The sequence below is a fragment of the Streptomyces sp. NPDC058231 genome (assembly GCF_042882275.1).
GTDB lineage: Bacteria > Actinomycetota > Actinomycetes > Streptomycetales > Streptomycetaceae > Streptomyces.
On record NZ_JBHVWN010000045.1, the window covers coordinates 1 to 55,209 of the forward strand.

A 55,209-nucleotide genomic window follows, 5' to 3' on the forward strand; every position below is an offset into this window, starting at 1 on the left:
CCCCGATACTGGATGTATCGGGGGGATCCCGACAACGCGGCGAGCGTGCGTGCGAGACGTCGCCGAGCAGGCGGGACTTTCGAAACACGCCCTAGGGCCTAGGCCCTAACCACGGAAATTTTCGAGCAGCCGCAGCCACACCTCACTGATCGTCGGAAAGGCGGGGACGGCGTGCCAGAGCCGGTCGATCGGGACTTCGCCCGCGACCGCGACCGTCGCGGAGTGCAGCAGTTCGCCGATGCCGGGACCGACGAAGGTGACCCCTAGCAGGATCTCCCTGTCGAGATCGACGACCATGCGGGCGCGGCCCCTGTATCCGTCCGCGTACAGCCCCGAACCGCTGACCGCGGCGAGATCGTGGTCGACGGCTCGGACGCGGTGCCCTGCTCGTTCGGCCTCGGCGAGGGTGAGGCCCACGGACGCGGCCTCCGGGTCGGTGAACACGACCTGGGGGACGGCGGCGTGGTCGGCGGTGGCGGCATGAACGCCCCAACGGTCGCTCTCCAGTTGCGGGACGCCCTGGGCACGTGCGGCGATCGCCGCTCCTGCGATCCGTGCCTGGTACTTGCCCTGGTGGGTGAGGAGCGCGCGGTGGTTCACATCGCCGACGCCGTAGAGCCAGCTGCTGCCCTCCACGCGGCAGCTGTCGTCGACCTGGAGCCACGAGCCGGGCGTCAGGCCCACCTTCTCCAGGCCGAGATCGCCCGTGCGCGGAGCCCGGCCGGTGGCGAAGAGGATCTCGTCGGCCTCGATGTGCTCGCCGCTGTCCAGTTCGACGGTCACCGGGCTGTCGGGGGCGGAGCGCCGTACCGAGGTGACGGACACTCCCGTACGCACATCGGCTCCGGCCTCCGTCAGTGCCTCGGCGACGAGCTCGCCCGCGAAGGGTTCCATCTTCGGCAGCGGGCCCGAGCCGCGGATCAGCATCGTCACCTGGGCGCCGAGGGCCTGCCAGACAGTGGCCATCTCCGCTCCGACCACTCCCCCGCCGACGATCACCAGACGGCCGGGCACTTCCTTCGCGCTGGTCGCCTCGCGGCTGGTCCAGGGGCGGGCGTCGGCGACTCCGGGCAGGTCGGGAACGACGGCGCGGCTGCCGGTGCAGACGGCGACGGCATGCCGAGCGGTCAGCCGGTGCACGGTGCCGTCGGGTGCGGTGACGGAGACCTCCTTCGTACCGGTGAGCCGCCCCTTCCCCCGGTAGAGGTCCGCCCCGATGCCCTCCAGCCAGGTGACCTGCCCGTCGTCCTTCCAGTACGAGACATACTCGTCACGGTGGGCGAGGACCGCCGCGGCGTCCAGCGGTCCCTGCACGGACGCGCTGAGACCGGGGACCCTGCGGGCGTCGGCGCGGGCCACGACCGGGCGCAGCAGGGCTTTGCTGGGGATGCAGGCCCAGTACGAGCACTCCCCGCCGACGAGCTCCGACTCGACGACCGCCGTGGACAGGCCGGCCGCGCGGGTCCGGTCCGCCACGTTCTCACCCACCGGACCGGCGCCGATCACCACGACGTCGTACACGGCGTTCTCCACAGCATCTGTCATGGGGACAGTCTGATCGTGGGTGTGGGCTGTGGCCACACGGGCAGGCGGAATAGCGCAGGACAGGGCACCGTTGTGCCCGGTACGTCCGAACGGGCACAGGAAGAGGTATCAAGAGCATGAGCACCGTAGAGCTCACCAAGGAAAACTTCGATGAGGTCGTCAGCGGGAACGAGTTCGTCCTGATCGACTTCTGGGCTTCCTGGTGCGGCCCGTGTCGGCAGTTCGCGCCGGTGTACGACGCTGCGTCCCAGCGCCACGAGGACCTGGTCTTCGCGAAGGTCGACACGGAGGCGCAGCAGGAGCTGGCGGCGGCCTTCGAGATCCGGTCCATTCCGACGCTGATGATCGTCCGCGACAACGTGGCGGTGTTCTCCCAGCCCGGGGCGCTGCCGGAGGCGGCGCTGGAGGATGTCATCGGACAGGCCCGGAAGCTGGACATGGACGAGGTGCGCAAGTCCATCGACGAGCAGAAGTAGCGGCGCCGGGGTCCTACTTCAGGGTCGGCCCCATCGGGCCCGGTCCGGTGCCGGGGCGCGCGAGCCGGGCATGATCCGGGCGAGCGAACGCAGCCGTACGCCGAGGGGCCCGGTCCGTGGACATCGCTGTCCGTGGACCGGGCCCCTCGGCGTGCGGGTCAGAACGGGTGGCCGGCCGGTGCGCGCCGCACCGTGGTCCAGCGCAGCTCGGTGAATGCCTCCAGGTTGGCCTCGCCCCCGAACCGGGCGCCGGTGCCGGAGGCGGCGATGCCTCCGAACGGCGCGACCGCCTCGTCGTTCACCGTCTGGTCGTTGATGTGCGCGATACCGGTCGGGATGCGGTCGGCGAGTTCCAGCCCGAGTGCGGTGTCGCGGGTGATGATGCCCAGCGAGAGTCCGTACGGGCTGTCGGCGGCCAGCGCCGCTGCCTCGTCCAGCGTGTCGAAGGACCGTACGGGGGCGACCGGGCCGAAGACCTCTTCCGCGTACGCGGGTGTCCCGTCGTCGACATGGGTGAGAACGGTGGGGCGGTAGAAGAGTTCGCGGTGGGTGCCGCCGGCGGCGAGCTTCGCGCCGCGCGCAGTGCTCGACTCCACCAGGCGGTGGATCTTGGCGAGCTGGCCGCGGTCGATGATCGGACCGAGGTGGACCTGCTCGCGGTGCGGGTCACCGACGGCCAGCGCGTCGGCCTTGGCGACGAGCCGCTCGACGTACTCGTCGTGGAGCGAGGAGTGCACGAGATGCCGGCCGGTGGTCATGCAGATCTGGCCCTGGTGGAAGAAGGACCCCCAGGTGGCCTGGGCCACCGCGCCCTCCAGGTCGGCGTCCTCCAGGACGACGAGGGCGGAGTTGCCGCCGAGTTCCAGGTGGGCTCGCTTGAGGAGCCGTCCCGCCGCCTCGCCCACCGCACGGCCCGCGGCGGTCGAGCCGGTGAAGGAGATGACCGGCACGCGCGGCTCGGCGACCAACGCCTGGCCGACCTCGGCCCCGCCCGGCAGGACGTGCAGCAACTCCTCGTCGAGTCCGGCCTCGGCGAACACGGCGGCAAGCGCGAGCCCGCCGCAGACCGCGGTGCGCGGGTCGGGCTTGAGGAGGACGGCGTTGCCCAGCGCGAGTGCGGGGGCGACGGACCGGATGGAGAGGATCAACGGCGCGTTGAACGGGGCGATCACGCCGACGACGCCGACCGGAACCCGTCGGGTGTACGAGAGCCGCCGGTCCTCGCTGGGCAGTACCTCACCGGCCGGACGGGAGGCGAGCGCGGCGGCTTCGTAGCACTCCTGGGCAGCCACATGGAGTTCGAAATCGGCCTTGCCGGGGATCGATCCGGACTCCCGCACGAGCCATTCGCGCAACTCGTCGGCGTGGGCGGTGAACAGGTCACCGGCCCGGCGCAGGACCGCGGCGCGCACGAAGTGCGGAGTGCGGGACCAGGCGGCCTGGGCGGCGGCCGCGGCTTCGGCGGCCTCGGTCACGTCCCCGGGCGCCGCAAGGGCGATACGTCCGAGCACGTCGCCGGTGGCGGGCTCGACGACATCCGACTCACCTCCCGCGAGCGCTCGGGGCTGCCAGGCTTTGGGGTCGAGCAAGGGCATGAAGGCTCTCCAGTCGATCGGTTCGAGGGGCGGTCCCCCTTCGCAGGGGCGCGCGGGGCGTGCGGCAGTGGCTTCGCGGGGACTGCGCGATCCGGCGCAGCCGTGCGAGCTGCGTCCGGCCATCGAACGAGACTCGCCCGGTTGAACGTGCAACATCGTAGTCACGCCGCTCCGACCGAAGAAGGAGTTGATCGAACTGTTGATCGGGATTTCCGTAGCGGGGCGCACGTCGGCCCCGCGCCCGGTCCGTCCGCCGAATCCGCACCTCCGGAAGCAGGTTGCGCGCCCCGTCGCTCAGCCGTCGGCAGTTCGCTCCGAGACCCTGACCGACAGTCCGTAGTCGAGTTCCGCCCCGTCGACGAGCAGCGCCTCGACGGTCTTCGTCGCCGGATCGATGTCCGCCACCATGCCCTCGCCGGCGTACCGGGGATATCCCGACGCCCCCGTCTCGCCGGTGGCCTTCACGACGGCCGAGCGGATGGCCGCGCCGGCCGGCCGGGCATCGGGGGCGGCGTCGGTGAATTCGGGGACGAGCAGGATCTCGTAACTCTGCGGGTGGCTCATGGTCATGACGCTAGGCAAGCGATGCGCGACGCGCACGTTGCCGCGCTGCCGTGTTGCGCCGGTGCCCTGGTACGGCACAGTCGTGCGCCCCTCAGCCGGACTCTCTGGGGACGGCCCGCGCTCGCAGCAGGTCATGGCGCTCCAGCATGCCTGCGGGGTGCTGGACCAGCCGGTCGACCAGGTCCGCCAGCGGCTGCGCCGTCGCCAGTTCCATCCGCACGCTGCTCAGTCTGGGCCGCAGCAGCCTGCCCAGCAGCAGGTCGTCCGCGCCCATCACCGCCGTCTCGGCGGGCACCTCGATGCCCGCGTCCTGGAGGGCCCGCATCAGCAGCATCGCGTAGGCGTCGTCGTACGCGAACACGGCGTCGAGTCCGAGTGTGCGCCACCGGACGGCGAGCGCGGCCGCCGACTCCTCCTCGTACCGCAGGGGCAGTGGTTCGACATGGGCTCCGCCACCGGACGCGGCCCGCCGGGCTCCGGCCAGCCTGGGTTCGGCGAACACGGCGAGGCCCGGTTCCTCCGGCATGACCACCCCGATCCGGCGCCGTCCGCGTTCCAGCAGGTGACCGATCGCGCAACTGCCGACCTCTCGCTGGTCCATGACCAGGGCGTGGGCTCCGTCGACCGGCTGCGGACCGAGGGTGATCACGGCCTTGGCCCCGGAGCGTCGCAGCACGGCCGTCCCCTGCGGGGTGAGGGCGACCCCGGCGGGTGCGATGACGGCGACAGGGCGGAGTTCGGCCCAGGCGCGGGCGGCGGTGTCGGCGTCCAGGCCGAGACTGCCGTGCTGGACCACCGTGTAGTCGAGACGGCGCAGCCCGGACTCGAGTTCGTCGAGGAAGCGGTGCTGGAGCGGACCGGCCGGATGGCTCCCGGTGGGCATCAGCACCATCCGGGAGTGCCCGGCGCGCAGACTCCGGGCCGCCGCATGCGGCACATAACCCAGTTCGGAGGCGGCTTCCCTGACCCGGCGGCGGGTGGGCTCGCTGATCCGTACGGTCAGGTTGTTGTTGAGTACGTACGACACGGTGGCCCTGGACACTCCGGCGACCCGCGCCACGTCGGCGCTGGTCGGGACGGGGCCTTCGGTGGGCTGCTCGGGTAACTGATCCATGGCGTCGGGCAGTCTTCCAGACCGGTCCGGAACGGTTACGCTCCGGGGCATGGACGACTCGTCGATGGTGGGGCTGCTCGGCCGGGTGACCGGAAGGATCGGGCCAGGCCTGGTCGGCGAGGTGATCGTACGGATCCGCGGGGGTGCCGAACACTTCCTCGCCCATCCCGCCTCCCCCGAGGAGCGGATGGAACCGGGAACGGTCGTGACGGTGATCGAGTATCTGCCGCCGCGCACGGTCTATGTGGCGCGCGCCTACGACAGTTGAGGTGGGTGCAGCGCCGGTGCCAGAGGTGCGGCAGTCAAGAATGCGGCAAGGTTCTGCACACCTCTTCTCCGCCGGCTCACGCAGGAGAAGACTTCCTCTGTTCAGCAGTGCCGACGGGGCACTGCGATAAGGGGGCGCATGCCGATGCTCATCGGCGTCACGGCGGGACTGGCACTCGCTGCCATCATTGTACTGATCGGCCTGTTCAAGCTCATGTGGCGAGTGGCCGAGCCGAACGAAGCACTCGTCATCTCCGGCTCCAAGCACAAGACCGAAGGTCTCGGGCAGGGCATGGGGTTCCGCATCGTCACCGGGCACGGCACGCTCGTCATGCCCGGCGTACAGGCGGTGCGGAAGATGTCGCTGGATCTCAACGAGACCGAACTTTCCGTCGACTGCGTCACGCATCAGGGGATTCCCCTTCGGGTGCGGGGCGTTGTCATCTTCAAGGTGGGCGACGACTTCGTGTCGATCGCCAACGCGGCCCGCCGATTCCTCGACCAGCAGAAAATGATGGCGGAGCGGGTGCACAACGTGTTCGCCGGTCATCTCCGTTCCATCGTCGGCGGGTTGACCGTCGAGGACATGATCCGGGACCGGGAGAAACTGACCGGACAGACCCGGGCGGCATGCGGCACCGAGATGGAGAAGCTCGGTCTGATCGTCGACTCGCTGCAGATCCATGAGATCGAGGACCCGACCGGGTACATCAAGAACCTCGCCATGCCGCATGCCGCGGCGGTGCAGCGGGACGCCCGGATCGCCCAGGCCGAGGCCAACCGCCGGGCCACCGAGGCGGAACAGCAGGCTGCCGCGCGGATGTCGGAGGCGACCCGCGACAGCGAGATCCTCCAGGCCGGCTATCAGGCCGAGCGGGACAAGGCGGGGGCCAAGTCACGGCAGGCCGGACCGCTCGCCGACGCGGCGGCCCGGCAGGAGGTCGTGGTCCAGGAGACCCGGGTCGCCGAGCTGGAGGCGCAGCGCCGCGAGCAGCAGCTGCAGGCGGACGTGCGGAAGCCCGCGGACGCTCAGGCGTACGAGAAGCGGACGCTGGCGGAGGGCGAGCGCGACGCCCGGATCTCGGCCGCCGAGGCGCATGCGAAGGAGACCGAGCTCGCTGCGGTGGCCGAGGCCAACCGGGTCAAGACGGCGGCGCTCGCGGAGGCCGAGGCCACCAAGGCGCGCGGCGCGGCCGCCGCGTCGGCGACCCGGGCGACCGGTGAGGCGGAGGCGGCCGCGGCCCAGGCCAGGGGGCTGGCGCTGGCCGAGTCGACCCGGGCCAAGGGGCTGGCCGAGGCCGAAGCGATCAAGGCCAGGGCCGCGGCCCTGGCGGAGAATCAGGAAGCGGTCGTGGCACAGCAGCTGGCCGAGAAGTGGCCGGAGATCGTCGAGGCGGGCGCCGGTGCCTTCAGCAGCGTGGACCACATGGTGCTGCTGAACGGGGCCGACGGCATGGCGGAGATGTTCGCGAAGGCACTGACGATGGGTGGCACGGGGCTGGGTCTGGCCCGGCAGCTGCTGTCCACGATGGGCGACAAGGGCGAGCCCCGGACCCCGCCGCCGGTCAACGGTGTCGTACCTGCGGTGCCGCCGTCGCCGCGAAAGGAACACATCCCGGTGACGGGTGACCAGTCGGACGGCACAGCCTCCTGACCGTACCGGTGGTCGTGGCCGGTGTCCGTCCGTCAGTCACGGGCGAGCACCGGCCACAGCTCCGGGTCCTCGAGGTCCGGCGCCCACAGAACCGTGTCGAACCCACCGTGGCTGCGCGGCGCGGGCAGCTGGGCGGCGGCGCCCGTGGTGTCCGGGTGCCACACGTCCGGTTCCGTCCGTCGCCGTCCCGGTTGCGAGCGATGCCGGGACGGGAGGCGCGCGCGTCCGTCGACCACGGCCGCGGACCTGCTGCCCATTCGGCGGACCCGCTCCACGAGATGGGCCGTTCAGCCCCTACGGTGTTGCGATGACCATCCATCAGCGTTCAGACAGCACGGAGCTCGCGGGCTCGACGCGCACCACCGACTTCCCCGGCCGCACCGGCCCGGCCGCCACCGTCGAGGCCGACCCGCACGACGTGGGCCCGGTCCGCACGTCGTACGCCCCGGACCGCGACGGTGATCCCGACCCCGGCGAGATCGTGTGGACCTGGGTGCCGTTCGAGGAGAACGACGGACGGGGCAAGGACCGTCCGGTGCTGGTGGTGGCGCGGGAGGCGGCGGGCACACTGCTCGCGGTACAGCTCTCCAGCAAACAGCACGACCGGGAGCGCGAGTGGGTGGCCCTGGGCGCCGGCCCGTGGGACAGTTCCGGCCGGCCTTCCTGGGTCGATCTGGACCGGGTACTGCGGGTGTCCGAGGACGGGATGCGACGCGAGGCCTGCGCGCTGGACCGGGACAGGTTCGATCTCGTCGCCGACCGGCTGCGGGAGCGTTACCGCTGGAACTGACCGGCGGCACGGGACCCGGCCGTCATGACGGCGTTGCCTCCTATGGCCCAACGTCACCATGACGGCCGGTGTCCACCCCTATGGCCCAACGTCACGGTTGCGGCTGCGCCACACCGTCGAACGTCCGCACGAACGCCTCCCTGGTGGCCGACCGGGGACTGCGGTCGAGGATGCCGAAGACGATCTGCTCGAAGTGTCCGGCGAACCGGCCGTCGTCGGCGAGCAGCGCCCGGAAGGCACCGGCCACCTGCGCCGGATCGTTGAGGAACACTCCGCAGCCCCAGGCGCCCAGCACCAGCCGCCGGTACCCGCGCACGGCCGCGACCTCCAGCACCCGCTCGGCGCGGGAAGCGAGCGCCGCGGGGATCCGATGGGCCTCCTCGGGGGTCCTGCTGCGGATCACCCCGGCGTTGGGCGCCGGCGAGGTGAGGAAACCGACGGTGTACGGGGTGTCGAGCAGCCGCCCCCGGTCGTCTCGGAACACCGGCACGCCCGGTGAGTGGATCACCCGGTCGGAGTAGAAGGCGCTCCGTTCGGCCCGATGGTGGGCGTAGTAGTCGGCGGCGCGCAGCAGCGTGGCGTACAGCGCCGAGCCACGGCACAGCGCCTCCTCCTGCGCCTGGGCCCCGTTGAGGTACCCACCGCCGGGATTGCGCGCGGAGGCGTAATTCAGCACGGCGACCCTACCCGGCCCCTCAGCGGCCATCCGCCGCGCCGCCTGCAGGCTGCTCTCCCCGGTGACCTCGACGACGGCCCGGCGGTCGGTGTCCAGCGCGGCGACGGGCACCGGCTCGGGCCCGTACAGCCTCGTTCCGGAGAGTGCGGCCGCCAGCGCGCGCTCGATACCGACCTCGCGCCCCTCGGGCGTGCGGTAGCACCCCGCGTCGACGATGGACTCGGTCTCTGCCGCGATGGCGCGCAGCCGGGCGCTCATGGACACTCCCCCGTGTGGTGCATATGGGGCATGTTCGCCGCCCCTGCGGCCCGGGCGCAAGCGAATTCCCGCCGCACAGGGGCCCCCTTGTGCGATCTCCCGGCAGAGGTTTGGGTGGTACGACGTACCGACAAGGAGGCCCCGGAATGTCATCGGACACCCCCGCCGGCCACGGTCCGGCCGAGTGCGACAGGCCCCTCGACGAGCGCGAGGCGGAGGAACTGCTGCGATGCATCTGCTTCAAGACCGGCCCGCCCCGACAGGTCGGTGTCGAGCTCGAATGGCTCATCCACGACCGTGAGCACCCCTGGATCCCGGTCCACCGTCGGCGGCTCGAGCGGGCTGCCGACGCCGTACGGACCCTGCCGCTGAGTGCGTCGCTCACCTTCGAACCCGGCGGACAGCTGGAGCTCAGCTCGCTCCCCGCCGGTTCCCTGACGGACTGCATCGATGCCATGGCCGCCGATCTGACCGCGGTGCGCGGTGCTCTCGGCCGGTCGGGCCTCGCGCCGGCCGGTCTCGGCCTCGACCCGTGGCATCCGCCACGCCGTCTGCTGCACGAACCCCGCTACGACGCGATGGAGGTCGCGTTCGACCGGTCGGGTCCGGCCGGCCGGGCCATGATGTGCACCACCGCGTCGGTCCAGGTCTGTCTGGACGCCGGCGAGGAGGAACCGGGACCGCTCGGCTACGGGCGGCGCTGGCAGCTGGCCCATCTGCTGGGCGCGGTGCTGGTCGCGGTGTTCGCCAATTCGCCGTACCAGCACGGCAGGCCGACCCGGTGGCGCTCCGCCCGCCAGTCGTTGTGGGCCGAGCTCGATCCGGTGCGGACCCTGGCCCCGCCCGCGCACCTCGCCCCGCGCGAGGCCTGGGCCGCTCATGTGCTGGACACCCCGGTGATGTGCATCCGAGGAGGCGAGGGACCGTGGGCCGTGCCCGAGGGACTGACCTTCCGTGACTGGATCCGTGCGGGTGTGCCCCGGCCGCCGGTGCGCGCCGATCTCGACTACCACATCAGCACGCTCTTTCCGCCCGTGCGCCCGCGCGGACATCTCGAACTGCGCATGATCGACGCGCAGCCGGGTGACGACGGATGGATCGTGCCGCTCGCGGTCACCACCGCGCTGTTCGACGACCCGGAGGCCGCCGAGACCGTGTACCGCACCGTCAAACCGCTGGCCGAGACCGCGGGACCACCGCCCGCGCCGCGCAACCCGCTCTGGGCGGGCGCCGCCCGCGACGGCCTCGCCGACCCCGAACTGCAGGCGGCAGCCGCCACGTGCTTCGGACTCGCGCTCGAAGCGCTGCCGCGGTTGGGTGCGAGCGAGGCCGTGCAACAGGCGGTGGCGCGTTTCCACGAGCGATACGTCGCCCGGGGCAGATGCCCGGCCGACGATCTTGCCGAACGGCTCGCGATATCCGCGGCGCCGTCGATGCCCGCGGTGGACGCGGCGCCGTCGGCGGTCCGTCCGGGACAGGGAAGGAAGGACCGCTCATGACCGACTCCCCCACGACGCCGGCGCCCGCGCCGGACGCCGAGGTGCTCCGGAAGCGCGCTCTCACGGCCCTCCTCACCGCCCGGGAGCGCACCACGCTGCTCACCGAGAGCGTGGACGACCACGAACTGATCTCCCAGCACTCGCCGTTGATGTCGCCCCTGGTGTGGGACCTCGCGCACATCGGCAATCAGGAGGAGCTGTGGCTGCTGCGCGGCGTCGCCGGGCGGGAGGCGATGCGACCGGAGATCGACGGGCTGTACGACGCCTTCGAGCATCCGCGGGCGAGCCGCCCGTCCCTGCCGCTGCTGCCGCCCGCGGAGGCCCGCTCGTACGCCGCTGAAGTACGCGACCGGGCCCTGGACGTCCTCGACAGCACCGCGCTGACCGGTGGCCGCCCGCTCGTGGAGGCCGGTTTCGCCTTCGGGATGATCGCCCAGCACGAACAGCAGCACGACGAGACGATGCTGATCACCCATCAACTGCGCTCGGGTCCGGCCGCGCTGACCGCGCCGGAGCCGCCGAGGCCCACCGACGCGGCCGGGCTTCCGGCCGAGGTCCTGGTCCCCGGCGGTCGTTTCACCATGGGTACGTCCACCGAACCCTGGGCCCTCGACAACGAGCGCCCCGCCCATGTGCGCGAGGTGCCGGGCTTCTTCATCGACACGGCACCGGTCACCTGCGGTGCGTACGAACGGTTCATCGAGGACGGCGGTTACACCGAGCGGCGCTGGTGGGCGCCGGAGGGGTGGGCCATGGTCCGCCGGCACGAACTGACCGCTCCACTGTTCTGGCACCGTGACGCGGGACAGTGGCTGCGCCGCCGGTTCGGGGTGACGGAGCCGGTGCCCGCCGACGAGCCGGTGCTCCATGTCAGCTGGTACGAGGCGGACGCGTACGCCCGATGGGCCGGGCGCCGACTGCCGAGCGAGGCCGAGTGGGAGAAGGCGGCGCGTCATGACCCGGTCTCGGAGCGTTCGCGGCGCTACCCGTGGGGCGACGACGACCCGTCGCCGGAGCGGGCCAATCTCGGCCAGCGTCATCTGCGGCCCGCGCCGGCCGGTGCGTACCCGGCGGGCCGGTCGCCACTCGGGGTACGGCAGCTGATCGGGGACGTGTGGGAGTGGACGTCGAGCGACTTCCTCCCGTATCCGGGCTTCGCGCCGTTCCCGTACCGCGAGTACTCGGAAGTCTTCTTCGGGCCGGACCACAAGGTGCTGCGCGGCGGTTCGTTCGCCGTGGACGCGGTGGCCTGCCGGGGTACGTTCCGCAACTGGGATCTTCCGGTTCGACGCCAGATCTTCTCCGGGTTCCGTACCGCGAGGGATCTCTGATGTGCCGTCATATTGCCTACGTGGGGCCTTCGGTGGCATTGGCGGAGCTGCTGACCCGACCGGTCCACGCGTTGGTCCGGCAGTCCTGGGAGCCCCGGCGGCAGCAGTACGGCACCGTCAACGCGGACGGTTTCGGGGTGGGCTGGTACGCGGACGGCGACCCGGTGCCGGGGCGCTACCGGCGCCAGGGGCCCGTATGGGCCGACCAGTCCTTCGACGATCTGGCCCGCGTGGTGAGGAGCACGGCGCTGCTCGCCGCCGTCCGGGACGCCACCGAGGTGGGTGCGGACGGTGAGGCGGCAGCCGCGCCGTTCGCCGCGGGGCGCCTGCTGTTCAGCCACAACGGAGCGGTGCCGGGCTGGCCCGGCTCCCTGGCTCCGCTGGCCGCCACGCTGCCCCCGGCCGAACTCCTCACCCTCGCGGCGCGCTGCGACTCCGCCCTCGTGTGGGCCCTGGTGCAGCACCGGGTCGCGCAGGGCGACGAGGTGCCGCAGGCCGTCGCCGACACGGTGTGCGAGATCGCGGGTGCCGCGCCCGGCGCCCGGCTGAACCTGCTGGTCACCGACGGCACCACGATCGTGGCGACGGCCTGGGGAGACACCCTGTGGTATCTCGCCGAACCGGGCCGCCACGCGATCGTGGCCTCGGAGCCGTACGACGACGATCCGCACTGGCAGCAGGTCCCCGACCGCACTCTGCTCGTCGCGACCTGCACCGACATCCTGCTGACCCCGCTCAAGGAGCCCTCCGAGTGAGTCCCTTCCTGCTGACCCGCACCATGCCGGCGGACGCGACGGACGCGGCGCTCCGCGCCGACGTACTCCACGGCCTGACCCGGAACCCGAAGACGCTGCCGCCCAAGTGGTTCTACGACGCACACGGCAGTGATCTGTTCGAGGAGATCACCCGGCTGCCGGAGTACTATCCGACCCGCGCCGAACGGGAGATCCTTCTCGCCCGGGCTCCCGACATCGCCGCGGCATCCGGGGCCCGGACCCTGGTCGAGCTTGGTTCCGGCTCGTCGGAGAAGACCCGGTATCTGCTGGACGCGCTGCCCGCGCTGGACAGCTACGTGCCCGTCGACGTGAGCGAGAGCGCGCTGCGCGGCGCGGCCGAGGCACTGCTCGCGCAACGTCCGGAGCTGTCCGTGCACGCGCTGATCGCCGACTTCACCCACGGGCTGGCCCTGCCCGGCACGCCCGGGCCGCGACTCGTCGCCTTCCTGGGCGGCACGGTCGGCAACCTGCTGCCGGACGAGCGGGCCGTGTTCCTGAAGTCGGTACGGTCGCTGCTCTCGCCCGGTGACACGCTGCTGCTCGGTACGGACCTGGTGAAGGACGAGGAGACGCTCGTCGCCGCGTACGACGACTCGGCGGGGGTGACGGCGGCGTTCAACAAGAACGTGCTGACCGTCGTGGACCGGGAGCTGGGAGCGGACTTCGATCCGGCGGACTTCGACCATGTGGCGCTGTGGGATCCGCGCCACGAGTGGATCGAGATGAGGCTGCGGGCCCGCAGGGCGCTCACGGTGAAGATCCCGGAACTCGATCTGGTGGTGCCTTTCACCGCCGGCGAGGAGCTGCGCACGGAGGTGTCGGCGAAGTTCCGGAAGGACGGGATCGAGACCGAACTCGGCGCCGCCGGGCTGCGGCTGACTCAGTGGTGGACCGACTCGGCGGACCGGTTCGCACTGTCGCTGGCCACGGTGGTCTGAGCGGTACGGGCGAGCTCGCGCCGGCCGGGCCCGGTGCCCGCGGGGATCGGCGGCAACACGCGGATCTCCGCGGTCAGCCCCGCCGCCCTGACCACCCGCCACAACGACGCGCCTAGCGGATCGTCACCCACGAATGCGGCGGCGCCGGCCACCGGTCCGCCGGTCGCCCCCGTGCGGTAGCTGATGCATACCGGACGGACCTCTGCGCCCGCGTCGATCGCGGCCTGAAAGACGGCGGGCCGGAACCGGCCGCCGGTCCCCCGCCCGCACCAGGTGCTGCCCTCCGGGAAGGCCACCACACGTGAACCGCCGCGCAGCGCCTCCGCGACGGCGCGCACGGTCGCGGGCAGCGCCCGCAGCCGGTCGCGTTCGACGAACAGTGTGCCGCCGAGCGCGGCGAGCGGGCCGAGCACGGGCCACCGCCGGATGTCGCTCTTGGCCAGCATCCGTCCGGGAACCACGGCGGCGACGAGCGGAATGTCCAGCCACGAGATGTGGTTGGCGACGACCAGGGCGCCGGGCGCACCGGCGCGCACCGTCCCGGGGTACGGATACGGGACGCCGGTGACCCGTATCCGTACCCCGAACGCCCGCACCACGCCGTACGCCCACCATCGGATCAGCCGGTCGCGCGGCCCGGCTCCCAGCAACGCCACCGGAACGGCGCACACCACGCCGGCGAGGACGAGGGAGCACCCCGCGAGCAGCAGCGCCGTGGCCGCCGCTGTGCCACGGGCCGGACCGTTGTGGCCTGCGCAGGTGTGCGGGGTGCAGGGTGCGGTGGGCAGCCAGGCGCTCATGCCAGCGAAGCCAGGGACAGGAAGTGGCGCAGGTAGCGCGGGTCGGTCCGGCGCAGCGACAGCAGTACGTAGAGGTCGGCCACGCCGAAGTCGGGGTCGTGCGCGGGCGCCCCGCAGACCCAGGCACCCAGCCGGAGGTAACCGCGGAGCAGCGGCGGCAGGGCGGCCGTCCCGGTGCGCGTGGGTGCCGCGGCGGCTCCGGCGGGGCGGGTGGCGGCGGTGGGCTGCCAGAGGCGGTGCGGGGTGACCCAGTACTCCTCGGGGGCCAGGTACTTCGCCCGCACCGTGTCCCAGGCGCCGGCGGCCAGCGTGCCGCCGTCCGCCAGGGGTATCGAGCAGCAGCCTGCCAGCCAGTTGTGCCCGCTGCGCACCATGTAGCGGGCGAGGCCTGCCCAGATCAAGGCGATGACGGCGCCGTCGCGATGGGCCGGGTGGACGCAGGAGCGGCCGACCTCGATCAGGTCGTCCCGGATCGGGCCGAGCCGGCCGAGGTCGAACTCACCCTCCGCGTAGAGGCGTCCGGCGGCCCGGGCCCGTTCGGGCGGGAGCAGACGGTAGGTGGCGATGACGTCGCCGGTCGCCGTCTCCCGTACCAGCAGGTGGTCGCAGTAGGCATCGAACGCGTCACCGTCCAGGCCCGGCTCCGGCCCGTCCAGCCTGGCACCGAGTTCACCGGCGAAGACCTGGTGGCGCAGGCGCTGCGCGGCGCGCACGTCCTCCTGCCCGGCGGCGAGGGAGACCCGGTAGTGCGGCGGGGCCGTGGCCTCGGACGGGGCCGGGGGGACGGAGCCGGCCGGCGCCGGAGCGGGCGGGGCCGGCGACGAGCGGAGGGACGGGCAGCACGTTCATGACGGTCTCCGGGAACGGATCGGCAAGGGCGGCTGCCGGGCTGCCGCACTGCTGCGACGGCCCGACCCCTTACTTCTTCCGTGACCGGCTGGATTCGACGTGACGGTCGTGGGGAGCCTGGATGTGCGACGGCTGAATCCCGGGGTGTGCCGGCTCCGACCGGGCACCTGCCGCGCGGCAGTGCTCCGGGCGGGGCCTCACGCCCTGCCCCGTCGCAGCGGACCGGGCGAACCGGTCCGGCCGGGGGGCGGACCACCCGGCCGGCCGGTCCGGTCAGCTGCCCGCGAGGTCGGCGGTGATCCGTTCCGAAGCGGACTTCGCCTCTTTCAGCGGGTCGCCTCCGAGCAGGACGGCCGTCATGTACGGCTTGATCGGGTTGGTGGCCTCGACCGCCGCCCACTCGGGCGAGTTCGGGGTCGCGCGACCGCGCCGGGCGCCCGCGGCCATCGCGGCGGTGCCCGCCTGGCCGTCGATGACATGTGCGAGGCTCGGCTTGTTCGGCACATAGCTCATGGACTTGGCGAGATCCTCCTGCCACTTCGCGCTCGCCAGTGCCTTGACCACGTCGATACCGGCGGCGCGCTCGCCCGCCTTGTCCGGCACGATCAGGTCGGAACCGCCGGTGAAGACGGAGCCGGGATTCTTCGCGGTCTTGCCGGGGATCGGGAAGTAGCCGAGTTTTCCCTTGAGTTCGGGGTTCTTGTCCTCGATGAGCTTCGCGCTGCCCGGGACGGAGATGATCTGCGCGACATCTCCCTTGGCGAACACATCGGTCTGCGGGGGGTTTTCCTCGTCGGCGTCCTTCGGGCCGTTGCCGTACGACTGGAGCTCCTTGTAGAAGTCCATGCCCCTGAGCGCCGCCGGGGTGTCCAGGGAGCCTTCCCACTCGCCGCCCTTCTCATCGGCCAGGTCGCCGCCCTCGTCCCAGATGAATCCGGCGAGTACGTACCAGTTCTGGCCCGCGAGGAAGATCCCCTGATTGCCGTCCCGGTTGAGCAGATCGCTGTCCGCGACCCACTGCTGCCGGGTCTTCGGCGGGCTCGTGATGCCGGCCTTCTTGAAAAGGTCCTTGTTGTAGATCACCACACGGTTGGCCGCGTACCAGGGGATGCCGTACTGGACGCCGTCGATGCTGCCCGGGTCGGCGAGTCCTGGCAGCCAGTCCTCGCTGCCGAGGTCGCGCATCGATTCGAGCGTCAGATCGCGCAGGCCCCCGCTCTCCGCGTACTGGGCGACCTGGGTGTTGCCGACCTCGATGACGTCCGGGGTCTCCTTGCCCTTGAGGGCCGCAGTGACCTTGGGGCCGATTCCGCTCCAGCCCTGGATCTTGAACTCCAGTTCGATGGAAGGGTTTTCCTCTTCGTACGACTTCTTGAAACGGTCCAGGAAGTCGGCGGAGGCACTGTCCTTCATCAGCCAGATCGTAACCTTCTTGCTGCCGGAGCCACCCGAGTCCGAGACGTAGCCGCAGCCGCCCAGCACAACGGTGGAAGCGAGCGCGACGGCCCCGACAAGTACGCGGTTCTTCACTGGGTCACCTTCTGCGAAACGGCACGACGAAATCAGAACCCGGTGTGGGGGATTGCGGGCGGCGCTCGCACGGGCGTGGCTGGATTTTGGTATGGACCATTCAATTGGTCAAGACCTGTTCATCGCGCATTCTCCACCACGACCTCTCGCGCACCGAGGCAGGGTGGGGCACCGTGGTAGAGAGGAAAGGGGACAGAAGATGTCCAATCACACGTATCGAGTGACGGAAATCGTAGGAACCTCCCATGAGGGCGTCGATGACGCCATTCGGCGGGGCGTCGCCAGGGCTTCAGAAACGTTGCACAATCTCGACTGGTTCGAGATCACCCAGGTGCGCGGTCAGATCGTGGATGGCCGAATCGAGCACTATCAGGTAGGCCTGAAAGTCGGCTTCCGGCTCGACGAGAACGCCGAGAACGCCGAGAACGCCTGACCGCGCACGGCCGGATCACGTACGGCCTTCGCGCTCCTGCGCGTCCTTCAGAGACGGCGACGCCACCGCCCAACGGGCCCGCACCACGGTGAAGCCGGCCTGCTCGGCCGCGTCGCAGACCAGTTCGTCGTCATCGACCAGCATCCGCACGTCTCGCTCCCGACCCAGCCGCTTCAGGATCTCCAGCTTGGTCTGCCGGGCCGGACGGCGGTCGTCGTTGCGGCGCATGTACACCCGTCCCTCCGGCAAGCCGTGCTCCGCCAGCCAGGCCACGGTGTCCCGGCGGCAGCGCTCCGGCCGTCCGGTGAGATACCTGATCTCGCATTCGGCGGCGCTGCCCAGCACCAGCCGCACGCCCTCGTCGAGCGGCGGATCGTCGACGGCGGCGGCGAAGAAGCCGCTCCAGTCCCGCCGGGCCCCTTCCAGGAAGTGCTGGCGGTGGCCGCTGTCCGCGAGCGTGCCGTCCAGGTCGAATACGGCCAGCGGCCGGGCGTCGTGTGTCACGGGCCCAGCCTAGGAGGTGCCGCCACCGTGTCACGCCCGCAGGACGGAAAACGGCGCAGGGCGAGGGCTGTTCGGCGGGAAGGATGTCCTCGACGAGGGGTGCGGTCCCGCCGTCACCTCGGCGGCGGTCCTACTTCCGCAGCAGGAGGGGTGTCCCGGCCTGCTGCCCGTACCCGGCGAGGTACAGCTTCATGACGCACTGGTCCACGGCCTCGACGAACACCTGCCGGCCCCAGTACGAGCTCAGACGGTGCGCGACATCGACCAGCCGGCGACGCTCCTCCGGCGAGTACGCGGGGAACCGGACCCAGCCGTGGTCGGAGATCCGGCTGCCGAGATCGTTGAACAGCGTCGCTCGCGCGCGCTGCTCCTCCTCGTCGGTCAGCGGTGCGGGCGTGTGTTCCGCGGACTGCCACCGGACGTTGTACAGGTCTCGGATCATGGGTCGCTCGCAGGTTGTTCGCGGGTGGCTCGGGTCGTCGCCGGGGAGCCTACCCGCACCTGCGGCCTCCGGTACGGCCGAAGAGTCCGCCCCCGGCACCCCTTCGCCGCCCGATGTGTCGCGCCGGGCACCGGGGCTCTCACCGGCGGCCGGCCCCGTGCGGTGCCCGCCGCTTCGCGGCGCGCGGTGACGCGCCCTCGGCCCTGCCGGGTACGTCCGGCACGAGGATGCACCCCGCGCGGGACGTACCGGCAGTCGCCGCCCCGTCGTTGACCTGTGCCGCCCGGGTCAGCCCCAGATGCGCTCGGCGTAGTCGGCGAAGTTGCGGCCGAGGATCTTCTCGATCCGTTCGGATCCGTATCCCCGCTTCTCCAGCAGCCGTATCAGCTCGCGGAACTGGTCGACGCCGCGCAGGTCGACCACGAAGGGGTAGGTGTCGGCGCGCTCGCCCGCGGCACCGACACCGGCGGCCTGGCGCTGGGCGACGTGTTCGGCGAGCCGGGTGCGGTACGCGTCCAGGTCGTCGATGCAGGTGACCGGACCGTCGGTGCCGATGCCGACGGCGTCCTCCCCGCAGACGTTCACCGCGTGGTCGATGTGCTCGACCACGTCGGCGGCGGTGGCGTGGCCGGTGGGGTTGAGGAACGGCATGAAGTAGATGCCGACGAAGCCGCCGCGGGAGGCGACCAGCCGCAGCTCCTCGTCGGTCTTGTTGCGCGGCAGGTCGGTGAGAGCACGGCAGCCGGTGTGGTTGACCGACACCGGGCGGGTGGAGATCCGGGCGGCCTCCAGACAGGTGTTCTCGCCGCTGTGCGACAGGTCGACCATCATCCGGCTGTCGTTGACCGCCTCGACCACGTCGCGGCCGAACGGTGTCAGGCCACGGTTCTCCGGGGCCATCGATCCGTCGCCCAGGTGGTTGGCCTGGTTGTACGTCAACTGGAAGACCCGGACGCCGAGTTCCTGAAAGGTGGCGATCCGGCCGAGGTCGTCGCCGACGGCTACCCCGTTCTGGAATCCGTAGATCACACCGACCCTGCCCTCGGCCCTGGCCCGGTACAGATCGGCAGCGGTACGGACCTTCAGCAGGTCGTCGGGGTGGGAGCGGATCAGTCCGTCCCACACCTCGATCTCGTGGAGGGTGTGCCCGTACGGCTCCATCTCCCCCATCACGTACCCGAGGGTGATGTTGACGGCGTTCACGCCGGAGGCGTGGGCGTCGGCCAGCGCACGGCGGTCGATGGCCAACTCGTCGATGGTCTGGAGAAGTTGTCCGGCGCCCTCGGCCGCTTCGGGGGCGTTGGGATTCTCCAGCCCGCCCAGGGCGTTGATGATGAGCATGTCGCGGGGTGCGGTGGTCATCGGCCGGTCCGTCCTTCCGGGGAGTGCCGGGTGTCGTCCTGTGTCGTGAAGTCGGCGCGGTCGAGGCGGACTCCGCGCTTGACCACGAAGTCGATACTGCGCAGGTTGCGGATGTCGCTCAGTGGATCCTGGCGCAGGACCACGAAGTTGGCGAGCTTCCCCGCGGCGACGGTACCCATGACGTCATCGGCCCCCATGCTGAGCGCGCCGGCCAGGGTGGCCGCGCGGATGGCCTGCGCGGTGGGCATGCCACAGCGTTCGACCAGGAAGACCAGCTCGTCGTGGAGCGAGGGGAAGGGCTGTCCGGGCGCGGTCTCGTAGTCGGTGCCGGCCGACACCTCGACGCCGGCCCGGAACGCCTGGCCGGTGAGCGCGGCGGACAGCTCGGCGTTCGCCCGCGCCTGCGCCTTCGCCTCCGGGGTGTCGGCGTCGTCGGCCAGCCAGTCCCACAGGGAGTTGGTGGCGTCCAGGACGGTGCCGCGCTCACGCATCCGCGCGAACAGTTCGGCCATCCCAGGATCATCGCCCGGCAGGAAGCGGCCCCGGTCGACCGGGGGCTTGTCCTTGTAGGTGGTCAGCGGGCGGTCGGCGAACTCATGGACCAGCAGGTGGACGTGGGAGACCGCGTCCACCCCGGCGTCCACCACCTCGCCGGGCGAGGCGGGGAAGACCGCCGCGTGCGCCCACACGCCCATGCCCTGCCGGTGCGCCTCGGCGGTGATCGCGGCGACGGTGACTGCCGGCAGGTCGGCGTAGATCTTGACGGCGGTGGCGTAGGTGCCGCGGGCCACGGCGATCGCGAGCGGCAGGTCGGTCGCCCCGGTGACGGCCTGCATCCACGGCACGGCGCCGGGCACCGCACCCTGTGAGACCTGCCAGGTGCGCGGGTCGTCGAAGAAGCCCGGCCCCGCGGTCAGCGCGGCGTAGTGGATGTCCGGTCCGGGGATCTCCCCGACCAAGGTGGCGCGCGCCAGGTCCGCGACGTGGCGGAGGTCGTCGGCCATGTCACGGATCGCGGTGACACCGCCGTAGACCTGGCGGCGCAGCACGGCCTCGGCCACCGGGCGGTTCGGCGGAGTGGCGATGTGCTGGTGGGAGTCGATCAGGCCGGGGACGATGAACGCCCCCCGGAGGTCGACGATCCGGGCCTCGGCGAGCAGCGCGGCGGGGATCTCGCCGTCGGGCACGACGGTGCGGATCTGTGCGCCGTCCACCACGACCGACGTGGACGGGCGTGCGGGACCGCCGGTGCCGTCGATCAGGGTCGCGCCCCGGTACAGCACCACGGTGCCCTCCGCCGGGGCGGCGAAGGGAGCCGGAGCGCCGACATCCTCATGAGCCATCGCTTACACCTCTCCGTCGTACGGCGGGCACCAGTTCATGGATTACAACTGTTGTAACTCTGATTCCGCCTGTGGGAACGTACGCTACCGTCCTGGTACGCCACCGAGTAGAGGAGAGGGGTGGTCGGGAGTGCCGAGGTCCTCCAGTTCGGCCGTCGACAAGGCACTGGACCTGGTGGAGGCGGTCTCACGGTCCGGCCGCCCGCTGCGGCTGAGCGAGGTCGCCGAGGCCGTCGGCCTGCACCGTCCGACCGCCTACCGCGTGCTCGCCGACCTGGTCCGGCGCGGCTGGGTGCTGCGCACCGGCGACCATTACCTGCCCGGTGCGGCGGTGTTGCGCATTTCGCGCACGGCCTCCGCCAACTCCCTCGCCGCGCTTTCCCGTCCGGCGCTGGAGGCGCTGGCGGCGCGCACCGGGATGATGGTGAACCTGCAGGTACTGGAGCACGACCGGTCGCGGGTGGTGGATGTGGTCCGCCCTGCGCGGCTGGAGATGATCAGCCTGCTCATCGACGAGGCGCTGCCCGTGCACCGTTTCGCCGGCCCGCTCGCCCTCGTCGCCGCGCTCCGCCCGGAGGCCCGCGGCCCCTACCTGCGGCCCGCCGAGGTCGACGGTCACCCGATGACCGGTCCGCACGGCCTGCTCGCCGATCTGGAGCGGGTGGAGCGGACCGGCTTCGCGGTGGAAAGCGGACGCACCGAGGCGCTGGTGGCCTCGGTGAGCCGTGCGGTCGTACCCGAGCCGGGACTGCCGTTGTGCGCGCTGACGGTGGTGGGACCGGCCGCAGAATTCCAGGAGCCCCTGCTGACCGAGTTGCGCCATGCGCTGCTGGACGCCACGTCCGACGTGTCGGGAGCGCTGGGATCGGCGGCCGCGCCGGCCGGCTCCGCCCACGACGTGTCCGCCCATGCCGTCGACGACCGTACGGAGGACGCGCGATGAGCGGGGTACTGGTACTGGACGCGGCACAGACCCGCGCATGCCTCGAACCGGATCCACTGGCCGAGGCGCTCACCGTGGCGCTGGTCGCGGTCGCTCGCGGTGAGGTCTCCGCGCCGCCCCGGATCGCCGCCCGGGCTCCGGCGGGTCTGCTCGGGGTGATGCCCGCCCACGTCCCCGGCCTCGGACTCGCCGCCAAGCTGGTTTCCGTGTTCGCCGACCCGGCCGACCCGGGCCGCAGTTCCCACCGCGGGGTCGTCGCCCTGTTCGACGAGCAGGACGGCCGTCCGCTGGCCCTGATGGACGCCGAGTCCGTCACCGCCGTGCGCACCGCCGCCACCGCGACACTGGCCATGCGGACGCTGGCGGCGCCGGGCGCGAACCGGATCGCCGTACTGGGTACGGGAGTTCAGGCAACCGCCCAGGTCGATCTGCTGGCCCGGAAGGCCCCAGCCACGCCCGTGGTGGTCGGCGGCCGGGATGCCGGCCGGACCGCCGCGCTCGCCGCACGGCACCCGCACGCCACCGCTGACACCGTCGAGGGCGCAGTGCGCGGCTCGGACGTCGTCCTCTGCTGCACCGGCGCGCGCGAGCCCGTACTGCGCCGGGCCTGGCTGGCCGAGGGTGCCCATGTCGGCTCGGTCGGCGGCTCCCACGGACCGGAACTGGACCCGGACACCGTCCGGGACGGCTCACTGTTCGTGGAGTGGACGGGTGCGGTCACCTCGCCGCTCCCCGCCGGGGCTCACGAACTCCAGGGCTGCCTGCCCGACCGGGCCGCCCTGCTGGGTTCGGTCCTCGCCGGCAGCCACCCCGGACGCCGTGATCCGCGTGAACTGACGGTCTTCAAGTCCACCGGCCACGCCGCGCTGGATGTCGCCGCGGCCGCCGTGGCCTACGCGGCCGCCCGCGAACGGCACCTCGGCACGAACCTGGAGCTGTGAGGGCCGCGCGACCGGACGCACCGCGCACGGAGGGATGACGGACCTCGGGGCACGCAGTCGGGGTGCGGGGCGGAGTCCTCAGCCGATCAGCGCCAGGACCAGCACCAGCAGAACGGCCGCGGCAGCCGCCGACCAGGCGGCCCGCAGCACCCGGCGCCGGGACCAGACCGAACACGCCTCGGGCCCGTCACGTCCGGGGAAGACATAGAAGACGTGGTCCGGATCGTCGGCGAGAACGACCTGCGCCAGTGGCAGCCAGCGGAGCTCGGCGCGTCTGGACACCTCGTCCGGCCGGGGTGCGAGCGCCGCCCCGACCGCCTTGTGATGCGACGGGTCCAGGCCGTCGGGGAGGGCCGCACCGGCCTTCTTCAGGGTGACCCGTTCCCAGGCGGCGCCACGCGTCCGGTGTCGCACGCGGCGCGGCGGTCGCGGCTCGGGGAGCGTCAGCGAGGTCCGGTGGGCGGTGTACGTGACGAAGCCCCCGGTGTAGAGGGTGAGCGTCCCCGTGCCGTCGCATCCGTCATGCCTGGTCGACCCCTCCCCGTCGCAGCTCGGGCACGGCACGGCGCCCGTTCCGTTGCACTTCGTACACTTCTTGACGCCCTTTCCCCGGCATCCGGGGCAGGCGGTGCCCGGCTTGCGGCACTCAGCACATGTGACACGCGGACGGGCCGGACCGCTCCTGGCCGCCGCGGGGGCGCCGGTACGCCGCTTCCCCGTTCCGTCGCACCAGGTGCACGGATCGATGCCCGCGCACTCCGGGCAGGGGGACCCCTCCGTGCAGCGCAGCGTTCCGCGCGTCGAGCACCGTTCGCACGGGGTCCGGCCGCCGGCGCAGGTGCAGGACACCTTCCGTACCGAACCGCGCAGCACGAACTCCACGGTCTTCGGTCGCGCCGGATCCGCCGGCGGCTCGACCGGACAGTCACCCAGATCGCCCTCGTAGACGGTCAGGTGCGAGAGATCGGGCCGCCCGCCCCTGTGGACCTGTTTCGTGGTGCGGGTCTCGATGGACCGGTCGACGGTGAGGTCGAGCATCTGCAGGCGGGAGACCTCCGCGCCCTCGGCCGGGGGCCGCGCTCCCCGGCCGTGCCGTCCGGCACACCGGGCGACCGCATCGAGTATGTCGCCCTCGGACAGCGAGTCGGTCATGACCGTTTTCCGCCTCCCCCGATCGACGCGTCCCCGCGCGGACAGAAGCGTAGGGCGCGGTCTGTGGCATCCTCAAGAGGGCGGCCTGCGGGCCGGGTTACGGGCGCGGGAAGATGCGCTGCGGCACCGCGCTCCGGTCGGCCGGCGCACTGCGGCCGGTGCTCCACGTAGCCGTACGGTCACGTTCCGCACGCGTGCGAAAGGTTGTACCGATGCTGATGGAAACTAAAAGCTACGTAAAGCTAACCTTAATTCGTGGCATCTAAAGTTACCGATGTGAAGCGAATACTCCTGCGTTCGGGGAAAAGCCCTTACGCCGTCGTTCCCGTCGAGCGCGCCCTCCACGAGGACGTGTTCGCGACCAACTCCGGCAACCTCATCTTCAGTGACGCAACTCACAAGATCCTGGAGACACCGAGGACCGAAGTGGTGTCCAACGGCATCCGGACGACCGTGGCCGCGGCCGACCGGATCAACGAGGAGTACGACGCCTTCGTCATCCCGCTCGCCAACGCGTTCCGGCCGTCCTTCGAGCCCCAGCTCAAGCGGCTGACCCAGCTCATCTCGAAGCTGAAGATCCCGGTGGTCGTGCCGGGCGTCGGCGCCCAGACCGGCACGAACTACTCGGCGAACCGGCTGCGCGCGATGGAACCCTCGGTGCGCGCGTTCGTCTCCGCGGTCCTGGACCGCAGCGCCACCATCGGAGTGCGCGGCGAGTTCACCGAGAGCTACCTGCGGGACATGGGCTTCCGGGACGTCGAGGTCATCGGCTGCCCGTCGATGTTCATGGGCGGCCGCGAACTCGTCATCCGCGAGAACACCCGGCCGCTGGGGCCCGATTCGCGGATCGCGATCAACGGATCGCACGACGCCGTCAGGAAGCACAAGCTCGGGCGGATCATCAATCACACCCACGCCCGCTACCCCCATCTCCGCTTCATCGGCCAGAACCTCTCCGACGCCCGGCAGTTGCACTGGCGCGATCTGAGCCACGAGAACGCCGCCATAAGCGACATACCCACCCATCCGGACCATCCGATGTTCGGGGAGGACAAGGTCAGGGTCTACATCGACCCCAAGACCTGGATCGACGACCTGCGGGGCTTCGACTTCTCCTTCGGCTCCCGGATCCACGGCAACATCGCCGCGCTGCTCGCCGGCACCCCGGCGACGGTGCTCTGCGGCGACTCCCGGACGCTGGAGCTGTGCCGTTACTTCGGCATCCCGCACCGGATGCTCGCCAAGGCCCCCGAGGACCTGGACCCCGCGGACCTCTACGCCGAGGCGGACTTCGGGCCGCTGATGCGCGGACACCACGAGCGGTTCGACCGGTTCATGAACTTCCTGGACAAGAACGGCCTGGAGAACACCTTCGTCCACGGTGACGGTGGCGCGGCGTTCGAGTCCCGCATGAGCGAGCTGGCCTTCCCCGCCGGCATCCGGCCGTGGAACGGCAGCGGCATCCCCGAGATGAGCACCCGCCTCAACTGGCTCCAGTCCCAGCTGGCCGATCTCAGCGACCAGAACGTCCAGTTGGAACGGCGTCTGGCCAAGAGCAACAGGCTGCCCGCCGCGCGTGACGGCGAGAGCCCGTCCAGGCGTTCGTACCAGCGTGCGCGCCGGGTGATCCCCGGTCCCATCAAGCGGGCGCTGCGCAACGCACGCTGAGGCCCTTCGTCCGGATCCGGCCCGATCCGGACGAGAGGCTCCGGCGCCCGGGCGGTACCGCTCCCCCGCCGGAACCGGACCGCTCTTCGACGCCGGGCACCGGGGCCGGGTGCGGGTCATGGACCGCGCACCCGGCCCGGACCGTCCGGGCCGTACCCGTACCGCACGGGGCGGTCCGACGGCCCGCACGACTCCCCCGGTCTAGAATGGAACCGTTTGTCCCGGATTCCTGCCTGTACCGATCCGTACGGAGTCACCGCGCCCATGACCACCCCCCATGATCCGTACGTGCGGGTGCGAGGCGCCCGCGAGCACAATCTGCAGGACGTCCACGTCGACATCCCGCGTGACACGCTGACCGTCTTCACCGGCGTCTCCGGTTCCGGTAAGTCCTCCCTCGCCTTCGGCACGATCTACGCCGAGGCCCAGCGCCGCTACTTCGAGTCCGTCGCCCCGTACGCCCGCCGTCTGATCCATCAGGTCGGTGCGCCGAAGGTCGCGGAGATCACCGGGCTGCCGCCCGCGGTCTCCCTGGAGCAGCGCCGCTCCGCGCCCGGCGCGCGTTCCTCCGTGGGCACGGTCACCACACTCTCCAACTCGCTGCGGATGCTGTACTCGCGCGCCGGGGACCACCCGGCCGGCGCCGAGCGGCTGGACTCCGACGCGTTCTCGCCGAACACCGCCGCCGGAGCCTGCCCCGGGTGTCACGGGCTGGGCCGGATCCACCGCACCACCGAGGAGCTCCTCGTACCCGACCCCGCGCTGTCGGTGCGGGACGGAGCGATCGCCTCCTGGCCGGGCGCCTGGCAGGGCAAGAACCTGCGCGATGTGCTGGACGCCCTGGGGTACGACATCGACCGGCCGTGGCGCGAGCTGGACGCGAAGGACCGGGAGTGGATCCTCTTCACCGACGAGCAGCCGGTGGTGACGGTCCATCCGGTGCGCGACGCGGGCCGGATCCAGCGCCCTTACCAGGGCACGTACATGAGCGCGCGGCGCTATGTGATGCACACCTTCGCGGACTCCAGGAGCCGGACCCTGCGGGCCAAGGCCGAGCGGTTCCTCACCAGCGAGCCGTGCCCCGTCTGTGGCGGCAGCCGGCTGCGCCCGGAGGCGATGGCCGTCACCTTCGCGGGCCGTACGATCGCCGAGCTGGCCGCGCTTCCCCTCGCGTCCCTCGCCGAGGTGCTGTCGGCCGCGGGTGGCGGTGACACCGCGCGGGTGCTGACGACGGATCTGCTGGCCCGGATCGGGACGGTGACCGAGCTGGGGCTGGGCTACCTCAGCCTCGACCGCACGGCACCCACGCTGTCCGCCGGTGAGTTGCAGCGGCTGCGGCTCGCCACCCAGCTGCGGTCGGGACTGTTCGGGGTCGTCTACGTGCTGGACGAGCCCTCGGCGGGTCTGCACCCGGCGGACACCGAGTCCCTGCTCGCGGTGCTCGGCCGGCTGAAGGACGCCGGGAACTCGGTCTTCGTCGTGGAGCACCAGATGGATGTGGTGCGGCGGGCGGACTGGCTGGTCGATGTGGGGCCGCTGGCCGGCGAGCACGGGGGCAGGGTGCTGCACAGCGGCCCCCCGGCCGCACTCGCGGGTGTCGCGGAGTCGGCGACACGGCGGTTCCTCTTCGACGAGGGCCCGGTGCCGGTACGCAAGCCGCGTGCGCCCTCCGGGTGGCTGAGGCTGACCGGTGTCGACCGGCACAATGTGCGCGGGGTGGACGCCGCGTTCCCGCTCGGGGTGTTCACCGCGGTCACCGGGGTCTCCGGCTCGGGGAAGTCGACCCTGGTCGGTCAGGTGCTCGCCGGCGTCCTCGCCGACCGGCAGACCTCCGCCGCCACAGGCGCCCCCGCCGAGCCGCCCGCGCCGGGATGCGCGTCGGCGCAGGGGCTGGAGGCCGTGGACCGTCTTGTCCAGGTCGACCAGAAGCCGATCGGCCGTACGCCCCGCTCCAACCTGGCCACGTACACGGGGCTCTTCGATGCCGTACGGAAGCTGTTCACCGGGACCGGCATGGCGCGCGAGCGCGGTTACCGGGCGGGAAGGTTCTCGTTCAATGTGGCGGGCGGCCGCTGCGAGACCTGCCAGGGCGAGGGGTTCGTCTCCGTCGAACTGCTCTTCCTGCCCAGCACGTACGCGCCCTGCCCGGACTGCCACGGTGCCCGGTACAACCCGCAGACGCTGGAGGTCACACTGCGCGGGCTGAACATCGCGCAGGTGCTGGACCTGACGGTGGAATCGGCGGCCGGGTTCTTCGCGGGAACGCCCGCGGTCGAGCGCAGCCTGCGGACACTCCTCGATGTCGGGCTCGGCTATCTGCGGCTGGGGCAGCCGGCGACCGAGTTGTCGGGCGGCGAGGCGCAGCGGATCAAGCTCGCCACCGAGCTTCAGCGCACCCGTCGCGGACACACCGTGTACCTCCTCGACGAGCCGACGACGGGTCTGCATCCGGCCGATGTCGAGGTGCTGATGCGGCAGTTGCACGGTCTGGTCGACGCGGGCAGCACGGTGGTGGTCGTGGAGCACGACATGGCGGTCGTCGCGGGCTCCGACTGGGTGATCGACCTCGGGCCGGGCGGCGGGGACCGCGGTGGACGGATCGTCGCGGCGGGGCCGCCCGGCGAGGTGGCCCGCGCGACGGAGGGCAGGACTGCACCGTACCTGTCGGCCGCCCTCCGGCTGCCCTGACGGCCGATCGGGTACAACTCCGGCTCAAACGTGCAGAGTTGCCGCTTCAGGCAAGCAACGGGGCACGAATCGGCAAAGAGCATTGACCTCGGTCTGGTCCAGACCAATCATGGGCATGCCACCACGGGCCGCTCGATGCCGTGACGGTACGTGACCCCCGGCCGGGATTCACAGGGAACGGGCCGCGCCCCTCACCGCGCGGCCGAACCGTGCAATCCGCCCGTCGTCCCACCCCGCTGGGAGCATCCCCATGAGACGTTCACGAACAGTCGGCGCAGTCCTCGGCGCCCTGGCCACGGCGGTCGCGTCCGCCGGACTGGTCCTCGGATCGGGCGCCGGCGCGCAGGCCGCCGCGACCGCCGCCACCCCCCTGCCCGCGCATGTCTTCGCCCCGTACTTCGAGGCGTACAACGGTGACAGCCCCGCCGCCCTCTCCGCGGCGTCCGGCGCCAAGTATCTGACGATGGCCTTCATCCAGACCGAAGCCAGTGGTTCCTGCACCCCGTACTGGAACGGCGAGTCCAGCCAGCCCATCGCACAGGCGCAGTTCGGCGCCGACTTCACGACCATGCGGTCGCGTGGCGGCGATGTGATTCCGTCGTTCGGCGGGTACGCGGCCGACAACGGCGCCACCGAGATCGCCGACAGCTGCACCAGCGTCGACTCCATCGCCGCGGCGTACGAGAAGGTCATCACGACGTACGACGTGTCCCGCCTCGACATGGACATCGAGGACAACTCGCTGACGAACAGCGCCGGGATCGACCGGCGCAACAAGGCCATCAAGAAGGTGCAGGACTGGGCCGTCGCCAACGGCCGGTCGGTGCAGATCTCCTACACCCTGCCCACCACCACGAGCGGGCTCGCCGACAGCGGTCTCGCGGTCCTGCGGAACGCCGTGTCCAACGGCGCCAAGGTCGATGTCGTGAACCTCATGACCTTCGACTACTACGACGGCGCCGCGCACAACATGGGCACGGACACCCAGACCGCGACGTCGGGCCTCCACGACCAGCTGGCCGGGCTGTACCCCGGAAGGACGTCCGCGCAGCTGTGGGCCATGGTCGGCGTCATCGAGATGCCCGGCATCGACGACTACGGGCCTGCCGAGACGTTCACCACCGCCGATGCCACCTCGGTCTACAACTGGGCCGTCTCCAAGGGCATCGGAACCCTGTCCTTCTGGGCGCTGCAGCGCGACAACGGCGGCTGCCCCGGCACCGGCGGCAGCGACTCCTGCTCCGGCATCGCGCAGGACACCTGGTACTTCTCACACACCTTCGCCCCCTTCACGGGTGGCGGGGGGACACCCGTGACGGACGACTTCTCGGTGGCCGTCGCACCCGGATCGGCAACGGTCGCCCCGGGCGGCTCCACCACGGCCACGGTGAACACCGCGGTCACCTCAGGCAGTGCCAGGACCGTCGCGCTGACGACGAGCGGGGCGCCCACCGGAGTGACGGCGACGCTCAGCCCGGCCTCGGTCACCGCGGGCGGCACCTCGCAGCTGACCGTCGGCGCGTCCGCGTCCGCGGCCCCCGGCACGTACGCCGTCACGGTGAAGGGAACCGCCGGCACGCTCACCCACTCGGTCACCTTCACGCTCACGGTGTCCGGACCCGGAGGCGGTACGGGGGCACTGGTGAACGGCACCTTCGAGTCCGGCTCGCTCAGCCCGTGGAACTGTGAGAGCGGCGGCGCCGTCGTCTCCACCCCGGTGCACAGCGGTTCGCACGCGGTGGCGGCGGTGGCCACCGCCTCACAGACCGGCGAGTGCACGCAGCAGCTGACCCTGTCCCCCCACACCAAGTACACGCTGAGCGGCTGGCTCCAGGGCAACTACGGCTACCTGGGCGTGCGGGGCGACGCGACGGCCAGCACCTGGGGTTCGTCGAGCGGCTGGGCCAAGCAGACGGTGGCCTTCACCACTGGTTCCACAGGTTCGGTGACGGTCTATCTGCACGGCTGGTACGCCCAGGGCACGGTCTACGGCGACGACATCGCCGTCACCTCCTGACGATCGGGCAGCCAGGAATCCCGGTCCCGGGAGCGGGCGGCTCCCGGGACCGGGTACGCCTCGTCACCGTGTGCGGTACGCGAAGGTGGCTCCGGAAGTTGACGGAACGTCAGCCCTCAGCGGCGTACTTTTCGGGTCGCCCGCAGCCATTCCCTGTTCATCGCCGAGATAGACGGCAACGGGATGCCCTTCGGGCAGGCCGTGGCGCACTCCCCGGTGAGCGTGCAGCCGCCGAAGCCCTCGCTGTCCATCTGGTCGACCATGTCGAGCACCCGGGTCTCACGTTCCGGGGCGCCCTGCGGCAGCACATTGAGGTGGTTGATCTTCGCCGAGGTGAAAAGCATCGCCGAGCCGTTGGGGCAGGCCGCCACGCACGCACCGCAGCCGATGCACTCGGCGTGCTCGAAGGCGAAGTCGGCGTCGGGTTTGGGCACGGGGGTGGCGTGGGCGTCGGGCGCGGTGCCGGTCGGTGCGGAGATGTAGCCGCCCGCCTGGATGATCCGGTCGAAGGCCGAGCGGTCCACGACCAGGTCCTTGACGACCGGGAAGGCCGAGGCGCGCCACGGCTCGATGTCGATGGTGTCGCCGTCCCGGAAGGACCGCATGTGGAGCTGGCAGGTGGTGGTGCGTTCCGGGCCGTGCGCGTCGCCGTTGATGACGAGGCTGCACGCGCCGCAGATGCCTTCGCGGCAGTCGTGGTCGAAGGCGACCGGATCGTCACCGGCGAGGATGAGCTCCTCATTGAGGGTGTCGAGCATTTCGAGGAACGACATGTCCTGCGAGATGCCGTCCACCTGGTAGGTGGACATGGCGCCGGGGGCGTCTGCGTTCTTCTGGCGCCAGACGCGCAGGGTGAGCTTCATGCGTAGCTCCGCTGAGTGGGGTGGACGTACTCGAAGACGAGGTCTTCCTTGTGCAGGACGGGGGCGTCGCCGGTGGCAGTGAACTCCCAGGCGGCGGCGTACGAGAACTCCTCGTCGCGGCGGGCGGCTTCGCCGTCCGGGGTCTGCGACTCCTCACGGAAGTGGCCTCCGCAGGACTCCGCGCGGTGCAGGGCGTCGAGGCACATGAGCTCGGCGAGCTCCAGGTAGTCGACGATGCGGTTCGCCTTCTCCAGCGACTGGTTGAACTCGTCGCCGGTGCCGGGCACCTTGATGCGGTGCCAGAACTCCTCGCGGATCTGCGGAATCCGGTCGAGGGCCTTGCGCAGCCCGGTCTCGGTGCGGGCCATACCGCAGTACTCCCACATGAGTTCGCCGATCTCGCGGTGGAAGGAGTCGGGGGTGCGGTCGCCGTCGACGGCGAGCAGCAGATTCAGCCGGTCCTCGGTCTCCGCGAGGGCCTCCTCCACGGCGGGGTGGGAGACGTCGACCTCGTCGTGGTGCGGATTGCGGGCCAGGTAGTCGTTGATGGTCGACGGGAGGACGAAGTAGCCGTCGGCGAGGCCCTGCATCAGCGCCGAGGCGCCGAGGCGGTTGGCTCCGTGGTCGGAGAAGTTCGCCTCGCCGATCGCGAAGAGGCCCGGGATCGTGGTCTGGAGGTCGTAGTCGGCCCAGAGCCCACCCATCGTGTAATGCACGGCCGGGTAGATCCGCATCGGGGTCTCGTAGGGATTCTCCGCGGTGATCCGCGCGTACATGTCGAAGAGGTTGCCGTACTTCTCCTCGACCTTGGCCCTGCCCATCCGCTGGACGGCCTCCGCGAAGTCGAGGTAGACGCCCTGACCGCCGGGGCCGACGCCGCGCCCCTCGTCGCAGACGTTCTTCGCGGCGCGGGATGCGATGTCACGCGGGACGAGATTGCCGAAGGCGGGGTAGATGCGCTCCAGGTAGTAGTCGCGCTCGTCCTCCGGGATCTCGCCGGGCGGCCGGTTGTCTCCCTTCGCCTTCGGGACCCAGATCCGGCCGTCGTTGCGCAGCGACTCGCTCATCAACGTCAGCTTGGACTGGTGGTCGCCGGTGCGCGGGATGCAGGTGGGGTGGATCTGGGTGAAGCAGGGGTTGGCGAAGTAGGCGCCGCGCCGGTGGGCGCGCCAGATGGCGGTGGCGTTGGAGTTCATGGCGTTCGTCGACAGGTAGAAGACGTTCCCGTAGCCGCCGCTGGCCAGCACGACCGCGTCGGCGAAGTACGTGTCGATCTTCCCGGTGACCAGGTCGCGGGCGACGATGCCCCGGGCCTTGCCGTCGACGATGATCAGGTCGAGCATCTCGGTCCGCGCGTGCAGCTCGACGTTGCCCGCGGCGATCTGCCGGGAGAGCGCCTGGTAGGCGCCGAGGAGGAGCTGCTGCCCGGTCTGGCCGCGGGCGTAGAAGGTACGGGAGACCTGGACGCCGCCGAAGGAGCGGTTGTCGAGGAGGCCGCCGTACTCGCGGGCGAAGGGGACGCCCTGGGCGACGCACTGGTCGATGATCTCCACGGAGATCTGGGCGAGCCGGTGGACGTTGGACTCGCGGGCGCGGAAGTCGCCGCCCTTGACCGTGTCGTAGAAGAGCCGGTGGATCGAGTCGCCGTCGTTGCGGTAGTTCTTCGCGGCGTTGATACCGCCCTGGGCGGCGACGGAGTGGGCGCGACGCGGTGAGTCCTGGAAGCAGAACTGGACGACGTGGTAGCCCTGTTCGGCAAGTGTCGCACCGGCCGAGCCACCGGCCAGGCCGGTGCCGACGACGATGACGGTGTGCTTGCGCCGGTTGGCCGGGTTGACGAGTTTGGCCTCGAAGCGGCGGGTGTCCCAGCGTTCGGCGACGGGGCCGTCGGGGGCCTTGTCGTCGACGACGGGTACGCCGGTCTCGTAGTGCGCGTAGTCGGTCATATCAGCTCACCACTCCGGTCATGACGGCGACGGGCACGGAGATGAAGCCGGCCGTCAGCACCAGCGCAAGGGCGTTGGCAAGGGTCTTGAGAACACGGTCACGGGTCGCGTTGCCCGCGCCGAGGGTCTGCGCGGCGCTCCAGAATCCGTGCTGGACATGCAGGCCGAGGGCGAGCATGGCGACGATGTAGATGACGTCGCCGTACCAGGTGGAGAAGGTGTCGACGACGTTCTGGTAGGGGTGCCCGGCCTGGAAGCCGCCGGAGTGCACGTTGCCCGTGGTCAGGTCGAGGATGTGCCAGACGATGAACAGGGCGAGGATGATCCCGCCCCAGCGCATGGTGCGGGTGGCATAGCTCGCACGGGGCTTCCGGTGGACGTACTTGCTGGGCCTGGCCCTGATGTCGCGGCGGCTCAGCTGGTACGCGGAGGTGGCGTGCAGCACGACCGCCGCGACGAGCACCACGCGGACGATCCACAGCGCCCACTCGTAGTGCAGGAAGGGCTCCCCCATGGTCCGCAGCCAGTGGGCGTAGTGGTTGAACTCCCCGGAGCCGAAGAAGATCTTGAGGTTGCCGATCATGTGGACGACCAGGTAACCGAGCATGATCAGGCCGCTCACAGCCATGATCGTCTTCTTGCCGACCGACGAGTCCCAGAGCGTGCGCGTCATGGACGGCCGTCGGTCCGTCCGTGTTGCCGATGCCATGGACCCGACGCTAGGGCCGGAGGGCCCTATCAGTCCAAGACATGGTTCGCCTCATGTCCATAGGCCTTGGCTATCAGGCGGGCTAGGCTGGGTGCATGCAGCTCCAGCAGCTCACCTATTTCGTGGCCGTTGCCGAGACGCGGCACTTCACCCGCGCCGCGGAGGAGGTGCACGTCTCGCAACCCTCGCTCTCCCAGCAGATCAGGGCACTGGAGAACGAGCTGGGGGCGGAGCTGTTCAGCCGGGCCCGCGGCAACATCACGCTGACCGACGCGGGCGAGGCGCTGCTCCCGCTGGCCCGCCGGATCCTTGCCGACGCCGACACCGCACGCCACGAGGTGCAGGAACTCGCTCAGCTGCGCCGGGGCCGGGTCAGGCTCGGTGCGACGCCGAGCCTCTGCACGGGGCTGTTGCCCGATGTGCTGCGCGCCTTCCACGATCAGCACCCGGGGATCCAGCTGCTGCTGGAGGAGGGCGGCTCGCTCGACCTCGTACGGGGGCTGGCGCGTGGCGCCCTCGACCTCGCGCTGGTGGTGCTGCCGCTGCCCGCCGCGTCTCCCGCCCTGACCACGGTGGAGCTGTTCCAGGAGGACCTGGTGGTGGTCTCGTCGGCGCGGGCCCCGCGTCCGGGGAAGGGCGGCAGCGTACGGATCGCGGATCTGGAGGGTGAGCCGATGGTGATGTTCCGGCACGGCTACGACCTGCGGGAGCTGACGGTGGCCGCCTGCCGGGCGGAGGGGTTCGAACCGTCCTTCACGGTGGAGGGCGGCGAAATGGACGCGGTGCTCGGATTCGCGCGGGCGGGGCTCGGCTTGGCCGTGGTGCCGAGCATGGTGGCGACGCGGGCGGGGCACGATCTGCGGACCACGCGGCTGGCCCGACCGGGCCTGCGGCGCACCATCGCGCTGGCGCACCGCAGTGACGTGGCGCCCCCTCGGGCGGCGCGTGAGCTGCAGCAGGTGCTGCTGGCGAGCCGGCCCGACCCGGGCTGAGGGCTGCACGGGATCCGCGGCCGCGGCGCGTCTCGGGCGCCGGGCCGTGGCCGGACGGGCTGGAGGGCGGAGCGGCCCGTCCGGCATCGAGGTACGGGACCTCCGGCCGGGCGCCCCGTTCAGATCGCGTCGGCCAGCAGCAGCGAATGGATCCGGTCCGGCGCGCCGGGGCGCGCGTAGTACCAGCCCTGAGCGGTGTCGCAGCCCAGGTTCCGCAGCTGCTCGGCCTGGGCTCCGGTCTCCACGCCCTCCACGGTCACCGCCAGGTCCAGGCTGTGCGCCAGCGAGACGATCCCCTCGACGATCTTCAGGTCGACCGGGTCGGCGGGGTGTTGCTGCATGCCCCGGGTGAAGGAACGGTCCAGCTTGAGCACGCTCACCGGCAGCCGGCGCAGATTGGCCAGATTCGAGTAGCCGGTGCCGAAGTCGTCGAGCGCTATGTCGACGCCCATCTCGGCCAGTTGCCGCAGCGGTTTGAGCAGATCGTCCTCGGCGCCGATGAGCGCGGACTCGGTGACCTCCAGGCAGAGCGCCGCCGGCTCCAGCCCCGAGCGCTCCAGCACGTCGACCGTCTCGGCGACCAGCCGGGGGTGGTGCAGCTGGGTCGGCGACAGATTGACGTTGATCCGCAGCGGACCGCCGTCGCTGTGCCGCTCCTGCCAGAAATTGGCCTGCCGTACGGACTCCTCCAGCACCCACCGCCCGAGCGGCACGATCAGCCCGGTGTGCTCGGCGAGCGGAATGAACCGGTCCGGGCCGAGCACTCCGTGCTGCGGATGGCACCAGCGCACCAGCGCCTCCGCGCCGTGGACCGAGCCGTCGTCGAGGTGCACGAGCGGCTGGTACTCGATGAAGAACTCACCGCGCTCCAGGGCGGCGGGCAGCGCGGTGGTCAGTCCGTGCCGGGTGATGGCGCGGGCGTCCGCCTCGGCGTCGGCGAGCTCGAAACGGTTGCCGCCCGCCGACTTGGCCCGGTACATGGTGATGTCGGCGCTGCGCAGCACCTCCGCGGCGGTGCGTTCGCCCGCCGGTCCTTCGACGACGCCGATCGAGCCGCGTACGGTCAGTTCGCGGCCGTCGAGCCGGATCGGGGTGCCGAGAACGCCCAGGATCCGGCAGGCCAGTTCGTCGACCTCCGCCTCGGTGTTCGGACCGGTGGTCAGCGCGACGAACTCGTCGCCGCCGAGCCGCGCCACCATCTCGCCGGGCGCGGTCGCACAGCTCTGCAGCCGGTCGGCGACCTCGACGAGCAGCCGGTCCCCCGCCGCGTGCCCCAGGCTGTCGTTGATCGCCTTGAAGCCGTCGAGGTCGAGGTAGCAGAGCCCGAACCGGCTGCCGTCGTCGGTGGACAGCGCCTTCTCCAGCCGTTCGAAGAACAGCGTCCGGTTCGGCAGCCCGGTGAGCGCGTCGTGGGTGGCCTCGTAACGCAGACGGAGATTGAGCAGTCTGCGCTCCGTGGTGTCCTCCATCAGCGCCAGCTGGTACTGCGGCCGGCCCTCGGGGTCACGGAGCAGCGACACCGTGAGATTGGTCCACAGGACGGTGCCGTCGTTGCGGTAGTACGGCTTCTCGACCCGGTAGTGCTCGCGCTCGCCGCGCACCAGCTCGTCGTAGTACTTCCACACGTGCGGGGAGTCCTCGGGGTGGACCCACTCATTGACCTTGTGGCTGCGGACGTGATGGTCGAGCCCGCCGAACATCCGGGTCAGGGTGTCGTTGACCTCCAGCACGTTGCCGTCCAGGTCGGCGATGCCGATGCCGACGGCAGCGTCCTTGAATACGGCTTGAAACCGCGCCTCGGTGGCGTGCAGGGCCTGCTCGGCGTGGGAGCGGGCGACGAGCGCCGAGCGGGCGATCGCCTCCTGCTCGGCGAGGGTCCGCTCGCGCAGGGCCTGGGTGAAGCCGCCCGCGAGGGCATGCTGGATCCGGGCGCAACGGGCCCTGCTGTCCTCGGTCGACAGGGTCACCGGGCCGTTGCCGCCGCAGTAGAGCACGAGGTACGAGTCGATGACGCCGAGCGTGGAGCTGAGCGCGTCCGGATCGGTGCAGTGCGCCTCGACGAGGGCGGCTCCCACCTGGTTCGCGGGTGCCGGGTCGAAGGGCCGCGCGTGCAGGACGTCACTCATCCTGCGGGCGAGCGGCAGCAGATGCTGTTCGAACTCCGGGCGGGTCATGGAGGTGGCCGTGGAAGGGAAGATCGCCCGGCTCCAGATGGTGGCGAATCTTCGGAGCCGGTCCTCGGGACCGTCCGGCTCCGCGTCCGGTGCCCCGGACGCCTGGGCGGGAATGCTCACGCCTTGCGTCCCACTCCGCCGAAGCCCGAGAAGGCATACGGGTCTTCCTGCTCCCGCGCGGCGGGTGAGTCGGGGCGCCAGTCGGGCATCGACACGAGGCCGGGCTCGACCATCTCGTACCCCTCGAAGAACCGGCCGATCTCTTCGCGCGACCGCATGATCAGCGGGTTGCGGATGTCCCGGTAGACGCCGACCGCTCCGCCCGCCTCCTCGCGGGCGAGCGGGACGCCCTCGTACGAGGCATGGGTGAGGACGAGCAGGCTGCCGGGGGCGAGAGCCTCGGTCAGCTCGGCGATCGCCGACTGCGGATCGTCCGCGTCCTCGATGAAATGGAGGACGGCGACGAGCAGCAGCGCCACCGGACGGTTCAGGTCGAGAACTTCGTTGACCTCGGAGTTCTTCAGGATCTCCTGCGGGCGGCGCAGATCGGCGTTCGCGATCACCGCCCGGTCGTTGCCCTCGAGTACGGCCTGGCTGTGCGCGACCGCGACGGAGTCGTGGTCGACATACGCCACTCGCGCCTCGGGATCGGCGGCCAGAGCGACTTCGTGGACATTACCGAAGGTCGGTATGCCGGAACCGATGTCCAGGAACTGAGTGACGCCCTCACTCACGGCGTGGCGGACGGCCCTGCGCATAAAGGCGCGATTGGCCTGCATGATCTTGGGAAGCCCCGGCATGAACTCCATGGCCTTGCGGGCAGCTTCCCGGTCCACCTCGAAATTGTGCGAGCCGCCCAGGTAGAAGTCATACATGCGGGACACGCTCGGCACCGAAATGTCAATGCCTTGCGGTGCCCAGGCGGGACGCTCCATCGATGTCTCCAACAAGTCGCCACGGCGATCCGGCCATGTTCATGGTCAGTGTTGACCAGAGGCTACTGATCGACCGCCAGGAGAGCGAGCGGAAACGGAAATTCGCGGTCCGTTATTGGTCACACGCCAGTGGCATGTGCAACCGGCCCGTCGCTAAGTGTGACATTCGGCGACGGGCCGGCCGGAAGCGGTTGCCACGTGTCTACTTCGCGGCGCCTACAAGCTTCGCTTCGGGCGTCACCGCGTACCATGTGCCCCCGACACCCTGGCCGTTGGTGTCACCCGGCTTCGTGTCACCGGAGAAAGTATAGATGGGCCAGCAGTCGATGGCCTGCTGCTTGAGACCGTCGGGCCGATTGAAGGTGACAAAGCCCTTGGTGGTGACGCCCTTGACGTCATTCTTGGTCAGTGGGGCGACAACCGGCCACTTCGAGAGACAGGCTCCGGTGCAGGCGGACTTCATCGGCCAGGCAGAGTCCTTCTTGAACCGGTAGACCGTCATGCCGCGCTTGTCGACGACGATGTTGCCGAGTTCCGGATCCTTCCGGACCGAAAGCCCGGCGAGATCCGCCTGCTCGCCGCCGGTGGAATCTGCGGTGTTCACCGCCGCCTTCTTGCCGTCCGGCGCTGCGGCGAACCAGGTGCCTCCCACGCCCTGACCATTGGCGTCACCCGGCTCGGCGTCCTTGGCGTACCGGTACATCGGCCACCCGGCAATGGTGAGTTGCTGGGTGCCGTCCGCGCGGGTGACCTTGCCGATCAGCGCCGCGTCGGTACCGGCGGCAGCCGTGACATTCCCCGCGGGAACAACCGGCCAGGCCTTCGCACAATCGCCCTCACAATTCGACTTGGGCGGACTCGCGGTGTCCTTGTCGAAACGGTAGAGAGTGAATCCCTCGCTGTCCGTCACGACCTTGCCGAGTTTCTTGCTGTCCCAGACAGCGAGCTGTCCGGCCTGCTTCGACGTGGCTGTCCCGGCAGCGGAATCGGATCCGTAGCCGCTGTCGGAGCCGTAACCGCTGCCGGCCTGCCCGGCCGGACTCGCGTTGCCCACGTTCTGCCCGTTGGGGGACGAGGTGCCCTGCTCCTGACCGCACGCCGTCGTCAGCGCCAACAGGGCAGCCGCGGTCACCGCGAGCGAGGCGTTCCGCCAGGTGTTCATGTCAACTCCCGTGATTCTCAAGCCAGTTGTGACGCGATCCCGCGCCGTTCATGGCCCTAGGTACGGGCGGTGGGTGCTTCTTTGTTCAACGCGTTCGCAGAATTTCCCCGAGCCGCAAACCCGCCACACCCCAGGTCCCCTCCATCAGGGGAATCCGGACCGTGATCCGCGTGCCGTGCGACCAGCCGGAACATGCTCCCCGTCGTGTACGGATCGCTCATCGGGCGGCTCACCGCAGCCGTCGCACTCATCTGGCTCCTGACCGCCCCGGTGCCCGCGGCGGCCGACAACTGCTCGTACGCCTCGATCGGGGACGGCGGCGGCAATTCGTCGGTCGCCACATCGGGCGACGGCCACTGCCAGGCGGGCCCGGCTCCCAGACCCACTCCGCGACCTGAGCCGCCACCACCCCCACCCCCACCCCCGCCACCCCCGCCTCCACCTCCACCGCCGCCCCCGCCGCCTCCTCCGCCGCCCGCACCGGCGCCGCCGCCTCCCGCGCCTCCCGCGCCTTCCGTACGCCCGACGCCGCCCGCACCAAAGCCCGTGGCGATCCCCGACTACCGCAGACCGCCGCGCAAGGTCCCGAAGCACGGCGCCTCCCTGGTCACGCTCACCCTGCTGATCACCGCCCCGGCGGTGTTCGCCGTCGCCGTGCTACGTCCCCGCTCCCGCTGACCTGATGACCGGATGACCTACGGAGAAGCCCATGTCGGAATGGCTTGTTCTCTCTATCGCCATGGCCGCGGCCTGCGCCGTCGTGCTCACCATCGCCGTTCTCAACAATCGCCGTATCGGGGAGGATGACGACCCGTCCGAGACCCCCGATGTGATCGAGTACATGACGATGATGATCGGAGTGGTCTACGCCATCGTGCTCGGCCTCGCCATCGCCGGCGTCTGGGAGGGGCGCAGCGCCGCCCAGGAGTACGTACGCCAGGAGGCCCAGGCCCTGCACGAGGTGAACGTCAGGTCGTCGGTCTACCCGGCGGAGGTGCACAACCGGATCCGCGCCGACGTCGACGCGTACGTCGGCCATGTCGTCCACAAGGAATGGAAGGTGATGGCCGAACACGGCGATCTCACCGACAAGGGCACCGAACTCCTCGCCCGGGTACGCGCCGACGTCACCGACTACAAGCCGAGGACCGACCATGAGGGACAGGCATATCAGCCGCTGGTCGATCAGGTCGCCGCTGCCGACGACGCACGCAGCGCCCGGGGGCAGAGCGCCGGCGCCACCATGCCGGGGGTGGTCTGGTTCGGTCTGATCATCGGAGCACTGGTGACCGTCGGGCTGATCTTCACACTCCAGATCCGCAGAACGTTCCGGGAACTGCTCCTGGCCGGACTGTTCAGTGTGCTCATCGCCTTCCTGCTCTTCCTGATCTGGGACTTCGACTCCCCCTTCGGCCGCGGGATCTCGGCGACCGCGGCCCCGTTCCTCGCCCTCTTTCCCCACGTGTCGGGCTGACCGGCGTCCGACACGTCCCGATGGTGCGCCGCCCGAGGGACAACGCTGCCCCATTCGCCGGACCCCGATCGCGGGCCGCATGCGGCACTTCTAGCGTTTCCGTCATCGAGGCGCACGTGCGACGTCGTACGGAAACCCGTTCCGCAGCCGCTCCTCGGCGAACCGGAGGATTCACCATGCGCGCCGTACGCATCGCATCCGTCGCCCTGCTCGGCGCCGTCGCCCTGGCCCTGACCGCACCGGCCGCGACGCCGTACGCCTCGCCCCGGGGAAGCACGACCGGACCCGCCGTCACTCCTTCGGTCATCGCGCCGGGCGGTCAGGTCACGCTCACCGCGCAAGGGTGTTCAAGAGCGGCGGCGGCCCGCTCGGACGTCTTCGACAGCGTCGACATCCCCCCGGGCGGCAGCGTCACGGCCACCGTCGCCGATGATGCCGTAGGCGGTTCCGTCCATGAAGTGACGTTCATCTGCAACTCGTCGCCGACCGCCAGGGCGAAGGTCGCTCTCACCATCGCCACCACTGCCCCCGCCGCCGGCTCCCCGGCGCCGGAGGCGGTGCAGGGTGGCCTCGGCAACGGCATCGCAGGGCTGAACACCGCAGAGGCGGCGGGCGGAGCCGCGCTGTTGGTGGTCGCGGCCGCCCGCGCCGTCTTCGTGACGCGCCGCCGCAAGCAGGGCCGCGGCCACTGAACGGGGCGAACGCCTGTCGCCCGCGCCCGGCTCCAGGCCCGGGCGACAGGCGCAGCCGGTGCCGGGACTCTTCGGACGGCGGGCTCGTCGGGCGGGATTCCCCTGGGGCGATGATGCGGCAACACGCCGACCGCGCCACCCCCGTGATCCCGCGCAAAGCTCTCCATGACGGCAGAGCTGACGAATCCGCAGGTGACACGCTGTCAGGCAGCCCATCGGTTCGGCACTCCGCCGAGCGGGGCCCTCCCGGCAGCCACCCGTTCGCCCCTTCCTGATCGCCGCCCGTCCGCTGCGCCCTTAGCCTTCCAGACGTCGGGACGAAGGGAGAACCATGGGCCGGGACCAGTGGCGCGTCGAGCGGACCAGATACTCGCCCTGGGGCGCACTCGCGTTGGTGCTGCTCACCGGCCTCGCACTGGTGCGGAACGGGCCGGGCCTCCCCCCGGACCCGCCCCGGCCCGCCGTCGCCCCGTCCGGCCGTCACCCGGGGAGCGCAGGGGCGCTCGCCGAGGGGGCCTCGGTGCGGTCGCCGGCTCACCCGGCCGCCTCGCGCGTGGTCATCCCGTCGCTCCGGGTCGATGCCCCGATCATCGAGACGAACCCGAGCGGAAACGACCGGATCGAGCCACCGGCTCCGGGAGAACCCGGTCTCGCCGGCTGGTACCGCAACGGCGTCGCGCCGGGGCAGCCGGGCACCTCGGTACTGGTCGGGCGGGCCGACAGCACGGCGGGCCGCGCCGTCTTCCACGGTGTCGGCTCACTCAGGAAGGGCAGCCGCATCGAGGTGTCCCGCCCCGACGGCACGGCCGCGGTGTTCGAGCTCTACGGAGTCGAACTGCTCTCCAGGACCCGTTGCCCCGGCCCCCGGGTGCACGGCGGCACCGGAAGGGCCGAGCTTCGGATCATCTCCTGCGGCGGCACGACGGCCGACGGGCACGACCGCGGAACCGTCGTCGTCCTCGCCCGCCTGGTCACGTCCGGCCGACCCGCGGCGACCGGCAGCCGACGGGCCGTCACCGGCGGTGCGGCACCGTGATCCGGTAGCCCTCGTCGAGCAGCTCCGGAAGATATCTGCGCAGCGCGGCGACACTCTGCGAGCGGTCTCCGCCGGCGTCGTGCGACAGGACCACGGCGCCGGGCGCGGCCCCCTCCCGGATCCGGCGGACGATGCTGGTCACGCCGGGCTCCGTCCAGTCCAGACTGTCCACGGTCCACGCCATCGGCTCCATGTCCATGGCTGCACCGATCTCGAAGGTGTCGCGGTTCCAGGCTCCGTACGGCGCCCGGCACCAGAGCGGCGGAGCGCCCGTGAGCTTCTCGATGACATCGCCGGTACGACCCAGCTCGTCCCGGATGCGGGCCCGCGAGAGCTCCGTGAACAACGGGTGGGCCCATGAGTGGTTGCCGATGGTGTGCCCGTCGTCCGCGATCGCCCGCACCAGATCCGGATTGCCGTCGGCCATCTCCCCGCAGAGGAAGAACATCGCGCGGACGTCGTGCGTGCGCAGGATGTCGAGGATGTGCGGGGTGTGCAGCGGGTCGGGACCGTCGTCGAAGGTGAGCACCATGGCATGGCCGATGTCGGGCACTTCCTCGAACGGCCTGGTGCGGACCGGCGCCGGCCGGAACCGGGGCGCGGCATCCGTGGTCACGGGCTGTGGCCGGTGTGCGGAGAGCGCGGCCGGGAGAGCGGTCAGCGGCCCGACGGCCCCTGCCGGCTCCATCGCGGCCCGGTCCGGAGCGCCGGCCGAATCTGCGGCAATCATGTGCAAGACAGTAGCGGCGGCGAGCCGGCCGCCATCCGCAGCATCGTCCTGCGGCCGACCGGCCTCTGATCAATCTGCATGCCCCACTGCTCGCATGCCGGCTCTCCCACCCCGCTCGACGACACCGGATGCGAGGCGGCTCGCACCCGATCGAGGGAACGCATCAACGGGGTCCGTCACTCCCGGGTCCGGCCTGCCGGGCAGCCCGCGGCGGACGCGCCGGTGGGAGCGGCTAACCTCACTGCCGTGACAGACCAGCAGCCCCACCAGTTCGAACGCGGCACGGACGGACCCAAGGTGATCGTCGCGGGCCTCGACGGCTCCGAGTCCTCGATGCGTGCCGCCGCGTACGCCGCCGGGCTCGCACGGCGCCAGAACGCCATGCTCGCCCTCGTCTACGTCCAGCCGGTGATGCCTGCGGGGGCCGCACTCGGCGCACCGGTCGCCGACACGACCGGCGAGGTGGCGGAGGGGCTGGTGAGCGAGATCCGCTCGGCGACGGAGCGGCTGAAGGACATATGGAATGTGCGCTGGGAGTTCCACACCTTCCGCGGCGACCCGTACAACGGGCTGGTCACCGCGGCCGATGAGCTGAAGGCGGATGCCGTCGTGGTGGGGGCGTCGGAGTCGGCGGGGCACCGCTTCATCGGTTCGGTGGCGATCCGGCTGGTGAAGGCGGGGCGCTGGCCCGTCACCGTCGTTCCGTAGCGCGCACGCCGCACGCGGGTGGGCGGCCGCCGTCGGACTTCCGCCGGCCGCGACGGACTTCGCCGGGCGGCGAGCAGCCACAGGGCCGGGGGTCACGGACCGTGACGGTCGAGGCCCGCTCCCCGGTCGCACCGGAGCCCGGCCGCCTGCTCGCTCGCCGCAGCGCCCGGGGGACCGCCTGCGGCCGGGCCGGCACACCCGCGCCTCGCCCGCTCGCCGTCGCGTCGCAACCGCCGGGCCGTTCACCGCCCGCCCGGCACTCGCCCGACCGTTCACCGCACCACTCGCCGCTCCGTGCGACCGCTCGTCGCATGTCCCGGTGCACCTTCTGTTCGCCGCGGCCCGGATGCGTTCGTATACGGCGCAGAGAGCGGCGAGGCGGCAGCGGCCTCCGCGGGAAAGGGCGTTCACGATGACCATGACGACGACCGATGAGCGGGCCCTGGCGGAGTTGCAGCGCCGACACGGTCCCGCCCTCCTCCACTTCCTGCTCGGCCTGACCTTCGGTGACCGGCAGCGGGCCGAGGATCTGCTCCAGGAAACGCTCGTACGGGCCTGGCAGCATCCCGAGGCGTTCGACGGTCCGTACGAGTCGATGCGGCCCTGGCTCTTCACGGTCGCGCGGCGTCTGGCGATCGACGCGCGCAGGTCCCGGCAGGCCAGGCCGGCAGAGGTCGGTGACCTCGCCCTGCAGAGCGCGCCGGTCCGGGAGGACACGGCGGAGGTGACCGTCGCCGCGCTCGATGTCCGCGAAGCGGTCCGGACGCTGAGCCCGGAGCACCGTGCGGTGCTGGTGCAGATCTACTTCCGCGGTCTGAGCGTGGCCGAGACCGCCCGGGCGCTGGGCATACCGGTGGGCACCGTCAAGTCCCGCTCCTACTACGCCCTGCGTCTGCTCTCCCGCAGCCTTCCCGGCTATTCCAGCAGGTCCTTCGCGCCGAGCAGCCCGAGCAGGGACACCGCTTCGGCGACCTCCAGGTAGTCGGCTGCGCAGCCGTCGCAGCTCTGCAGGTGCCGCGCGACCGGCCGGGCCTCCCCGTCGGTGAGCGCATCGAGCACATAGGCACCGAGCAACTGCCGCACATGCGGGCCCTCCGGGGGATCGGTGGTCATCGAAACCTCCTGTCTGTGACGGATCGGGCCGGACGGATCCTGCATTTCTGGCCACGCGGGGCGTCCTCCCCCGGTTCAATGCTGCGTGAAGCCCGGTGCCGAACACAGAAAGAGGCGAGACGGGATGCGTCCGGAACGTGCCGATGGGGCCGGTGGGGGCGGGCTCCTGGTCCCGATGGCCTGGATGTACGCGGAGTACATCGCCGACGAACTGCTGCGGACCGGTGATCTGATGGAGCCGGCGACACTGGAGTACCGCGCGGGGCGCGACGCCCTGGCCCTGACCATCTTCCTCTCCGACGGGGCGGTGGCCGATGTGCTGCCCGCGACCGGGATGATGGACGAGCTGCGTCTGCTGACGGCGTACGGAAGCGCCTGGCGGAGCTGGGTGTGCGAACAGCTCGACACGCTGAGTGCGGAGGCCGCGCCGGACGGCGGCCGGGGCGGGCCCGATCCCGATCTGGCGCTGGCCCGGGCGGCGTGGCGGTGGCTGGACGAGACCGAACTGCTCGCGGCCGACCTGGATGCGATCGGCCCACCGCCGTGGGAACCGGTCGGCGTCGAGGACGACGAGCAGGGGGCCGAGGGAACGGCCCAGGTGTGGACCCCCGCCTGGCAGCTGGGGCTGCCGCTCGGTCATCTCGCGATCCATCTGTACTGAACCGGCCGGTGTCCGCCGGTTATGAGCCGTGCACCCCGGCGCGGTACTTCGGCAGGCGTACCGTGATCCTCATCCCGGCACCGATGCCCGTCTCGATGACGAGCCCGTAGTCGTCGCCGTAGACCTGGCGCAGCCGCTCGTCGACGTTGAGCAGACCGATGCCGGTGGAGGAACCGCCCTCGCCGCGCAGGATGTTCCGCAGCCGTTCCGGGTCCATTCCGGCGCCGTCGTCCTCGATGACGACCTCGGCCTCCGATCCCGCGTCCAGGGCGCTGATGGTGATACGGAGCGGGGTCTCCCCCGCTCGGTCCGGCCCCGGGGCGCGGGGAAGGGTGACCGCGCCTTCGAGGCCGTGCTTGACGGCGTTCTCCACCAGCGGCTGGAGGCAGAGGAACGGCAGCGCCACGGGCAGCACTTCGGGGGCGACCTGGAGGGTGACCGCGAGCCGTTCGCCGAACCGGGCCCGTACGAGAGCCAGATACTGGTCTATGGAGTGCAGCTCGTCGGCGAGGGTGGTGAAGTCGCCGTGGCTGCGGAAGGAATACCGGGTGAAGTCGGCGAACTCCAGCAGGAGTTCACGCGCCTGCTCGGGGTCGGTCCGGACGAACGAGGCGATTGCGGCGAGGGAGTTGAAGATGAAGTGCGGGGAGATCTGGGCACGCAGGGCCCTGATCTCGGCCTCGATGAGCTGGGTGCGGGACCGGTCGAGTTCGGCGAGTTCCAGCTGTACGCAGACCCAGCGGGCCACCTCTCCGGCCGCCCGGGCCAGCACCGCGGACTCGCGCGGGGCGTAGGCGATCAGGGTGCCGAGAACCCGGTGGTCGACGGTCAACGGCACCGCGACGGCCCAGCGCAGCGGGCAGTCCAGGTCCTCGCAGTCGCTGTGGAAGGCGGTGTTCCGGCCACCGTCGAGTACGCCCCGCACCCGGTCCATGACATGGCTGCCGTGATGGTCGCCTTCACCGTCCCAGACGAGCACCCGTTCCCGGTCGGTGAGGCAGAGCGCGTCGGTGCCGAGCAGGGAGCGCAGCCGTCGGGCGGACTTGCGGGCGCTCTCCTCGGTCAGTCCGGCGCGCAGCGGGGGCGCGGCCAGCGAAGCGGTGTGCAGGGTCTCGAAGGTGGCGTGCTCGACGGGGGTGCCGACATCACTGGTACGCACGGGGCGGGCGGTCCGGCGGCCGATCAGGAAGCCCGCCGAGAGCAGCAGGATCACCAGCAGGACGAGTACGGCGTACACGGGGCCGCTCATCGGTGTCCCCCGGTCATCGGTGTCTCTTCGTCATCGGTGTCTCCCGGGCATCAGCGCTTCCGGCAGATGGAAACGGGTCATCGCCGCGTTGGTGCCGGCAGGTATCCGGGCAGGCGTGGCGAGCGAGACCAGGACCATCGCGAGGAAGCCGACCGGCACCGACCAGACGGCCGGCCAGGCGAGCAGCGTGTGCGGCCAGCCGGGCGGCCGTACCGCGCCGCTGACGGTGATGGCGACGGACAGGAACGCGGAGCCGCCACCGAGCACCAGTCCGGCGATCGCGCCCGGCGGGGTGAGCCGCCGCCACCAGATACCGAGGACCAGCAACGGACAGAAGGAGGACGCCGATACGGCGAAGGCCATGCCCACCGAGTCGGCCACCGGCACCCGGCTGACCATCAGCGAACCGGCCAGCGGGACACACATGGCCAGGACGGTCGCCAGCCTGAAGTGCCTTACCCCTCGTGACGGCAGGACATCCTGGGTGATGACTCCGGCGACGGCCATGGTGAGCCCGGAGGCGGTCGACAGGAACGCGGCGAAGGCACCGCCGGCGATGAGCGCGCCGAGCAGTTCCCCGCCGAGCCCGCCGACGGCCTGACCCGGCAGCAGCAGCACGGCGGCGTCCGCGTCCCCGCCGTGGATCAGCTCGGGGGCGTAGAGCCTGCCCAGCGCGCCGTAGACGGGCGGCAGCAGATAGAAGACGCCGATCAGGGCGAGGACGGCGACGGTGGTACGGCGGGCGTCGCGGCCGTTCGGGCTGGTGTAGAAGCGGACGACGACGTGCGGCAGCCCCATCGTGCCGAGGAACGTGGCGATGATCAGCCCGTAGGTCGCGTACAGCGGATGGTCGGCGCGGAAGACGGAGAGCCGCTCGTCGAAAGTGACACGCGGCCGCCCGTCGCTCTGCCAGGCGAGCACCAGGAAGATCGCGGGTACGAGCAGCGCGGTCAGCTTCAGCCAGTACTGGAAGACCTGGACGAAGGTGATGGACCGCATGCCGCCTGCGGCGACGGCGACCACGACGACGGACGCGACGAGTACGTCGCCGAGCCACCCGGGCGCACCGGTGAGGATCTTCAAGGTGAGTCCTGCGCCCTGGAGCTGGGGTACGAGGTAGAGCCAGCCCGCCCCGACGACGAGAACGCTCACCATCCTGCGCACCTGCCGCGATTCGAGCCGGCCCTCGGCGAAGTCCGGCAGGGTGTACGCCCCGGAGCGGCGGAGCGGTGCGGCGACGAAGACCAGCAGCACCAGATAGCCGGCGGTGTAGCCGACCGGATACCAGAGCATGTCGGGGCCGTGCACGAGCACCAGTCCCGCGATGCCGAGGAAGGAGGCGGCGGAGAGGTACTCACCGCTGATCGCGGCGGCGTTGAGCCGAGGGCGCACGGTGCGGGAGGCGACGTAGAAGTCCGAGGTGGTACGCGAGATGCGCAGCCCGAAGCCGCCGACCAGCACGGTGGTGAGCACCACGGCGGCGACGGCCGCCACCGCGTAGGTCCGGGTCACTGCGCGGGGCGGCCTTCCACGAGCCGGGCGAAGTCGCGCTCATTGCGTTCGGCGCGCCGCACGTACCACCAGCCGATCAGGGTCAGCGGCGGATAGGCGGCGAATCCGAGCACCGCCCAGACGACAGCGGCGCTGTCCAGCGCGGCGAAGACCAGCGGCAGCGTGCCGACGACCACGGCGAGGACGGTGAACGCGGTGAGTCCGGCGCGCAGTTGGCTGCGCATCAGCGAGCGGACATAGGCACCGCCGAGCGCGGTCTGCTCGTCGATCTCCGACAAGGTGCGGTAGCGGGGCAGCGGACGCACCCGCCGGGGCTCCCCCGTCACCACTTCGCGCCGGGGCGTCGACTCTGCGGACATGGGCCCGGAGTGTACGCAGCCGGGCGCCTCCGTGGGAAGGGATCGAACCCGGGTAGGCCCTGGTCAGCGACGGGTCTGCCGCATGAGCAGATCGCGCAGCGCGCGGCTGTGGCGGCGGCTCACCGCGAGCTCCGCGGTACCCACCCGCACGCTCATGCTGCCCGCGTCGAGCCGCAGTTCGTCGATCCGGTCGAGGGAGACGAGATGACGGCGGTGGATGCGCACGAAACCGCGCGAGCGCCAGCGCTCCTCCAGCGCGGTGAGGGGGATCCGGACGAGGTGACTGCCCTGGGCGGTGTGCAGCCGGGCGTAGTCGCCCTGCGCCTCGGCGTACGCGATGTCGTCGACCGGGATGAACCGGGTCACGCCGCCGAGTTCGACGGGTATCTGGTCGGCCGCGGTGTCGTGGACGGGGGCGGTGCGGTCGCCGACCTGTTCGGCGACGCGGCGGACGGCTTCGGAGAGGCGTTCGCGGCGGACGGGCTTGAGGACGTAGTCGACGGCCTTCAGATCGAAGGCGTGGACGGCGAACCCCTCGTGGGCGGTGACGAACACGATGAGCGGGGGCGCGGCGAACCCGGCCAGCAATTGGGCGACGTCGAGCCCGGTGAGACCCGCCATGTGGATGTCGAGGAAGACCACGTCGATGGCGGACGGATCGTCGGGACCTGCGTCGACGGCGGCGCCGATCCGGCGGAGTGCCTCGGTGGCCCCGGTGGCGCCCTCGGCACTGCGGATGCGGGAATCGGCGCGCAGGAGGTAGAGCAGCTCCTCCAGGGCGGGTGCTTCGTCGTCGACGGCGAGTACACGCAGCATGAGGCCGGAGTGTAGAGCGTGTCCGGCGGTTCCGGCTTGAGTGATTCACCGGTGCGGTCCGTACCAGAATGCATGCGCACCCCGGAACCTCATCGCCATGTCGGCGCCTATGCACTGGGCGTGCTCGGTGCTGCCGATGCCTTCCGCTTCGAGGAGCATCTGGCGCAGTGCCCGCTGTGCGAGATCCGGGCGGCAGAGTTCCGGGCGGTGACGGCCGTGCTCGCGGACTACGCGCGTCGGACGCCTCCGGGAGTGGATCCGGTTGTGCGGGTGGGGCCCGAACCGGTGCGTCGGGCGGTGGCCGCGGTGCTGTCGGCACGGCGCAGCAGCCGAAGGAAGCGGCTGGCACTGGTGGCGGTTGCGGTCGTCCTCGCGGTGGGCGGGCCGTTCGTCGTGGCCGGCGGATCGAGTGGGGCGGGCGGACCCGCTGCGGTGCGGACGGAACGGTGGGCTGCGGCGGACCCCTCCACGGGGATGACGGCGGTGGTGACCGCAGGAGCGAAGGATTGGGGGACGGACGTCGGCCTGGAGGTGGCGCGGGTACCGGAGCCGGGGGTGTGCGCCCTGGTCGCGGTCGGGCGGGACGGCAGCGAGGAGACCGTCACCACCTGGTCGGTGCGGGGACGGGGCGACCGGCCGCCGACCATGCACGGCGGGGCCGCGCTGCGCCCGGCGGCCATCGACCGGTTCGAGGTGCGGGCTGCGGACGGGCGGCGGTTGCTGGCGCTCACCCGCTGACACCCCCTACTTGAGGAGTCTGGACAGGCGGCGGTCGGCCAGTGGCCTGCCGCCGGTCTGGCAGGTGGGGCAGTACTGGAGCGAGGAGTCGCTGTACGAGACCTCCCGGACGGTGTCCCCGCAGACCGGGCAGGGTTCACCGGTCCGTCCGTGGACGCGCAGTCCGCTCTTCTTCTCCGCCTTGAGCTTCCCGGCCGCCACCTTGCCGGTCCGTGCGACGGCGTCGCGGAGCGTGGTGCGCAGAGCGGTGTGCAGCCGGGTGATCTCGTCGTCGGTGAGGTTCGCGGTGAGGGAGAACGGTGACATCTTCGCGGCGTGCAGGATCTCGTCGCTGTAGGCGTTGCCGATGCCCGCGATCAGGGACTGGTCGCGCAGGGCGCCCTTGATCCGGCGGCGTTCTCCGGTGAGCAGCGCGGCGAACGCGTCCCGGTCGAAGGAGTCGTCGAGCGGATCGGGCCCGAGCCGGGCGATGCCGGGCACCTCGGCCGGGTCGCGGACCAGATACACGGCGAGCCGCTTGGTGGTGCCCGCCTCGGTGAGGTCGAAGCCGTCGCCACCGGTGAGCACGGTGCGCAGCGCGAGCGGGCCCCTGCCCGGGCGTGGCGCGACAGCGGGAAAGCTGTCCTTCCAGTGCAGCCAGCCCGCCCGGGCGAGATGGGTGACCAGATGCAACGGACCGGCCTCGATGTCCAGGAACTTGCCGTGCCGGGCGACGCCGGTGACCGTGGCGCCCTCCAGGGCGGTGAGCGGCGGGTCGTACGTCTTGAGCACGCTGACGGCGAGCGGCAGGACGCGGGCGATCTCCTTGCCGGTCAGATGCTCGTCGAGAAAGCCCCGCAGCGCCTCGACCTCCGGTAGTTCGGGCATGGATCCCAGGATGCCGCAGCCACCCGCCCGCTGCCACCGCCGGTCAGAGGCCGTACGTCCGCTCGGCGGTCGTCGCGAGGACGGCCTGCCGCTCGTCGGCGCTCAGCCCTGCGATGAGGCTGCGGGCTGCGTCCACGACATCGGCGTAGCCCGCCGCGAGCCGGCAGACCGGCCAGTCGGAGCCGAACATCAGCCGGTCGGGTCCGAAGGCTTCGAGGACCGTGCCGGCGTACGGGCGCAGGTCGTCGACCGTCCAGGAGTGCGGGTCGGCCTCGGTGACCAGGCCGGAGAGTTTGCAGACGGTGTTGGGGCGGGCGGCCAGCGCCGTGACGTCGTCCGCCCACGGGCGGAGGCTCCCGGTGGCGATGGGCGGCTTGCCCGCATGGTCGAGTACGAAGGTCAGTTGCGGCAGCAGGTCGGCGGCCCCCACCGCGGCGGCCAGTTGGTGGGGCCGGACGACCAGGTCGTAGACGAGTCCCGCGGCGGCCACGGCGGACAGTCCGCGCCGGACGTCGGGGCGCAGCAGCCATTCGGGGTCGGGCTCTTCCTGGACCTGGTGGCGGATGGCGACGAGCCGGTCGCCACCGGGTAGTTCGCGCAGCGCGGCAAGGGTGTCGGCGACGTCGGGCGCGGTGAGGTCGGTCCAGCCGACGACGCCCGCCACGAGGTCGTCGCCGTCGGCGAGGGCGAGGAACTCGGGGGTCTCCTCGGGGACGGTCACGGTCTGGACGAGGACGGTGGCGTACACCCCGGCGGCCCGCGCCTCGGGTTCCAGGTCGGCAAGGGTGAAGGTGCGCCGGAGCGGGGCCAGTTCCTCGCCGATGATCCACTCCTGGTCGCGCACCGCCAGGTCCCACACGTGGTGGTGTGCGTCGACGATCCGTTCCCGGCCGGTCATCTCACAGCTCCCAGGCGACGGGGAGGCCCGCTTCGGCGCCGTCCGACGAGTAGTCGTGGGCCACGTCGAGGAGTTGGTCCATCCGGGCCTGCCAGGCGACGTTTACCGGGAGCTGCTCCAGTTCGGCGAGCAGCCGGGCGTAGTCCTCGCACTCGATGACGTGGAAGAGGTCGGTGCCGCTGCGCCAGATCGTCCAGGCGGTGGCGCCCGCCGCGCGGATCGCCGTGGTGAGCTCGGCGGGGACGTCGCGGTGCGCTGCCTCGTACGCGTCGATGCGGTCGGCACGGACCTTGGTGTGCAGGGCGATCCTCATCGTCGGTGTCCGTCCTCGGTGAGCAGGCCCTCGGCACGCAGTTCGTCCCAGAGGGCGTCGGGGATGTCGCGGGTGAGCAGACCGGCCGCGTCACGCATCTCGTCCGCGGAGCGGGCGCCGACGAGCACGGTGGCGACGGCGGGATGGGCGAGCGGGTACCGCAGCGCGGCGGCGCGCAGCGGTACGCCGTGGTTCCCTGCGACGGCCTTGATCCGCAGCGCCCGGTCCAGGAGGGCCGGCGGGGCCGCGGCGTAGTCGTACGTGGCGCCGGGGCGCGGGTCGGCGAGCAGCCCGGAATTGAAGACTCCGCCGACGACGACGCTGCGGCCGCGCGCCGCCGCCTCGGGCAGCAGGTCGACGAGGGCGGACTGGTCGAGGAGGGTGTGGCGTCCGGCGCAGAGCACGGTGTCGACGTCGGTCTCGCGGAGGAACCGGGTGAGCATCGCGGTCTGGTTCATGCCCGCGCCGATGGCTCCGACGACGCCTTCGGCGCGCAGCTTCTCCAGGGCCGGGTAGGCCTCGCGGAAGGCCGCTTCGGCGTGGTCGTCCGGGTCGTGCAGATAGGCGATGTCGATGCGGTCGAGACCCAGCCGTTCGAGGCTGTCCTCGATGCTGCGGCGCACCCCGTCGGCGCTGAAGTCCCAGCGGCGGCGGTGGGTGGCGGGCACGGCGAACCCTTCGGAGAGGCCGTCGTCCGGGGCGATCGTGCCGACCGGGAGGGGATCCAGCAGCCGGCCGACCTTGGTGGAGATCACGTAGGCGTCGCGCGGCCTGTGCCGCAGGGCCGCGCCGAGCCGGCGTTCGGAGAGGCCGAGCCCGTAATGCGGTGCCGTGTCGAAGTAGCGCACGCCCTCGTCCCAGGCCGCGTCCACGGCGGCGGCGGCCCGGGCGGGGTCGACCTCACGGAAGAGGTTGCCGATGGCGGCCGCCCCGAAGGACAGCTCGGTCACCTCGACCGTACTGGTTCCCAGCCTGTTTCGCTGCATGTCGCTGCCGCCCTCACCGATGATCGTTGTTTCCCGCACAACGAATATTCATCGGATCACTTGGGCGCGTCAACACCTCTGCCGACACGAACTACCGGGATTGCACGGATATCTGTCCGATCTATCAGGAGCGTCGCGAAGGCCGAACGATCGGCAGCAGCGCGAGCAGCTCACGCAGCTCGTCCTCGGCGCAGCGGGCCAGCCGCTCCAGGTCCGGGACCGCCTTGCCGTCGGCCACCAGCCCGATCTGCACCTGGCCACCGTACGTGGACAGTGCGATGGCCAGGGACTGCCCGCGGGCCAGCGGCGCCATCGGATAGACGGCGCGCAGCGGGCATCCGCCCAGCGAGAGCGCCGACCGCGGCAGGGGCACGCTGGTGACCAGCACGTCGAAGAGCATCCGGGCCGCACTGCCGGCCAGCGGAGCGCCGAAGCGGTGCGCGAGCGAAGGCAGTTGATCGGCGAGCACCGCGACGGCGCCCGCTCCCCGCAGCGGCCCGGCGGCCTTGTTGCGGTCCATCGCGGTACGGACGGCACGCAGCCGCCGCCAGGGATCGGACTCGGAAACGGGAAGCCCGAGCAGGTAGGCGGACAGACGGTTCCCGTGGGCGGCTCCCGCGCCGGGCCTGCGCCGGGAGACGGGCACGAGGGCGCGCGGGTCGGCGCCCGGCAGCTGCTCGCCGCGCTCCAGCATCCAGCGGCGGAGCGCTCCGGCGACGACACCGATCAGGACGTCGTTGGTGGTGCCGCCCGCGAACCGGCGGATCCGGCGGACGGCCTCGGCGTCGAGGTCGGCGGTGGCCAGGCGACGCGTCCCGCTGGAGGTCGCGGCGAGGGAGGGGGCGCCCCGCAGATCGAGCCGGCTGGCCCGTACGACCGAGGCTCCGACGCCGAACGCCCGCGAGAGGTCCTCGATGCGGCCCAGCGCGAACCCGGCCACCTGGCGCGGCCCCGGCATCCAGGAGCGGGGCGGAACCGGACGCACCCGGCGGGAGCCCGCCCCACTGCGGGCGCGGGCTCCGACGGAGGCGATCTCGTCGAAGATGCCGGCGCCGATGGCGACCGCCCGCATCCCGTCGGCCAGCGCGTGGTGCAGCTTGACGAGCACCGCGAAGGGGCCGTTACCGGCGCCGCTGATGACGTACATCTGCCAGGGCGGCAGCCCCCGTTCGAGAGGCTGCTCCATCAGCTCACCGGCGAGCCGGGTGGCACCCGCCATGAAGCCGTCGTCCCCCGCGTCCGCTTCGTCCGCGGGCAGCTGCACCCGCTGGACATGCCGGTACACGTCGAAGTCCGCGTCGGCCGACCAGGCGGCGCCGCCGACCGGCAGCAGGACGTCGCGTACGCGCATCCGCAGCCGGGGGATCGCGGCTGCGCGGGTGCCGAGCAGCTCCACCACGGCCTCCGCGGTGACACCCGGCGCCGGGGCGGGGGCCGGGGAGAAGACGGCCAGCGCGCCGAGGTGCATGGGATGGGCGTCGGATTCGAGGTGCCAGAAGGCCAGATCGAGAGGTGTCAGTAGCTCAGTGCCCAACGGATCCTCATGTCATCGAAGACAAAGACTGCCGGAGTCAACGACTGCCGCCACCGCAGTCAATCGCCCGCGATCGGTTACGGTCAAGTACAGACATGTTACGTTCTGTTACTGTCCGGTATTCTGTACGGGATTCGTCCGCGCCGGCGATCGGCCCGCGCGGTCACGCACGTTCCGGAATGATGAACTCGCACCACACGCACTTACCGCTGCCGCGGGACTCCACCCCCCACGCGTCCGCCAGCCGGTCCACCAGCATCAGCCCACGCCCCGACACCCCGGAGTCCCCCGCATCGCGGGGCCGCGGCAGCGCGCTCGACCGGTCCTCCACATCGACCCGCAGCCGGCGCTCGGGGCCGGTGAGCACCCGGATGGTGACGATCGCCCCTCCGTCGGTGTGCATCAGAGCGTTGGTGATCAGCTCGTCCGCCGCGAGCTCGACCTCGTCCGCGCGCTCCTTCGCGCCCCAGGCCCGCACCGCCGCCCGGATCATGTGCCGGGACGAGATCAGCGCCTCCGGGTCGTTCTGCGCGACGTGCTGCTGGAGCCGGCCGCCCGGCTGCGGCGCATGGGCCGCCTTCCGGCGC

General features: G+C 71.3%; 54 protein-coding genes and 1 pseudogene (1 of these 55 only partly in view). 23 read left to right on the forward strand and 32 right to left on the reverse strand.

Going from position 1 to position 55,209, the window contains the following annotated elements; translation table 11 throughout:
* Positions 1–105: 105 nt before the first annotated feature.
* Positions 106–1,545, reverse strand: coding sequence for a dihydrolipoyl dehydrogenase family protein (locus ACFVXE_RS25925; RefSeq protein WP_389674558.1), 1,440 nt, complete (start codon positions 1,543–1,545; stop codon positions 106–108).
* A 116-nt stretch (positions 1,546–1,661) separates the two neighbouring features.
* Here ACFVXE_RS25925 and trxA point away from each other — a divergent pair, with 116 nt between their 5' ends.
* A complete protein-coding gene (gene trxA / locus ACFVXE_RS25930) occupies positions 1,662–2,021 on the forward strand; it encodes a thioredoxin (protein WP_389674560.1) in 360 nt (119 codons plus the stop codon).
* Positions 2,022–2,179: 158 nt separating this feature from the next.
* Here the strand turns inward: trxA and ACFVXE_RS25935 are convergent, their stop codons facing one another.
* The 3 genes from ACFVXE_RS25935 to ACFVXE_RS25945 form a co-directional block, all read right to left on the reverse strand.
* On the reverse strand, positions 2,180–3,616 hold the full coding sequence (locus tag ACFVXE_RS25935) for an aldehyde dehydrogenase family protein (protein ID WP_389674562.1): 1,437 nt from the start codon (positions 3,614–3,616) through the stop codon (positions 2,180–2,182).
* A gap of 294 nt (positions 3,617–3,910) precedes the next feature.
* Positions 3,911–4,186 carry a hypothetical protein gene (locus ACFVXE_RS25940; protein ID WP_389674564.1) on the reverse strand — a complete coding sequence of 92 codons (276 nt, stop codon included), beginning with the start codon at positions 4,184–4,186 and terminating at the stop codon, positions 3,911–3,913.
* A gap of 85 nt (positions 4,187–4,271) precedes the next feature.
* A complete protein-coding gene (locus tag ACFVXE_RS25945; protein ID WP_389674566.1) occupies positions 4,272–5,294 on the reverse strand; it encodes a LacI family DNA-binding transcriptional regulator in 1,023 nt (340 codons plus the stop codon).
* A gap of 49 nt (positions 5,295–5,343) precedes the next feature.
* On the opposite strand from ACFVXE_RS25945, the gene ACFVXE_RS25950 reads away from it, so the two are divergent.
* Entirely contained in the window at positions 5,344–5,562 is a 219-nt protein-coding gene (locus tag ACFVXE_RS25950) for a hypothetical protein (RefSeq protein ID WP_389674568.1), read from the forward strand.
* Positions 5,563–5,700: 138 nt separating this feature from the next.
* The gene (locus ACFVXE_RS25955; protein ID WP_389674570.1) at positions 5,701–7,215 is read left to right on the forward strand and encodes a flotillin family protein; all 1,515 of its coding nucleotides are present in this window, start codon (positions 5,701–5,703) and stop codon (positions 7,213–7,215) included.
* Positions 7,216–7,247: 32 nt separating this feature from the next.
* Here the strand turns inward: ACFVXE_RS25955 and ACFVXE_RS25960 are convergent, their stop codons facing one another.
* On the reverse strand, positions 7,248–7,379 hold the full coding sequence (locus ACFVXE_RS25960; RefSeq protein ID WP_389674572.1) for a hypothetical protein: 132 nt from the start codon (positions 7,377–7,379) through the stop codon (positions 7,248–7,250).
* Between the two features lie 143 nt (positions 7,380–7,522).
* Between ACFVXE_RS25960 and ACFVXE_RS25965 the strand changes: the two genes are divergently transcribed.
* A complete protein-coding gene (locus tag ACFVXE_RS25965; protein ID WP_389674573.1) occupies positions 7,523–8,005 on the forward strand; it encodes a type II toxin-antitoxin system PemK/MazF family toxin in 483 nt (160 codons plus the stop codon).
* Between the two features lie 91 nt (positions 8,006–8,096).
* On the opposite strand, the gene ACFVXE_RS25970 is transcribed toward ACFVXE_RS25965, so the two are convergent.
* The gene (locus ACFVXE_RS25970) at positions 8,097–8,939 is read right to left on the reverse strand and encodes a TIGR02452 family protein (RefSeq protein ID WP_389674574.1); all 843 of its coding nucleotides are present in this window, start codon (positions 8,937–8,939) and stop codon (positions 8,097–8,099) included.
* 146 nt (positions 8,940–9,085) lie between these two features.
* On the opposite strand from ACFVXE_RS25970, the gene egtA reads away from it, so the two are divergent.
* Genes egtA through egtD form a run of 4 tightly spaced genes read left to right on the forward strand, consistent with a single transcriptional unit; the run spans position 9,086 to position 13,483 of the window.
* Entirely contained in the window at positions 9,086–10,438 is a 1,353-nt protein-coding gene (egtA, locus tag ACFVXE_RS25975; RefSeq protein ID WP_389674576.1) for an ergothioneine biosynthesis glutamate--cysteine ligase EgtA, read from the forward strand.
* Positions 10,435–11,769 carry an ergothioneine biosynthesis protein EgtB gene (gene egtB, locus ACFVXE_RS25980; protein ID WP_389674577.1) on the forward strand — a complete coding sequence of 445 codons (1,335 nt, stop codon included), beginning with the start codon at positions 10,435–10,437 and terminating at the stop codon, positions 11,767–11,769. The genes egtA and egtB overlap by 4 nt, the downstream gene beginning before the upstream one ends.
* Entirely contained in the window at positions 11,769–12,524 is a 756-nt protein-coding gene (egtC, locus tag ACFVXE_RS25985) for an ergothioneine biosynthesis protein EgtC (RefSeq protein ID WP_389674579.1), read from the forward strand. The genes egtB and egtC overlap by 1 nt, the downstream gene beginning before the upstream one ends.
* A complete protein-coding gene (egtD, locus tag ACFVXE_RS25990; RefSeq protein WP_389674581.1) occupies positions 12,521–13,483 on the forward strand; it encodes an L-histidine N(alpha)-methyltransferase in 963 nt (320 codons plus the stop codon). Before egtC ends, egtD begins: the two co-directional genes overlap by 4 nt.
* On the opposite strand, the gene ACFVXE_RS25995 is transcribed toward egtD, so the two are convergent.
* The 3 genes from ACFVXE_RS25995 to ACFVXE_RS26005 all read right to left on the reverse strand — a co-directional run bounded on the left by ACFVXE_RS25995 (position 13,426) and on the right by ACFVXE_RS26005 (position 16,662).
* Positions 13,426–14,283 (reverse strand): lysophospholipid acyltransferase family protein, encoded by an 858-nt coding sequence (locus ACFVXE_RS25995; RefSeq protein WP_389674583.1) that lies wholly within the window; start codon positions 14,281–14,283, stop codon positions 13,426–13,428. The two genes, egtD and ACFVXE_RS25995, sit on opposite strands and share 58 nt — an antisense overlap.
* Complete coding sequence (locus ACFVXE_RS26000) at positions 14,280–14,996, reverse strand: GNAT family N-acetyltransferase (protein ID WP_389674584.1); 717 nt, start codon at positions 14,994–14,996, stop codon at positions 14,280–14,282. Before ACFVXE_RS26000 ends, ACFVXE_RS25995 begins: the two co-directional genes overlap by 4 nt.
* Positions 14,997–15,405: 409 nt before the next feature.
* The gene (locus ACFVXE_RS26005) at positions 15,406–16,662 is read right to left on the reverse strand and encodes an extracellular solute-binding protein (protein ID WP_389674586.1); all 1,257 of its coding nucleotides are present in this window, start codon (positions 16,660–16,662) and stop codon (positions 15,406–15,408) included.
* 199 nt (positions 16,663–16,861) lie between these two features.
* Between ACFVXE_RS26005 and ACFVXE_RS26010 the strand changes: the two genes are divergently transcribed.
* Complete coding sequence (locus ACFVXE_RS26010; protein ID WP_389674588.1) at positions 16,862–17,095, forward strand: dodecin; 234 nt, start codon at positions 16,862–16,864, stop codon at positions 17,093–17,095.
* A 15-nt stretch (positions 17,096–17,110) separates the two neighbouring features.
* Here the strand turns inward: ACFVXE_RS26010 and ACFVXE_RS26015 are convergent, their stop codons facing one another.
* From ACFVXE_RS26015 to ACFVXE_RS26030, 4 genes are all read right to left on the reverse strand, one after another.
* Entirely contained in the window at positions 17,111–17,599 is a 489-nt protein-coding gene (locus ACFVXE_RS26015; RefSeq protein ID WP_389674590.1) for a hypothetical protein, read from the reverse strand.
* 130 nt (positions 17,600–17,729) lie between these two features.
* Positions 17,730–18,041 carry a hypothetical protein gene (locus tag ACFVXE_RS26020; RefSeq protein WP_389674591.1) on the reverse strand — a complete coding sequence of 104 codons (312 nt, stop codon included), beginning with the start codon at positions 18,039–18,041 and terminating at the stop codon, positions 17,730–17,732.
* 288 nt (positions 18,042–18,329) lie between these two features.
* Entirely contained in the window at positions 18,330–19,403 is a 1,074-nt protein-coding gene (locus tag ACFVXE_RS26025) for a dipeptidase (RefSeq protein WP_389674593.1), read from the reverse strand.
* The gene (locus tag ACFVXE_RS26030) at positions 19,400–20,746 is read right to left on the reverse strand and encodes an amidohydrolase family protein (protein ID WP_389674594.1); all 1,347 of its coding nucleotides are present in this window, start codon (positions 20,744–20,746) and stop codon (positions 19,400–19,402) included. The genes ACFVXE_RS26025 and ACFVXE_RS26030 overlap by 4 nt, the downstream gene beginning before the upstream one ends.
* Positions 20,747–20,876: 130 nt before the next feature.
* Here ACFVXE_RS26030 and ACFVXE_RS26035 point away from each other — a divergent pair, with 130 nt between their 5' ends.
* The gene (locus ACFVXE_RS26035) at positions 20,877–21,689 is read left to right on the forward strand and encodes an IclR family transcriptional regulator (protein ID WP_389674596.1); all 813 of its coding nucleotides are present in this window, start codon (positions 20,877–20,879) and stop codon (positions 21,687–21,689) included.
* The gene (locus tag ACFVXE_RS26040) at positions 21,686–22,630 is read left to right on the forward strand and encodes an ornithine cyclodeaminase family protein (RefSeq protein ID WP_389674597.1); all 945 of its coding nucleotides are present in this window, start codon (positions 21,686–21,688) and stop codon (positions 22,628–22,630) included. The genes ACFVXE_RS26035 and ACFVXE_RS26040 overlap by 4 nt, the downstream gene beginning before the upstream one ends.
* 78 nt (positions 22,631–22,708) lie before the next feature.
* On the opposite strand, the gene ACFVXE_RS26045 is transcribed toward ACFVXE_RS26040, so the two are convergent.
* Positions 22,709–23,782, reverse strand: coding sequence for a hypothetical protein (locus ACFVXE_RS26045; protein ID WP_389674598.1), 1,074 nt, complete (start codon positions 23,780–23,782; stop codon positions 22,709–22,711).
* A gap of 276 nt (positions 23,783–24,058) precedes the next feature.
* Here ACFVXE_RS26045 and ACFVXE_RS26050 point away from each other — a divergent pair, with 276 nt between their 5' ends.
* The 3 genes from ACFVXE_RS26050 (at position 24,059) to ACFVXE_RS26060 (ending at position 30,155) form a co-directional block, all read left to right on the forward strand.
* Positions 24,059–25,450: a polysaccharide pyruvyl transferase family protein gene (locus ACFVXE_RS26050; protein ID WP_389674599.1), complete on the forward strand. Its 1,392-nt coding sequence runs from the start codon at positions 24,059–24,061 to the stop codon at positions 25,448–25,450.
* 264 nt (positions 25,451–25,714) lie between these two features.
* Positions 25,715–28,138 (forward strand): excinuclease ABC subunit UvrA, encoded by a 2,424-nt coding sequence (gene uvrA, locus ACFVXE_RS26055; RefSeq protein ID WP_389674601.1) that lies wholly within the window; start codon positions 25,715–25,717, stop codon positions 28,136–28,138.
* A 250-nt stretch (positions 28,139–28,388) separates the two neighbouring features.
* Positions 28,389–30,155: a glycosyl hydrolase family 18 protein gene (locus ACFVXE_RS26060; RefSeq protein ID WP_389674603.1), complete on the forward strand. Its 1,767-nt coding sequence runs from the start codon at positions 28,389–28,391 to the stop codon at positions 30,153–30,155.
* Between the two features lie 116 nt (positions 30,156–30,271).
* Here the strand turns inward: ACFVXE_RS26060 and ACFVXE_RS26065 are convergent, their stop codons facing one another.
* From ACFVXE_RS26065 to ACFVXE_RS26075, 3 genes are read right to left on the reverse strand one after another with little or no spacing between them, the layout of a single operon-like run.
* Positions 30,272–31,018, reverse strand: a complete 747-nt coding sequence (locus ACFVXE_RS26065) for a succinate dehydrogenase/fumarate reductase iron-sulfur subunit (RefSeq protein ID WP_389674605.1) — start codon at positions 31,016–31,018, stop codon at positions 30,272–30,274.
* Positions 31,015–32,964, reverse strand: a complete 1,950-nt coding sequence (locus tag ACFVXE_RS26070; protein WP_389674606.1) for a fumarate reductase/succinate dehydrogenase flavoprotein subunit — start codon at positions 32,962–32,964, stop codon at positions 31,015–31,017. The genes ACFVXE_RS26065 and ACFVXE_RS26070 overlap by 4 nt, the downstream gene beginning before the upstream one ends.
* Before the next feature lies 1 nt (position 32,965).
* Entirely contained in the window at positions 32,966–33,673 is a 708-nt protein-coding gene (locus tag ACFVXE_RS26075) for a succinate dehydrogenase (RefSeq protein WP_389674608.1), read from the reverse strand.
* Between the two features lie 95 nt (positions 33,674–33,768).
* Here ACFVXE_RS26075 and ACFVXE_RS26080 point away from each other — a divergent pair, with 95 nt between their 5' ends.
* The gene (locus ACFVXE_RS26080; protein WP_389674610.1) at positions 33,769–34,665 is read left to right on the forward strand and encodes a LysR family transcriptional regulator; all 897 of its coding nucleotides are present in this window, start codon (positions 33,769–33,771) and stop codon (positions 34,663–34,665) included.
* A gap of 119 nt (positions 34,666–34,784) precedes the next feature.
* On the opposite strand, the gene ACFVXE_RS26085 is transcribed toward ACFVXE_RS26080, so the two are convergent.
* The 3 genes from ACFVXE_RS26085 to ACFVXE_RS26095 form a co-directional block, all read right to left on the reverse strand.
* Positions 34,785–36,959, reverse strand: a complete 2,175-nt coding sequence (locus tag ACFVXE_RS26085) for a putative bifunctional diguanylate cyclase/phosphodiesterase (protein WP_389674612.1) — start codon at positions 36,957–36,959, stop codon at positions 34,785–34,787.
* Positions 36,956–37,774, reverse strand: a complete 819-nt coding sequence (locus ACFVXE_RS26090; RefSeq protein WP_389674614.1) for an SAM-dependent methyltransferase — start codon at positions 37,772–37,774, stop codon at positions 36,956–36,958. The genes ACFVXE_RS26085 and ACFVXE_RS26090 overlap by 4 nt, the downstream gene beginning before the upstream one ends.
* 202 nt (positions 37,775–37,976) lie before the next feature.
* The gene (locus ACFVXE_RS26095; RefSeq protein WP_389674615.1) at positions 37,977–38,936 is read right to left on the reverse strand and encodes an SCO0930 family lipoprotein; all 960 of its coding nucleotides are present in this window, start codon (positions 38,934–38,936) and stop codon (positions 37,977–37,979) included.
* A gap of 546 nt (positions 38,937–39,482) precedes the next feature.
* On the opposite strand from ACFVXE_RS26095, the gene ACFVXE_RS26100 reads away from it, so the two are divergent.
* The 4 genes from ACFVXE_RS26100 (at position 39,483) to ACFVXE_RS26115 (ending at position 42,138) form a co-directional block, all read left to right on the forward strand.
* Entirely contained in the window at positions 39,483–39,614 is a 132-nt protein-coding gene (locus ACFVXE_RS26100) for a hypothetical protein (protein WP_389674617.1), read from the forward strand.
* A gap of 31 nt (positions 39,615–39,645) precedes the next feature.
* The gene (locus ACFVXE_RS26105) at positions 39,646–40,410 is read left to right on the forward strand and encodes a hypothetical protein (RefSeq protein ID WP_389674618.1); all 765 of its coding nucleotides are present in this window, start codon (positions 39,646–39,648) and stop codon (positions 40,408–40,410) included.
* A 176-nt stretch (positions 40,411–40,586) separates the two neighbouring features.
* Positions 40,587–41,102, forward strand: a complete 516-nt coding sequence (locus tag ACFVXE_RS26110) for a hypothetical protein (RefSeq protein ID WP_389674619.1) — start codon at positions 40,587–40,589, stop codon at positions 41,100–41,102.
* 331 nt (positions 41,103–41,433) lie between these two features.
* Positions 41,434–42,138: a sortase domain-bontaining protein gene (locus ACFVXE_RS26115; protein WP_389674620.1), complete on the forward strand. Its 705-nt coding sequence runs from the start codon at positions 41,434–41,436 to the stop codon at positions 42,136–42,138.
* On the opposite strand, the pseudogene ACFVXE_RS26120 reads toward ACFVXE_RS26115, so the two are convergent.
* A pseudogene (locus tag ACFVXE_RS26120) lies at positions 42,116–42,948 on the reverse strand (polysaccharide deacetylase family protein). The gene ACFVXE_RS26115 and the pseudogene ACFVXE_RS26120 sit on opposite strands and share 23 nt — an antisense overlap.
* A gap of 166 nt (positions 42,949–43,114) precedes the next feature.
* Here ACFVXE_RS26120 and ACFVXE_RS26125 point away from each other — a divergent pair.
* Positions 43,115–43,576 (forward strand): universal stress protein, encoded by a 462-nt coding sequence (locus ACFVXE_RS26125; RefSeq protein WP_389674622.1) that lies wholly within the window; start codon positions 43,115–43,117, stop codon positions 43,574–43,576.
* A 412-nt stretch (positions 43,577–43,988) separates the two neighbouring features.
* Positions 43,989–44,558, forward strand: a complete 570-nt coding sequence (locus ACFVXE_RS26130) for a sigma-70 family RNA polymerase sigma factor (RefSeq protein WP_389674623.1) — start codon at positions 43,989–43,991, stop codon at positions 44,556–44,558.
* Here ACFVXE_RS26130 and ACFVXE_RS26135 read toward each other — a convergent pair.
* The gene (locus tag ACFVXE_RS26135) at positions 44,492–44,689 is read right to left on the reverse strand and encodes a zf-HC2 domain-containing protein (RefSeq protein ID WP_389674624.1); all 198 of its coding nucleotides are present in this window, start codon (positions 44,687–44,689) and stop codon (positions 44,492–44,494) included. The genes ACFVXE_RS26130 and ACFVXE_RS26135 overlap by 67 nt on opposite strands.
* 124 nt (positions 44,690–44,813) lie before the next feature.
* Between ACFVXE_RS26135 and ACFVXE_RS26140 the strand changes: the two genes are divergently transcribed.
* Positions 44,814–45,350: a hypothetical protein gene (locus ACFVXE_RS26140; RefSeq protein ID WP_389674626.1), complete on the forward strand. Its 537-nt coding sequence runs from the start codon at positions 44,814–44,816 to the stop codon at positions 45,348–45,350.
* Positions 45,351–45,369: 19 nt separating this feature from the next.
* On the opposite strand, the gene ACFVXE_RS26145 is transcribed toward ACFVXE_RS26140, so the two are convergent.
* The 4 genes from ACFVXE_RS26145 to ACFVXE_RS26160 form a co-directional block, all read right to left on the reverse strand.
* On the reverse strand, positions 45,370–46,599 hold the full coding sequence (locus ACFVXE_RS26145; protein ID WP_389674627.1) for a sensor histidine kinase: 1,230 nt from the start codon (positions 46,597–46,599) through the stop codon (positions 45,370–45,372).
* 30 nt (positions 46,600–46,629) lie between these two features.
* The gene (locus ACFVXE_RS26150; protein ID WP_389674629.1) at positions 46,630–48,111 is read right to left on the reverse strand and encodes a cation acetate symporter; all 1,482 of its coding nucleotides are present in this window, start codon (positions 48,109–48,111) and stop codon (positions 46,630–46,632) included.
* Positions 48,108–48,470 carry a hypothetical protein gene (locus tag ACFVXE_RS26155; RefSeq protein WP_389674630.1) on the reverse strand — a complete coding sequence of 121 codons (363 nt, stop codon included), beginning with the start codon at positions 48,468–48,470 and terminating at the stop codon, positions 48,108–48,110. The genes ACFVXE_RS26150 and ACFVXE_RS26155 overlap by 4 nt, the downstream gene beginning before the upstream one ends.
* A 63-nt stretch (positions 48,471–48,533) precedes the next feature.
* On the reverse strand, positions 48,534–49,286 hold the full coding sequence (locus ACFVXE_RS26160; protein WP_389674632.1) for a LytR/AlgR family response regulator transcription factor: 753 nt from the start codon (positions 49,284–49,286) through the stop codon (positions 48,534–48,536).
* 72 nt (positions 49,287–49,358) lie between these two features.
* Between ACFVXE_RS26160 and ACFVXE_RS26165 the strand changes: the two genes are divergently transcribed.
* Positions 49,359–50,024 carry an anti-sigma factor family protein gene (locus ACFVXE_RS26165; protein ID WP_389674634.1) on the forward strand — a complete coding sequence of 222 codons (666 nt, stop codon included), beginning with the start codon at positions 49,359–49,361 and terminating at the stop codon, positions 50,022–50,024.
* A gap of 6 nt (positions 50,025–50,030) precedes the next feature.
* Here ACFVXE_RS26165 and ACFVXE_RS26170 read toward each other — a convergent pair whose 3' ends face one another.
* From ACFVXE_RS26170 to ACFVXE_RS26195, 6 genes are all read right to left on the reverse strand, one after another.
* Positions 50,031–50,891, reverse strand: a complete 861-nt coding sequence (locus ACFVXE_RS26170; RefSeq protein ID WP_389674636.1) for an Fpg/Nei family DNA glycosylase — start codon at positions 50,889–50,891, stop codon at positions 50,031–50,033.
* Between the two features lie 43 nt (positions 50,892–50,934).
* On the reverse strand, positions 50,935–51,789 hold the full coding sequence (locus ACFVXE_RS26175; RefSeq protein ID WP_389674638.1) for an amidohydrolase family protein: 855 nt from the start codon (positions 51,787–51,789) through the stop codon (positions 50,935–50,937).
* A 1-nt stretch (position 51,790) separates the two neighbouring features.
* Positions 51,791–52,102, reverse strand: a complete 312-nt coding sequence (locus tag ACFVXE_RS26180) for an L-rhamnose mutarotase (RefSeq protein WP_389674639.1) — start codon at positions 52,100–52,102, stop codon at positions 51,791–51,793.
* Positions 52,099–53,088, reverse strand: coding sequence for an aldo/keto reductase (locus ACFVXE_RS26185; RefSeq protein WP_389674641.1), 990 nt, complete (start codon positions 53,086–53,088; stop codon positions 52,099–52,101). Before ACFVXE_RS26185 ends, ACFVXE_RS26180 begins: the two co-directional genes overlap by 4 nt.
* Before the next feature lie 124 nt (positions 53,089–53,212).
* Positions 53,213–54,622: a wax ester/triacylglycerol synthase family O-acyltransferase gene (locus ACFVXE_RS26190; RefSeq protein WP_389674643.1), complete on the reverse strand. Its 1,410-nt coding sequence runs from the start codon at positions 54,620–54,622 to the stop codon at positions 53,213–53,215.
* A 163-nt stretch (positions 54,623–54,785) separates the two neighbouring features.
* Positions 54,786–55,209: the 3' end of a SpoIIE family protein phosphatase gene (locus ACFVXE_RS26195; protein WP_389674645.1), read on the reverse strand. It continues 1,643 nt past the right edge of the window; only the last 424 of its 2,067 coding nucleotides appear in the window; its start codon lies beyond the right edge, outside the window; it ends in the stop codon at positions 54,786–54,788.

Coding starts and splice junctions, on each gene's coding strand:
- ACFVXE_RS26045 (WP_389674598.1), bottom strand. CDS start 23,782: ATGACCGACTCGCTGTCCGAGGGCGACATACTCGATGCGGTCGCCCGG.
- ACFVXE_RS25965 (WP_389674573.1), top strand. CDS start 7,523: ATGACCATCCATCAGCGTTCAGACAGCACGGAGCTCGCGGGCTCGACG.
- egtA (WP_389674576.1), top strand. CDS start 9,086: ATGTCATCGGACACCCCCGCCGGCCACGGTCCGGCCGAGTGCGACAGG.
- ACFVXE_RS26010 (WP_389674588.1), top strand. CDS start 16,862: ATGTCCAATCACACGTATCGAGTGACGGAAATCGTAGGAACCTCCCAT.
- trxA (WP_389674560.1), top strand. CDS start 1,662: ATGAGCACCGTAGAGCTCACCAAGGAAAACTTCGATGAGGTCGTCAGC.
- ACFVXE_RS26040 (WP_389674597.1), top strand. CDS start 21,686: ATGAGCGGGGTACTGGTACTGGACGCGGCACAGACCCGCGCATGCCTC.
- ACFVXE_RS26185 (WP_389674641.1), bottom strand. CDS start 53,088: ATGCAGCGAAACAGGCTGGGAACCAGTACGGTCGAGGTGACCGAGCTG.
- ACFVXE_RS25995 (WP_389674583.1), bottom strand. CDS start 14,283: ATGAGCGCCTGGCTGCCCACCGCACCCTGCACCCCGCACACCTGCGCA.
- ACFVXE_RS26065 (WP_389674605.1), bottom strand. CDS start 31,018: ATGAAGCTCACCCTGCGCGTCTGGCGCCAGAAGAACGCAGACGCCCCC.
- ACFVXE_RS25955 (WP_389674570.1), top strand. CDS start 5,701: ATGCCGATGCTCATCGGCGTCACGGCGGGACTGGCACTCGCTGCCATC.
- ACFVXE_RS25935 (WP_389674562.1), bottom strand. CDS start 3,616: ATGCCCTTGCTCGACCCCAAAGCCTGGCAGCCCCGAGCGCTCGCGGGA.
- ACFVXE_RS25940 (WP_389674564.1), bottom strand. CDS start 4,186: ATGACCATGAGCCACCCGCAGAGTTACGAGATCCTGCTCGTCCCCGAA.
- ACFVXE_RS25925 (WP_389674558.1), bottom strand. CDS start 1,545: ATGACAGATGCTGTGGAGAACGCCGTGTACGACGTCGTGGTGATCGGC.
- ACFVXE_RS26075 (WP_389674608.1), bottom strand. CDS start 33,673: ATGGCATCGGCAACACGGACGGACCGACGGCCGTCCATGACGCGCACG.
- ACFVXE_RS26070 (WP_389674606.1), bottom strand. CDS start 32,964: ATGACCGACTACGCGCACTACGAGACCGGCGTACCCGTCGTCGACGAC.
- ACFVXE_RS26175 (WP_389674638.1), bottom strand. CDS start 51,789: ATGACCGGCCGGGAACGGATCGTCGACGCACACCACCACGTGTGGGAC.
- ACFVXE_RS26080 (WP_389674610.1), top strand. CDS start 33,769: ATGCAGCTCCAGCAGCTCACCTATTTCGTGGCCGTTGCCGAGACGCGG.
- ACFVXE_RS26110 (WP_389674619.1), top strand. CDS start 40,587: ATGCGCGCCGTACGCATCGCATCCGTCGCCCTGCTCGGCGCCGTCGCC.
- uvrA (WP_389674601.1), top strand. CDS start 25,715: ATGACCACCCCCCATGATCCGTACGTGCGGGTGCGAGGCGCCCGCGAG.
- ACFVXE_RS26170 (WP_389674636.1), bottom strand. CDS start 50,891: ATGCCCGAACTACCGGAGGTCGAGGCGCTGCGGGGCTTTCTCGACGAG.
- ACFVXE_RS26115 (WP_389674620.1), top strand. CDS start 41,434: ATGGGCCGGGACCAGTGGCGCGTCGAGCGGACCAGATACTCGCCCTGG.
- ACFVXE_RS26090 (WP_389674614.1), bottom strand. CDS start 37,774: ATGGAGCGTCCCGCCTGGGCACCGCAAGGCATTGACATTTCGGTGCCG.
- ACFVXE_RS26165 (WP_389674634.1), top strand. CDS start 49,359: ATGCGCACCCCGGAACCTCATCGCCATGTCGGCGCCTATGCACTGGGC.
- ACFVXE_RS26180 (WP_389674639.1), bottom strand. CDS start 52,102: ATGAGGATCGCCCTGCACACCAAGGTCCGTGCCGACCGCATCGACGCG.
- ACFVXE_RS26095 (WP_389674615.1), bottom strand. CDS start 38,936: ATGAACACCTGGCGGAACGCCTCGCTCGCGGTGACCGCGGCTGCCCTG.
- ACFVXE_RS26060 (WP_389674603.1), top strand. CDS start 28,389: ATGAGACGTTCACGAACAGTCGGCGCAGTCCTCGGCGCCCTGGCCACG.
- ACFVXE_RS26160 (WP_389674632.1), bottom strand. CDS start 49,286: ATGCTGCGTGTACTCGCCGTCGACGACGAAGCACCCGCCCTGGAGGAG.
- ACFVXE_RS26025 (WP_389674593.1), bottom strand. CDS start 19,403: ATGACCACCGCACCCCGCGACATGCTCATCATCAACGCCCTGGGCGGG.
- ACFVXE_RS26030 (WP_389674594.1), bottom strand. CDS start 20,746: ATGGCTCATGAGGATGTCGGCGCTCCGGCTCCCTTCGCCGCCCCGGCG.
- ACFVXE_RS26105 (WP_389674618.1), top strand. CDS start 39,646: ATGTCGGAATGGCTTGTTCTCTCTATCGCCATGGCCGCGGCCTGCGCC.
- ACFVXE_RS26130 (WP_389674623.1), top strand. CDS start 43,989: ATGACCATGACGACGACCGATGAGCGGGCCCTGGCGGAGTTGCAGCGC.
- ACFVXE_RS26135 (WP_389674624.1), bottom strand. CDS start 44,689: ATGACCACCGATCCCCCGGAGGGCCCGCATGTGCGGCAGTTGCTCGGT.
- ACFVXE_RS26140 (WP_389674626.1), top strand. CDS start 44,814: ATGCGTCCGGAACGTGCCGATGGGGCCGGTGGGGGCGGGCTCCTGGTC.
- ACFVXE_RS25950 (WP_389674568.1), top strand. CDS start 5,344: ATGGACGACTCGTCGATGGTGGGGCTGCTCGGCCGGGTGACCGGAAGG.
- ACFVXE_RS26020 (WP_389674591.1), bottom strand. CDS start 18,041: ATGATCCGAGACCTGTACAACGTCCGGTGGCAGTCCGCGGAACACACG.
- ACFVXE_RS25970 (WP_389674574.1), bottom strand. CDS start 8,939: ATGAGCGCCCGGCTGCGCGCCATCGCGGCAGAGACCGAGTCCATCGTC.
- ACFVXE_RS26145 (WP_389674627.1), bottom strand. CDS start 46,599: ATGAGCGGCCCCGTGTACGCCGTACTCGTCCTGCTGGTGATCCTGCTG.
- ACFVXE_RS25945 (WP_389674566.1), bottom strand. CDS start 5,294: ATGGATCAGTTACCCGAGCAGCCCACCGAAGGCCCCGTCCCGACCAGC.
- egtB (WP_389674577.1), top strand. CDS start 10,435: ATGACCGACTCCCCCACGACGCCGGCGCCCGCGCCGGACGCCGAGGTG.
- egtC (WP_389674579.1), top strand. CDS start 11,769: ATGTGCCGTCATATTGCCTACGTGGGGCCTTCGGTGGCATTGGCGGAG.
- ACFVXE_RS26155 (WP_389674630.1), bottom strand. CDS start 48,470: ATGTCCGCAGAGTCGACGCCCCGGCGCGAAGTGGTGACGGGGGAGCCC.